Origin of the sequence: Streptomyces venetus (assembly GCF_039540295.1) — a bacterium.
GTDB classification, from domain to species: domain Bacteria; phylum Actinomycetota; class Actinomycetes; order Streptomycetales; family Streptomycetaceae; genus Streptomyces; species Streptomyces venetus.
Map to the genome: position 1 here is coordinate 508,502 of NZ_BAABET010000002.1, position 55,169 is coordinate 563,670.

General features: G+C 71.3%; 53 protein-coding genes and 1 pseudogene (2 of these 54 running past the window's edge). 31 read left to right on the forward strand and 23 right to left on the reverse strand.

What is annotated here, in order from left to right; genetic code table 11:
- The 3 genes from ABEA82_RS07200 to ABEA82_RS07210 form a co-directional block, all read left to right on the forward strand.
- Window positions 1-863, forward strand: partial view of a hypothetical protein gene (locus ABEA82_RS07200; RefSeq protein WP_345660535.1) — the 3' portion only. The gene continues 256 nt to the left of window position 1, outside the view; only the last 863 of its 1,119 coding nucleotides appear in the window; the start codon falls outside the window, past its left edge; it ends in the stop codon at window positions 861-863.
- 136 nt (window positions 864-999) lie between these two features.
- On the forward strand, window positions 1,000-1,338 hold the full coding sequence (locus ABEA82_RS07205; protein ID WP_345660536.1) for a hypothetical protein: 339 nt from the start codon (window positions 1,000-1,002) through the stop codon (window positions 1,336-1,338).
- Window positions 1,339-1,415: 77 nt separating this feature from the next.
- On the forward strand, window positions 1,416-2,702 hold the full coding sequence (locus ABEA82_RS07210) for an ATP-binding protein (RefSeq protein WP_345660537.1): 1,287 nt from the start codon (window positions 1,416-1,418) through the stop codon (window positions 2,700-2,702).
- A 125-nt stretch (window positions 2,703-2,827) separates the two neighbouring features.
- On the opposite strand, the gene msrA is transcribed toward ABEA82_RS07210, so the two are convergent.
- A complete protein-coding gene (gene msrA / locus ABEA82_RS07215) occupies window positions 2,828-3,340 on the reverse strand; it encodes a peptide-methionine (S)-S-oxide reductase MsrA (protein ID WP_345660538.1) in 513 nt (170 codons plus the stop codon).
- Window positions 3,341-3,536: 196 nt separating this feature from the next.
- Here msrA and ABEA82_RS07220 point away from each other — a divergent pair, with 196 nt between their 5' ends.
- The 3 genes from ABEA82_RS07220 (at window position 3,537) to ABEA82_RS07230 (ending at window position 6,429) form a co-directional block, all read left to right on the forward strand.
- Window positions 3,537-4,643, forward strand: a complete 1,107-nt coding sequence (locus tag ABEA82_RS07220; RefSeq protein ID WP_423652260.1) for an AI-2E family transporter — start codon at window positions 3,537-3,539, stop codon at window positions 4,641-4,643.
- Between the two features lie 110 nt (window positions 4,644-4,753).
- Complete coding sequence (locus tag ABEA82_RS07225; protein WP_345660540.1) at window positions 4,754-5,437, forward strand: DUF4389 domain-containing protein; 684 nt, start codon at window positions 4,754-4,756, stop codon at window positions 5,435-5,437.
- Window positions 5,438-5,514: 77 nt separating this feature from the next.
- Window positions 5,515-6,429, forward strand: a complete 915-nt coding sequence (locus ABEA82_RS07230) for a DUF5829 family protein (RefSeq protein ID WP_345660992.1) — start codon at window positions 5,515-5,517, stop codon at window positions 6,427-6,429.
- Between the two features lie 46 nt (window positions 6,430-6,475).
- Here ABEA82_RS07230 and ABEA82_RS07235 read toward each other — a convergent pair whose 3' ends face one another.
- The 3 genes from ABEA82_RS07235 to ABEA82_RS07245 form a co-directional block, all read right to left on the reverse strand.
- Window positions 6,476-7,240, reverse strand: coding sequence for an SDR family oxidoreductase (locus ABEA82_RS07235; protein WP_345660541.1), 765 nt, complete (start codon window positions 7,238-7,240; stop codon window positions 6,476-6,478).
- 108 nt (window positions 7,241-7,348) lie between these two features.
- Window positions 7,349-7,732: a VOC family protein gene (locus ABEA82_RS07240; RefSeq protein WP_345660542.1), complete on the reverse strand. Its 384-nt coding sequence runs from the start codon at window positions 7,730-7,732 to the stop codon at window positions 7,349-7,351.
- Between the two features lie 100 nt (window positions 7,733-7,832).
- Window positions 7,833-8,873: an NAD(P)-dependent alcohol dehydrogenase gene (locus ABEA82_RS07245; protein ID WP_345660543.1), complete on the reverse strand. Its 1,041-nt coding sequence runs from the start codon at window positions 8,871-8,873 to the stop codon at window positions 7,833-7,835.
- A 181-nt stretch (window positions 8,874-9,054) separates the two neighbouring features.
- On the opposite strand from ABEA82_RS07245, the gene ABEA82_RS07250 reads away from it, so the two are divergent.
- Entirely contained in the window at window positions 9,055-9,981 is a 927-nt protein-coding gene (locus tag ABEA82_RS07250; protein WP_345660544.1) for a helix-turn-helix transcriptional regulator, read from the forward strand.
- A gap of 93 nt (window positions 9,982-10,074) precedes the next feature.
- On the opposite strand, the gene ABEA82_RS07255 is transcribed toward ABEA82_RS07250, so the two are convergent.
- From ABEA82_RS07255 to ABEA82_RS07265, 3 genes are all read right to left on the reverse strand, one after another.
- Entirely contained in the window at window positions 10,075-13,392 is a 3,318-nt protein-coding gene (locus ABEA82_RS07255; protein WP_345660545.1) for a S8 family peptidase, read from the reverse strand.
- 416 nt (window positions 13,393-13,808) lie between these two features.
- Entirely contained in the window at window positions 13,809-15,056 is a 1,248-nt protein-coding gene (locus ABEA82_RS07260) for a L,D-transpeptidase (protein ID WP_345660546.1), read from the reverse strand.
- 285 nt (window positions 15,057-15,341) lie between these two features.
- Window positions 15,342-15,677, reverse strand: a complete 336-nt coding sequence (locus ABEA82_RS07265; RefSeq protein WP_345660547.1) for a hypothetical protein — start codon at window positions 15,675-15,677, stop codon at window positions 15,342-15,344.
- Between the two features lie 130 nt (window positions 15,678-15,807).
- On the opposite strand from ABEA82_RS07265, the gene ABEA82_RS07270 reads away from it, so the two are divergent.
- Window positions 15,808-16,101 carry a hypothetical protein gene (locus tag ABEA82_RS07270; protein ID WP_345660993.1) on the forward strand — a complete coding sequence of 98 codons (294 nt, stop codon included), beginning with the start codon at window positions 15,808-15,810 and terminating at the stop codon, window positions 16,099-16,101.
- A gap of 63 nt (window positions 16,102-16,164) precedes the next feature.
- Here ABEA82_RS07270 and hutH read toward each other — a convergent pair whose 3' ends face one another.
- The 3 genes from hutH to ABEA82_RS07285 form a co-directional block, all read right to left on the reverse strand.
- Window positions 16,165-17,703: a histidine ammonia-lyase gene (gene hutH / locus ABEA82_RS07275; protein WP_345660994.1), complete on the reverse strand. Its 1,539-nt coding sequence runs from the start codon at window positions 17,701-17,703 to the stop codon at window positions 16,165-16,167.
- Window positions 17,704-17,800: 97 nt separating this feature from the next.
- Window positions 17,801-18,949 carry a GGDEF domain-containing protein gene (locus ABEA82_RS07280; RefSeq protein ID WP_345660548.1) on the reverse strand — a complete coding sequence of 383 codons (1,149 nt, stop codon included), beginning with the start codon at window positions 18,947-18,949 and terminating at the stop codon, window positions 17,801-17,803.
- 273 nt (window positions 18,950-19,222) lie between these two features.
- The gene (locus ABEA82_RS07285) at window positions 19,223-20,023 is read right to left on the reverse strand and encodes an enoyl-CoA hydratase/isomerase family protein (protein WP_345660549.1); all 801 of its coding nucleotides are present in this window, start codon (window positions 20,021-20,023) and stop codon (window positions 19,223-19,225) included.
- Between the two features lie 227 nt (window positions 20,024-20,250).
- Between ABEA82_RS07285 and ABEA82_RS07290 the strand changes: the two genes are divergently transcribed.
- On the forward strand, window positions 20,251-20,952 hold the full coding sequence (locus ABEA82_RS07290) for a hypothetical protein (protein ID WP_345660550.1): 702 nt from the start codon (window positions 20,251-20,253) through the stop codon (window positions 20,950-20,952).
- A gap of 53 nt (window positions 20,953-21,005) precedes the next feature.
- Here the strand turns inward: ABEA82_RS07290 and ABEA82_RS07295 are convergent, their stop codons facing one another.
- Entirely contained in the window at window positions 21,006-22,109 is a 1,104-nt protein-coding gene (locus tag ABEA82_RS07295) for an adenylate/guanylate cyclase domain-containing protein (protein WP_345660551.1), read from the reverse strand.
- Window positions 22,110-22,328: 219 nt separating this feature from the next.
- Complete coding sequence (locus ABEA82_RS07300) at window positions 22,329-23,195, reverse strand: biotin--[acetyl-CoA-carboxylase] ligase (RefSeq protein WP_345660552.1); 867 nt, start codon at window positions 23,193-23,195, stop codon at window positions 22,329-22,331.
- 110 nt (window positions 23,196-23,305) lie between these two features.
- On the opposite strand from ABEA82_RS07300, the gene ABEA82_RS07305 reads away from it, so the two are divergent.
- From ABEA82_RS07305 to ABEA82_RS07320, 4 genes are all read left to right on the forward strand, one after another.
- On the forward strand, window positions 23,306-24,910 hold the full coding sequence (locus tag ABEA82_RS07305) for an acyl-CoA carboxylase subunit beta (RefSeq protein WP_345660553.1): 1,605 nt from the start codon (window positions 23,306-23,308) through the stop codon (window positions 24,908-24,910).
- Between the two features lie 24 nt (window positions 24,911-24,934).
- The gene (locus ABEA82_RS07310; protein ID WP_345660554.1) at window positions 24,935-25,144 is read left to right on the forward strand and encodes an acyl-CoA carboxylase epsilon subunit; all 210 of its coding nucleotides are present in this window, start codon (window positions 24,935-24,937) and stop codon (window positions 25,142-25,144) included.
- A gap of 110 nt (window positions 25,145-25,254) precedes the next feature.
- Window positions 25,255-25,383, forward strand: coding sequence for a morphogenic membrane protein MmpB (gene mmpB, locus ABEA82_RS07315; protein ID WP_086025112.1), 129 nt, complete (start codon window positions 25,255-25,257; stop codon window positions 25,381-25,383).
- A 32-nt stretch (window positions 25,384-25,415) separates the two neighbouring features.
- Window positions 25,416-26,036: a Maf family protein gene (locus ABEA82_RS07320; protein ID WP_345660555.1), complete on the forward strand. Its 621-nt coding sequence runs from the start codon at window positions 25,416-25,418 to the stop codon at window positions 26,034-26,036.
- Here the strand turns inward: ABEA82_RS07320 and ABEA82_RS07325 are convergent.
- Complete coding sequence (locus ABEA82_RS07325; protein ID WP_345660556.1) at window positions 26,005-26,481, reverse strand: hypothetical protein; 477 nt, start codon at window positions 26,479-26,481, stop codon at window positions 26,005-26,007. The two genes, ABEA82_RS07320 and ABEA82_RS07325, sit on opposite strands and share 32 nt — an antisense overlap.
- Before the next feature lie 346 nt (window positions 26,482-26,827).
- Between ABEA82_RS07325 and ABEA82_RS07330 the strand changes: the two genes are divergently transcribed.
- On the forward strand, window positions 26,828-28,600 hold the full coding sequence (locus tag ABEA82_RS07330; RefSeq protein WP_345660558.1) for an acetyl/propionyl/methylcrotonyl-CoA carboxylase subunit alpha: 1,773 nt from the start codon (window positions 26,828-26,830) through the stop codon (window positions 28,598-28,600).
- 471 nt (window positions 28,601-29,071) lie between these two features.
- Here ABEA82_RS07330 and ABEA82_RS07335 read toward each other — a convergent pair whose 3' ends face one another.
- Both ABEA82_RS07335 and ABEA82_RS07340 read right to left on the reverse strand, forming a co-directional pair.
- Complete coding sequence (locus ABEA82_RS07335) at window positions 29,072-30,064, reverse strand: DeoR/GlpR family DNA-binding transcription regulator (RefSeq protein ID WP_345660559.1); 993 nt, start codon at window positions 30,062-30,064, stop codon at window positions 29,072-29,074.
- Between the two features lie 165 nt (window positions 30,065-30,229).
- A complete protein-coding gene (locus ABEA82_RS07340; protein ID WP_345660560.1) occupies window positions 30,230-31,678 on the reverse strand; it encodes an NAD(P)H-quinone dehydrogenase in 1,449 nt (482 codons plus the stop codon).
- 95 nt (window positions 31,679-31,773) lie between these two features.
- Between ABEA82_RS07340 and ABEA82_RS07345 the strand changes: the two genes are divergently transcribed.
- The 3 genes from ABEA82_RS07345 (at window position 31,774) to ABEA82_RS07355 (ending at window position 35,169) form a co-directional block, all read left to right on the forward strand.
- Window positions 31,774-32,211, forward strand: coding sequence for a gamma-glutamylcyclotransferase family protein (locus ABEA82_RS07345; protein WP_345660561.1), 438 nt, complete (start codon window positions 31,774-31,776; stop codon window positions 32,209-32,211).
- Window positions 32,212-32,316: 105 nt separating this feature from the next.
- Entirely contained in the window at window positions 32,317-33,141 is an 825-nt protein-coding gene (locus ABEA82_RS07350) for a purine-nucleoside phosphorylase (RefSeq protein WP_345660562.1), read from the forward strand.
- Between the two features lie 366 nt (window positions 33,142-33,507).
- On the forward strand, window positions 33,508-35,169 hold the full coding sequence (locus tag ABEA82_RS07355; RefSeq protein WP_345660563.1) for a phospho-sugar mutase: 1,662 nt from the start codon (window positions 33,508-33,510) through the stop codon (window positions 35,167-35,169).
- Between the two features lie 72 nt (window positions 35,170-35,241).
- On the opposite strand, the gene ABEA82_RS07360 is transcribed toward ABEA82_RS07355, so the two are convergent.
- Together ABEA82_RS07360 and ABEA82_RS07365 are read right to left on the reverse strand one after the other, a co-directional pair.
- Window positions 35,242-35,601 (reverse strand): DUF6204 family protein, encoded by a 360-nt coding sequence (locus ABEA82_RS07360; protein ID WP_345660564.1) that lies wholly within the window; start codon window positions 35,599-35,601, stop codon window positions 35,242-35,244.
- Between the two features lie 57 nt (window positions 35,602-35,658).
- Complete coding sequence (locus ABEA82_RS07365; RefSeq protein WP_345660565.1) at window positions 35,659-36,354, reverse strand: PH domain-containing protein; 696 nt, start codon at window positions 36,352-36,354, stop codon at window positions 35,659-35,661.
- Between the two features lie 125 nt (window positions 36,355-36,479).
- On the opposite strand from ABEA82_RS07365, the gene deoC reads away from it, so the two are divergent.
- The 3 genes from deoC to ABEA82_RS07380 are packed head-to-tail and all read left to right on the forward strand — an operon-like array spanning window position 36,480 to window position 39,780.
- A complete protein-coding gene (gene deoC, locus ABEA82_RS07370) occupies window positions 36,480-37,442 on the forward strand; it encodes a deoxyribose-phosphate aldolase (RefSeq protein ID WP_345660566.1) in 963 nt (320 codons plus the stop codon).
- Window positions 37,443-37,463: 21 nt separating this feature from the next.
- A complete protein-coding gene (locus ABEA82_RS07375; protein ID WP_345660567.1) occupies window positions 37,464-38,900 on the forward strand; it encodes an aldehyde dehydrogenase family protein in 1,437 nt (478 codons plus the stop codon).
- Window positions 38,893-39,780 (forward strand): aldehyde dehydrogenase family protein, encoded by an 888-nt coding sequence (locus tag ABEA82_RS07380; protein ID WP_345660568.1) that lies wholly within the window; start codon window positions 38,893-38,895, stop codon window positions 39,778-39,780. Before ABEA82_RS07375 ends, ABEA82_RS07380 begins: the two co-directional genes overlap by 8 nt.
- 86 nt (window positions 39,781-39,866) lie before the next feature.
- On the opposite strand, the gene ABEA82_RS07385 is transcribed toward ABEA82_RS07380, so the two are convergent.
- Window positions 39,867-40,610: a TetR/AcrR family transcriptional regulator gene (locus tag ABEA82_RS07385; protein ID WP_345660569.1), complete on the reverse strand. Its 744-nt coding sequence runs from the start codon at window positions 40,608-40,610 to the stop codon at window positions 39,867-39,869.
- A gap of 117 nt (window positions 40,611-40,727) precedes the next feature.
- Here ABEA82_RS07385 and ABEA82_RS07390 point away from each other — a divergent pair.
- Together ABEA82_RS07390 and ABEA82_RS07395 are read left to right on the forward strand one after the other, a co-directional pair.
- Window positions 40,728-41,323 (forward strand): annotated as a pseudogene (locus tag ABEA82_RS07390) (NADPH-dependent FMN reductase).
- Window positions 41,320-42,858 (forward strand): MDR family MFS transporter, encoded by a 1,539-nt coding sequence (locus ABEA82_RS07395; RefSeq protein ID WP_345660570.1) that lies wholly within the window; start codon window positions 41,320-41,322, stop codon window positions 42,856-42,858. Before ABEA82_RS07390 ends, ABEA82_RS07395 begins: the two are co-directional and overlap by 4 nt.
- Before the next feature lies 1 nt (window position 42,859).
- Here the strand turns inward: ABEA82_RS07395 and ABEA82_RS07400 are convergent, their stop codons facing one another.
- Window positions 42,860-43,255, reverse strand: a complete 396-nt coding sequence (locus ABEA82_RS07400; protein ID WP_345660571.1) for a hypothetical protein — start codon at window positions 43,253-43,255, stop codon at window positions 42,860-42,862.
- Between the two features lie 56 nt (window positions 43,256-43,311).
- On the opposite strand from ABEA82_RS07400, the gene ABEA82_RS07405 reads away from it, so the two are divergent.
- Complete coding sequence (locus ABEA82_RS07405; RefSeq protein WP_425588491.1) at window positions 43,312-44,016, forward strand: uridine kinase family protein; 705 nt, start codon at window positions 43,312-43,314, stop codon at window positions 44,014-44,016.
- Window positions 44,017-44,198: 182 nt separating this feature from the next.
- Here the strand turns inward: ABEA82_RS07405 and ABEA82_RS07410 are convergent, their stop codons facing one another.
- Window positions 44,199-44,942, reverse strand: coding sequence for a SigE family RNA polymerase sigma factor (locus tag ABEA82_RS07410; RefSeq protein ID WP_345660573.1), 744 nt, complete (start codon window positions 44,940-44,942; stop codon window positions 44,199-44,201).
- A 237-nt stretch (window positions 44,943-45,179) separates the two neighbouring features.
- Between ABEA82_RS07410 and afsQ1 the strand changes: the two genes are divergently transcribed.
- The 5 genes from afsQ1 to ABEA82_RS07435 all read left to right on the forward strand — a co-directional run bounded on the left by afsQ1 (window position 45,180) and on the right by ABEA82_RS07435 (window position 49,096).
- Entirely contained in the window at window positions 45,180-45,857 is a 678-nt protein-coding gene (afsQ1, locus tag ABEA82_RS07415; RefSeq protein ID WP_150482700.1) for a two-component system response regulator AfsQ1, read from the forward strand.
- A complete protein-coding gene (locus tag ABEA82_RS07420) occupies window positions 45,854-47,458 on the forward strand; it encodes an ATP-binding protein (protein ID WP_345660574.1) in 1,605 nt (534 codons plus the stop codon). Before afsQ1 ends, ABEA82_RS07420 begins: the two co-directional genes overlap by 4 nt.
- A gap of 17 nt (window positions 47,459-47,475) precedes the next feature.
- Complete coding sequence (locus ABEA82_RS07425; RefSeq protein WP_345660575.1) at window positions 47,476-48,141, forward strand: hypothetical protein; 666 nt, start codon at window positions 47,476-47,478, stop codon at window positions 48,139-48,141.
- Window positions 48,142-48,236: 95 nt separating this feature from the next.
- Window positions 48,237-48,821 carry a VanZ family protein gene (locus tag ABEA82_RS07430; RefSeq protein WP_345660576.1) on the forward strand — a complete coding sequence of 195 codons (585 nt, stop codon included), beginning with the start codon at window positions 48,237-48,239 and terminating at the stop codon, window positions 48,819-48,821.
- Between the two features lie 62 nt (window positions 48,822-48,883).
- The gene (locus ABEA82_RS07435; protein ID WP_345660577.1) at window positions 48,884-49,096 is read left to right on the forward strand and encodes a PspC domain-containing protein; all 213 of its coding nucleotides are present in this window, start codon (window positions 48,884-48,886) and stop codon (window positions 49,094-49,096) included.
- A gap of 92 nt (window positions 49,097-49,188) precedes the next feature.
- On the opposite strand, the gene ABEA82_RS07440 is transcribed toward ABEA82_RS07435, so the two are convergent.
- Window positions 49,189-49,587, reverse strand: coding sequence for a hypothetical protein (locus ABEA82_RS07440; RefSeq protein WP_345660578.1), 399 nt, complete (start codon window positions 49,585-49,587; stop codon window positions 49,189-49,191).
- 142 nt (window positions 49,588-49,729) lie between these two features.
- Window positions 49,730-50,920 (reverse strand): adenosine deaminase, encoded by a 1,191-nt coding sequence (locus tag ABEA82_RS07445; protein WP_345660579.1) that lies wholly within the window; start codon window positions 50,918-50,920, stop codon window positions 49,730-49,732.
- Window positions 50,921-51,043: 123 nt separating this feature from the next.
- Here ABEA82_RS07445 and ABEA82_RS07450 point away from each other — a divergent pair, with 123 nt between their 5' ends.
- Window positions 51,044-51,802 carry an alpha/beta hydrolase gene (locus tag ABEA82_RS07450; RefSeq protein ID WP_345660580.1) on the forward strand — a complete coding sequence of 253 codons (759 nt, stop codon included), beginning with the start codon at window positions 51,044-51,046 and terminating at the stop codon, window positions 51,800-51,802.
- Between the two features lie 98 nt (window positions 51,803-51,900).
- Here ABEA82_RS07450 and ABEA82_RS07455 read toward each other — a convergent pair whose 3' ends face one another.
- Window positions 51,901-52,851 (reverse strand): LysR family transcriptional regulator, encoded by a 951-nt coding sequence (locus ABEA82_RS07455; RefSeq protein ID WP_345660581.1) that lies wholly within the window; start codon window positions 52,849-52,851, stop codon window positions 51,901-51,903.
- A 63-nt stretch (window positions 52,852-52,914) separates the two neighbouring features.
- Here ABEA82_RS07455 and ABEA82_RS07460 point away from each other — a divergent pair, with 63 nt between their 5' ends.
- A complete protein-coding gene (locus ABEA82_RS07460) occupies window positions 52,915-54,186 on the forward strand; it encodes an MFS transporter (protein WP_345660582.1) in 1,272 nt (423 codons plus the stop codon).
- A 225-nt stretch (window positions 54,187-54,411) separates the two neighbouring features.
- Window positions 54,412-55,169, forward strand: the 5' portion of a protein-coding gene (locus ABEA82_RS07465; protein ID WP_345660583.1) for a sigma-70 family RNA polymerase sigma factor. Its footprint extends 262 nt past the window's final position; only the first 758 of its 1,020 coding nucleotides appear in the window; its start codon is at window positions 54,412-54,414; its stop codon lies beyond the right edge, outside the window.

A 55,169-nucleotide genomic window follows, 5' to 3' on the forward strand; every position in this document is an offset into this window, starting at 1 on the left:
CCGAGACGGAGGGCGAGCGGCGCTGGCAGCGCGTGCAGGCCTTCGCGGGCGCTGCCTCGCTGGAGCTCCAGCGGCGGCCCGGCGGGGTGGGCGAGTCGCCCGGCGGGCAGTGGCTGCGGGTGTGGCGGGCCGAGGCGCCCAAGGACGCGGGCGGCGCGGCGGTGCACGCCGAGTTCCTGGTGCAGCAGGCGTGGCGGACGGCGTCGCCCGGGACGGACGAGTTCCGGATCATCATGGAGGAGGCGAGGGCGGCGTGCGGCGAGGCGGCGCTGCTGTCCCCCGGCGACCCGATCCCGTACATCGTCGAGCTGTCCGTGGCCCGCGGTCTCGGCTACTCCCAGAAGGACTTCGAGCAGCTCTGGCTGAAGATCCTGGACCGCGCCCCGGTCCACATGGGGGCGCATCTGGCCGCCCTGCACTACTGGTGCGAGAAGTGGCACGGCTCCCGTGACCTGGCGTACTCGTTCGCGGAGGCCGCTGCGGCCCGGGCGCCCAAGGGCTCCCTCCTCGCGGCGATGCCCCTCTTCGCGGTGTTCGAGCACCTGCCCGAGGTGACCCTGGTCAGCAGCTTCTGGCAGTCCGAGGTCGTCACCAAGGCGGTGCACGGCGCGCTGCACGCGGTGCACTCGGCCCGCCCCGACGACCCGATGCTGGCGCACGTGCGGCACATGCTGGTCCTCTTCCTGGTCCGTGGCGAGCGCTGGTCGGAGGCCATGAGCCAGCTGGTCCACATAGACGGCCATGTCGGCGCCCTGCCCTGGACGCTGTCCGCCGACCCGGCGGCGGAGTTCGCGGTGTACCGGGCACTGGCGGTGGCGGGCTACGAGGCGAACGGCGGCAGCCCGGCGAGCCTCCCGCACTGACCCCCGGCCCCGGGCCTGCCGAGGTCGTCGCACCACCTCACCCCGCGTGAACGCCGCCCCGCACGGACGCTTCCCCGCATGCACACCGCTGGAGACCGCGTGTTCCCGCACAGCCGCACACCCCGACACCAGGCCGATGGCTGAGCGCCCGGACCCGGAGCGGGCCTTCGGCACGGGCTGGATCCTCGAGGAGAATCTGCGGCCCTTCTGCGAGTCGGTCGCGGAGTTCTCGGGCTACGGCTTCCACGACGCCGACTGGCAGGCCATCGAGAACGCCCTCCCGCAAACGGACGTCGACAGGCCTGACGGCTGGTACGACTACCCGCTGTCGGGCCGGGTACCGCTGACGCTGCTGGTCGCGGACGATCCCGGGTCCTCGGTCGTCTTCGTCGGGCTCACCGGGGAGTGCGACGACGACACGAGAGCGCGGATAGAAGCGGCGTGGCACATCTTCAGCGTGTACCGCGCCATCTGACAGGCGGGTCCGGGGTCCCGCCCCGGTTCGTCACGAGGCGCCGGTGACGGAACAATGGGACTCCCGCGCCGTGTGAGGTGGTGGCGATGCCCGCTTGGCATCTGCGTGACTATCACGACGACGACCTCGACCAGGCCATCGAGATCTGGGACCAGAGCCGCCGGGCCGACGAGAACCGGGTGTTCGCGGTCTCCGAGGTCATGACGGCGGCCAAGGCGGGACAGACGGCCGTCGTCGCGGTGGTCGGCGACGAACTGGTCGGAGTGGCCGTCGCACAGGCGCAGGGCAAGCGGGCATGGATCCTCCTGGTGGCGCTCGCCTCCCGCTGGCGCGAGCGGGGGATCGGGAGTGCTCTCCTCGCCGAGCTCGAAAGGCGCCTGCGGGCCCTGGGCGTGAGCCACATCAGCGCGCTGCTGCCCGCCGGTGCCGCGGGGACGAAGGCTCTGGAGAACTCCGGCTACCGGTTCCGCGACGATCTCGTCTACTACGAGAAGGTCGAACCCCCCGGGACCGCCAACACGGAGATCCTCACGGCACTGGGCGGCCGTATGCTGCCCGGCGGTCTGTGGAACGCCATGGCCGGCATGGAGCCGGAGAAGCGGGTCGTCGATCACCGTGTCGTGCTCCCTTTGACGGAGCCGACGCTGGCAGACCGTTACGGCGTCGCACCGCCCAAGGCGATCATCCTGTTCGGCCCACCGGGTACCGGAAAGACCAGTTTCGCCAGAGCGGTCGCCTCGCGGCTCGGCTGGCCGTTCGTGGAGCTCTTCCCGTCCCGGCTCGCGGCCGACACGAGCGAGGGCTTGGCCGTGGCCCTGCGGGAGGTCTTCGCGGATCTGGCAGAACTCGACTCGGTCCTGCTCTTCATCGACGAAGTCGAGGAGATCGCGGGCGCGCGCTCCGGAAAGGCGGTCGATCCCGGGCACGGAGTGACCAATGAACTGCTCAAGCTGATCCCCGGCTTCCGCGAGCACGACGCACGGCTGCTGGCCTGTGCCACCAACTCGATTCGCTCTCTCGACGCGGCGTTCCTGCGGCCGGGCCGGTTCGACTACGTCATCCCCATCGGCCCACCGGACGCATCCGCGCGGGCGGCGATCTGGACCCGCTACCTCACGACCTCCGCCGAGGCGGTGGACATCGACCGGCTCGTCCAGGCCAGCGACCTGTTCACCCCGGCCGACATCGCGTTCGCGGCCCGCAAGGGGGCACAGGCGGCGTTCGAGCGCGAAGTCAGCCTTCGCCAGGGGCGACCGGCGACGACCGAGGACTACATGACCGCCATCGCCGACACGCGGCCGACGCTCACCGCACAGGCGATCGAAGAGTTCGCGGAAGACATCGACAAGTACAGCCGGCTCTGAGGCGCGCCACCCACGCCATGGCGGCACAGACTCTCGCGGGGCGCCGCCGGGACCGCGAGGCCGGCGCGGCCCGGCCGTGGAGACGTCACCGATCGGTCTCCGCTCTTCGCCGGGCCGCCACGCGGTCAGCCCTTGGATCGGGCGGGCAGCCGCCATCCCGGGCGCGGGAAGTGGCAGGTGTAGCCGTCCGGGTATCGCTGTAGGTAGTCCTGGTGCTCAGGCTCGGCCTCCCAGAAGGGGCCGACCGGCTCCACCTCGGTGACGACCTTGCCGGGCCACAGGCCGGAGGCGTCCACATCCGCGATCGTGTCCTCGGCGATCCGCTTCTGCTCGTCGTCCACGTAGTAGATCGCCGAGCGGTAGCTGAGGCCGATGTCGTTGCCCTGGCGGTTCTTCGTGCTCGGGTCGTGGATCTGGAAGAAGAACTCCAGGATCGTGCGGTAGTCCGTCTCCGCGGGGTCGAAGAGGATCTCGATGGCCTCCGCGTGCGTGCCGTGGTTACGGTACGTCGCGTTCGGTACGTCACCCCCGGTGTATCCCACCCGGGTCGCCGTCACGCCCGGAAGTCGGCGGATCAGCTCCTCCATCCCCCAGAAGCATCCGCCCGCCAGCACGGCCCTCTGCGTCTGCGCAGCCATCGCCGCCGCCCTCCAATGTCCGTCAGCTCGCTCACTCGGGCTGCTCGGCCGCACACCACCGGCATCCCCTGACCACCCTCTTCAACGCGCGAGGGCTCCGGGGGATTCCGAGCCCGTCCGACCTGTTCCCGGGAAACGGCCCCGCGCCAGGACGGCCCGTGCACGGTGGCAATAGGGTTCCCCCGTGACTGCCCCCTTGAGTTCCACGAAAGCCCGTGACGCGCTGCGGATATCCGCGCGAGTGTCCGGGGAGCTGCTGCTCGTCCTCGTGATGCTGGCCGTGTCCCTGTGGCTGCTGGGCCGGATGTGGTCGGTCGTGTGGCCGCTCGTCGTCGGCTTGCTGCTCACCACGCTCACCTGGCCCGCGGCCCGGTTCCTGCGGCGGCGCGGGTGGCCGCCGGCGCTTGCCGCGTCGGTGGTGACCGTGTTGTTCCTGCTCGTCGCCGCGGGTGTGGTGGCGTTGATCGCGGTGCCGGTGGCGTCGCAGTCCGGTGAGTTGACCGACGGGGTGGTCGAGGGCATTCAGCGGCTGCGCGAGTGGGCCGCCGGACCGCCGCTGAACATCGGTGACGCGCAGATCAACAAGGCCTTCGACTCCGCGGTCGCGCGCGCCCAGCAGGGCGTCGGCAGCATGGTCGGCACGGTCGTCACGGGCGTCAGCACCGTGGTGAGCGGTGTGGTCACGGCCGTTCTCGCGCTGTTCCTGATGTTCTTCTTCCTCAAGGACGGGCCGAAGTTCCTGCCGTGGCTGTCCCGGCAGCTGCCCGGGCGGCTCGCCGACGACGTCCCCGTGGTCTTCGCGCGCGGCTGGGCCACGCTCGGCGCCTTCGTGCGGTCCCAGGCGGCCGTCGGTCTGCTCGACGCCGTGCTGATCGGCCTGGGCCTGTGGATCCTGGGCGTACCGCTGGTGCTGCCCCTGGCGGTGCTGACCTTCGTCTCCGCGTTCGTACCGATCATCGGCGCCCTGTTCGCGGGGTTCGTCGCCGTACTCATCGCGCTCGTCTCCAACGGCCTGACGGACGCGCTGATCGTGCTGGCCATCATCGTCGTGGTGCAGCAGCTCGAGGGAAACGTCTTCCAGCCCATGATCCAGAGCCGTGGGCTCGGCCTCCACGCGGCGGTGGTGCTGCTGGCGGTGACGCTGGGCGGCAGCCTGGCCGGCATCGTGGGCAGTCTGCTCGCCGTCCCCGTCGCCGCGCTGATCGCGGTGGTCTGGAACTACGTGCGGGAACAGCTCAGTGAGCCGCCCGAGGAGCCGGACGGCACCGACGAGCCGGACACCGCCGCCCCCGTCCTGCCGTAGCGGTTCCGGACGCCCTGCCGCCGTAGCGGTCCCGGACGCGCGAACGGCCCTTTCCGGGTCGCGGGGCTCCTCGTCGCTTGCGAGTCTGCAAGCGAAAGGAGTCCCGCGCCATGGTTGCTGTCGCCGCGTCGCCCGTACGTCTCGAGGCGTCTGTCGACGCCCGGCTGTCCCGATGGCTGTGGCTGGTGAAGTGGCTGCTCGCCATCCCGCACTACATCGTGCTGTTCTTCCTCTGGATCGCGTTCGTCGTCGTGAGCGTCATCGCGTTCTTCGCCATCCTGTTCACCGCCCGGTACCCGCGGTCCCTCTTCGACTTCAACGTCGGCGTGCTGCGGTGGAACTGGCGGGTCAGCTACTACGCCCACACCGCGCTCGGCACCGACCGGTACCCGCCGTTCACCCTCGCCGACGTGCCCGACTACCCGGCCCACTTCGACGTCGCCTACCCCGAGCGGCTGTCGCGCGGTCTGGTGCTGGTGAAGTGGTGGCTGCTGGCGATCCCCCAGTACATCGTCGTCGGCATGTTCCTGGGCGGCGGCTGGGGCTGGGGCGGAGGGCACGGCAACGGCTGGCGGGGCGGTGGCTTGATTTACTTCCTGTCCCTGGTGGCGGTGGTCATCCTGCTGTTCACCGCCCGCTATCCGCGGCACCTCTTCGACTTCCTGCTCGGCCTCGCCCGCTGGTGTGCGCGGGTGGCCGCCTATGCCGCGCTGATGACGGACCGGTACCCGCCGTTCCGCCTCGACCTGGGTGGGCGGGAGCCCTCCGCCCAAGATCCCCTGACGAAGACCTGATTCCGCAGCGGAAGCGTTTCCTCCCGCTCTGCGCCCCTCCTACGCTCCTCGGCATGACGGTCAGCCGAGCATTACAGATGATCATGGTCGTCGCCCTGGCCCTCGCGGGGGCGGTCCAGGGCGGAGTGAGCTCCGCGCAGGCCGAGGACGGCGGGCGGCAGCTGCTGTTCTACAACCACGCCTACGGTGTGTTCGACCGGGCGACCGCGGACGCCATCGAGCACTCCGCCTATCTGCGCGACTTCGCCAACTTCCAGGTCCGCACCACCACCGGTGCCGGCGGACAGACCTGGACCGGCCGCTATCTGATGGGCCGCGAGACCTACCTGGAGCTGTTCGGGGTCGGCGACGTGCCGGGCAAGGACGGCACCCTCGGCGCCGCCGGCACGGGCGTCTCGGCCGAGCGGGCCGGCGATCTGGCGACGGTGGTCACGCGGTTGCGCGAGCTGGGGATCAGCGACCCCGTCGAGTTCCAGCAGACCCGGGACTTCGGGGACGGCGTCCCCGTGCCGTGGTTCGACGCCGTCCTCACCACCGGCGAGTACGACCTCTTCAACGCCTGGGGATCCGAGTACCGGCCGGAGTACTTCGCCGACCCGCGCGGCAACACCGAACCCGCCGCCTACCCCGGTGACGTGGGCCGCGAGCGCTACCTGTCCGACGCCTACCGCGACCACCTGATGCGGGACGTGACCGGCATCCGCCTGGCCGTGACGGCGGGGGACCTCGCCGACACCGTGCCGCTGCTCGAGGCCGGCGGGTTCGCCGTACGGTCCCTGCCCGGCGGGGGCGTCGTCGCGAAGGGCGGCGGCACCATGCTCCGGTTCGACGCCGTACCCGCCGAGCGGGCGGGGCTCCGGCAGGTCGAGATGTCGCTGAACCGGCCGGTCTCCTCCCGGCACGTGGAGCGGATCGGCCACTCGGACCTCGTCGTCGGCCCGGGCTCCCGTGCCGTGTGGACCTTCGGCGACCAGGACCGGCCGACCGGCTAGACCCGGTCGGCAGGCCCCCTGCCGCCGAGACCCCGGTCGACGAGGACTAGCCCAGCCTCTCCGCGAGGAACTCCTCCCAGGTCCGCTTCCCCACCTCCGCCCCCGCCCCCACCGGCGACAGGTTCGCTCCCACCCGGTACGCCCGCCCCGCCTTGCCGGGGATGCGCACCGGCAGCATCGGACGACGCCGGCCGCTGTGGCGGAGGTAGGGGCGGGCCAGGGCGGCGAGGTCGTAGAGGTGCGGGCCGACCAGGTCGGGGACGAGGCCGGACGGCGCGCCGAGGGTCAGTTCCGCGAGCCGGGCGGCGACCTCGCGGGAGTCGACCGGCTGGAGCCGGAGGCCGCCGGGCACCGGGAACACCGGCAGCTTCGCCATCTTCTCGACCATGGTCAACGCGAGGTCGTGGAACTGGGCCGCCCGCAGGGCCGTCCACGGGATGCCCGACTCGGCGACGGCCCGCTCCGACTCCAGCTTCGTCCGCATCCAGGCCAGTGGGACCCGGTCCGCGCCGACGACCGAGATGTAGACCAGGTGCCGTACGCCGGCCCGGGACGCGGCGCGCACCAGGGTGCGGGTCGCCTCGTCGTCGCGCTTGGGGCCGCCCGCCAGGTGCAGCACGGTCGCCGCACCGGCGACGGCGGCCTCGACGCCCTCGCCGGTGAGCAGGTCGCCGGCGACGTGGTCGACGCCGTCCGTGCTGGGGTGCCGGGTGAGGATCCGGACGTCGTGGCCGCAGGAGCGCAGCAGCGGGACGACGTGGCCGCCCAGAGTGCCCGTCCCGCCGGTGACCAGGATGGGGGATGTGGTCATGACTGCTCCCAGCTCTTCGGTCTCGCCTTCGCTTTCGCCTTCGCCGGTATGACGGTGGGCGGGGCGGCGATGTGACAGGCGGATGCGCGAGCCGGGATGTGCGGGAGATCAGCCGCCGCTGCCGTACGGCCGCGTGATGATCTCCAGGCGGTGGCCGTCGGGGTCGTCGAAGTACGTGCCGCGGCCGCCGTCGTTGTGGTTGATCTCGCCGGGGCGGCTGTGGAAGGGGTCCGCCCAGTACGTCAGACCGGCCTCCCGGATCCGGGCGAAGATCTGGTCGAACTCGTCCTCCGAGACGAGGAAGGCGTAGTGCTGGGGCGTGATGGCGCCGGGGCTGTCCATGTAGTCGAGCGTCACACCGTTGGGGATCTCGACCGGGAGGAACGGGCCGTAGGGCGGGCTCACCTCGAGTCCCAGGAGATCGGCGAGGAACCGGGCCGAGGCGCGCTTGTCGTGGGCGACGACGATGGTGTGGTTCAGCTGCACGGTCATGGTGAACCTCCCCTCCCGAACCAGACTACTCCGGTGCGAACTGGGGCAAATACCACCTCAGTTCGCACCGGAGCAGCTCACCTCACGCCGGAGCGGAGTGTCAGATCGTCGCCGTGTCGATCACGAACCGGTAGCGCACGTCGCTGGCGACCACCCGGTCGTAGGCCTCGTTGATCTGGTCACCGCGGATCAGCTCGATCTCGGCACCGAGGCCGTGCTCGGCGCAGAAGTCCAGCATCTCCTGGGTCTCCGCGATGCCGCCGATCATGGAACCGGCGAGCGACTTGCCGCCACCGATCACCGAGAACAGGCTGAGGGAGATCGGCTCCTCGGGGGCGCCGACGTTCGCCAGCGTGCCCTCGGGCTTCAGCAGCGCGAGGTAGGAGTTGAAGTCCAGCGGGGCCGACACCGTGGACACGATCAGGTCGAAGGTGCCCGCCAGCTCCTCGAAGGTCTTCGGGTCGCTGGTGGCGTAGTAGTGGTCGGCGCCCAGTCGCAGGCCGTCCTCCTGCTTGCGCAGGGACTGCGACAGCACGGTCACCTCGGCGCCGAGGGCGTGCGCGATCTTGACGCCCATGTGGCCGAGGCCGCCCAGGCCGACGATCGCGACCTTCTTGCCGGGGCCGGCGCCGAAGCGCTTGAGCGGGGAGTAGAGGGTGATGCCGGCGCACAGCAGCGGCGCGGCGACGTCGAGGGAGAGGCCGTCGGGGATGCGGACGACGAAGTTCTCGTCGACGACGACCTTCTGCGAGTAGCCACCGTAGGTGGGCTCGCCGTCGCGGCCGATGCCGTTGTACGTCTGGACGTTGCCCTCGACGCAGTACTGCTCACGGCCGGCCTTGCAGTTCTCGCACTCGCGGCAGGAGTCGACCATGCAGCCGACGCCCACGCGGTCGCCGACGGCGAACTTGGTGACGCCCGGGCCGACCTCGGAGACGACGCCGGCGATCTCGTGGCCGGGGACCATCGGGAAGATCGCCTCGCCCCAGCCCTCCTGGGCCTGGTGGATGTCGGAGTGGCAGATACCGGCGAACTTGATGTCGATCAGAACATCGAACTCGCGGACCTCGCGGCGCTCGATGGTGGTGCGCTCCAGCGGAGCCTTCGGTGCGGGTGCGGCGTACGCGGCGACAGTGGTCATGCCGGGGTTCTCTCCTAGCAGGTTCCGTGCCCGGTTGCCTTCGGGATCTATCTGGCCGGGCACGATCCCCAGCGTGCCTGAGCCGCGAGCGGCTACCCAGACCACGGTTTTGCGTACGCACAGCATGCGTACCACTGGCGGGGTCAGGCTCGTGTGCGTACGACCATGAATACTGGAGGGCATGGACGAACAGCCCGAACCCGTACAGGAGCCCGCACCGGAGTCCGGCGGGGGCCTGGACCGGCGTGCCGAGCTCAGTGAGTTCCTGCGCACCCGGCGTGCCCGGCTGAAGCCGGAGGACGTGGGTCTGCCCGACTTCGGGCGGCGCCGGGTCCCGGGGCTGCGCCGCGAGGAGCTGGCCCAGCTGGCCGGGGTGTCCGTGGCGTACTACACACGGCTGGAGCAGGGCAACGGGAACAACGTCTCGGCGGAAGTCCTGGACGCGATCGCCCGCGCCCTGCGGCTGAGCGACGCCGAGCACGCCCACCTGACGCACCTGGCGAAGCCGAAGCAGCACAAGAAGAAGCCGGTGGCGCGCAGCCAGCAGGTGCGGCCGACGCTGCGGCATCTGCTGGACTCGATCGACAGCGTCCCGGCGTACATCGTCGGCCGCCGCTCGGACGTCCTGGCCTGGAACCGGATGGCGGCGGCCCTCTTCGGCGACTGGGCGGAGCTGCCGCCGGCCGAGCGCAACTGGGCGCGGCTGGTGTTCCTGCGGCCCGACTACCGCGACCTCTTCGTCGAGTGGGACCAGAAGGCCAAGGACATGGTCGGCTACCTGCGCATGGACGCGGGCTGCCACCCGGACGACCCGCAGCTGTCGGCGCTGGTCGGCGAACTGTCCGTGAAGAGCGAGGATTTCCGCCGCCTGTGGGCCGCGCACGACGTCAAGGAGAAGAGCTACGGCGTCAAGCGCATGCGGCACCCGCTGGTCGGCGAGCTGACCCTGTCCTTCGAGACGTTCCGCCTCGTCGACGACGCCGAACAGTCCCTGATCACCTACCACGCGGAACCGGGCGCCCCGTCGGCGGAGGCCCTGCGCCTCCTGGCGAGCTGGGGCACGGACGCGACGCGCTCCGGCGCGAGGGCTTCGACCCCGTCGGAGTGAGTCCACCCCGGACTGCATGCGCTCCTCGGAGCATACGGCGGACCCGCCGGAAGCCGAGCTCCCGGCGGGCCGTCAACGCGCGTGCCTTACGGCCTACTTGCCGTAGTACGCGTTGTAGATCGAGATCGTCGACTTGTTGCCCTTCTTGTCGGCGATCTTGGCGTGGAAGGAGATGGCCTTTCCCTTCTCGGGGTTCTTGACGCTGATCTTGCCGTTCTTGACGTCGACCTTCTTCCAGGTCTTGCCGTAGTCGTACGACACGTACACCGACAGCGACTTCAGGTTGCTGCCCTTGGCCGCGCCCTCGACGGTGACCGGGACGGTGGCCGTCTTGCCGGCCGGGACCTTGCTGTCCAGGCCCGTGGCCGCGTTGAAGCGGGCCGTGGAGACGGGCAGTTTCACTCGCGTGTCACCGGACGGCTTCTTGGAACGGAAGGTCCAGCTGGCGTCGATGCGGGTCGAGGCCGCCGCTACCTTGACGCTGCGCTTGACCGACGTCGTCAGCTTGTACTCGGCGTCGGCGGACCGGACCTTGAACTCCTCGCCGAACAACGGGTCGGTGTTGGAGCCGACCTTGGTGCCGTTGCGGTAGAGATTCGTCGCGACCGATGTGAAGTCGGACGAGCCGGCGTGTCCGGCGCCGTCGGCGAACAGCGGCAGCGAGCCGTAAAGGGCGTTGCCCATGCGGAACACACCGAACTCGGCGTTCAGATGCGGACCGAAGACCGCCGTGTTAAAGGTCTTCGTGTACTTCTGACCGGCCTTGAACGTCTGCGGGTCACCGAGCGTGTAGCCAGCCTCAGGGATCGGAACGCCGTCCGCGTCCTTGCCCTTGTATTGCGTGAAGTCGATGGTCCACTGGACCTTGTCAGACGTCGAGAGGTACAGCGTGCGCGCGCTCGGCAGCTTCTGCTCCACGGGGACACCGAAGACCACGTTCTCGGGAAGCATGCCCGTGGTGAACAGATCGCCGGTCTTGCCCGACGCCGCCGCACCCATGTCGTTCTTCACCGTGGCGAGCTCACTCGCCTTGAAGTGCCGGACCTTGTCTCCCTGGATCTTATTGACCTTGGCGGTGGTGACCACGTTGTACTCGGCGGTATCGCCCTTGGTCCACTGCCCGTTCCAGGTCTGACTCAGCCCGGAGGTCTCCGGGCCAAGGTGGGCCATGCGCAGGTCGGCGAACGAGCCGACGCCCATACCGCGACCGGAGCCCGCCGGCTCGTAGAAGAAGTCGGTCATCGCGGATAGCGGCTTGGCCTGCGCATCCGGGACCCTGATGTCGGCCGGCTTCGTCTTACGGGCGTCAAGGGTCACCGTGGTGTTCTTGGTGACGGCCAGTTTCGGCTGGACCAGCCAGTCGATACCGCTCTCGAACGTCTCGACGTTCTCGGCGATCCAGCCGTTCAGCAGGTAGGTACCCCTGGGCACGCGCAGCGTGACCGCGCCCGAAGGTGCGGCCGGCACCTCATATTCACGGTCCTTGGCCAGGCCCGCGTAGCCCGAGAGGTCGGTGCCGTAGATGTCCGTCGGCTTCCCGTCCCTGCCGATGTGCTTGACGGTGACGTCGTACGACTCGATCTCGCGCTGCACCGCTGCCGCCGTGCGGACGCTCTGCCCGTCGCCCGTCGCCGTCACGTACGCCGAGTAGGCGCCGTCGACGGTGCCGCCCAGCTTGGTGTTCACGGTGACCGGGACGGAGGCCTTGCCGCCGGCCGGGACCGTCACCGAGGTGGCGCCGAGCTTGAAGAAGCCGGCCGGGGCGGCCTGGCCCTTCGGGTTGGTGGCGGTCGACGCCAGCTTCAGCGTGACGGCCTTCGTACCGAGGTTGCGGTACGTCAGCTCCTTGGTGACCGGCTTGTCGTCGGTGTGCGGCCACTGCTGGACACCGAAGCTCACGGATCCCGGCTCGGCGATCACGGACTGCTTGATGGCCTTGTCGACCTGGATACGGCCCGAGCCCTGCTCGAACGGGGTGTACTTGCCGCCCTTGGTGGAGCCGGTGAGGGCGCCCTTCAGCTCGGCGTACTTCCACTGCGGGTGCTGCTGCTTGAGGATCGCCGCCGCGCCCGCCACGTGCGGGGTCGCCATCGACGTACCGGAGATCGTCATGTAGCCGGGCGGGTTCTCGCCGACCTCGCCGGCTATCTGGTTGCCCGGGGCGGAGGCCGCGGTGATGTCCACGCCGGGCGCGGTCACGTCCGGCTTGAGGGCTCCGTCCAGGCCGGGGCCACGGCTGGAGAAGGGGGCCAGCTTGTCCTTGTCGTCGACCGCGCCCACGGTCAGGGCCGCGGCGGCGCTGCCCGGGGAGCCGACGGTCTGCTCGCCGAACTCGCCCTCGTTGCCGGCGGCGATGGCGAACAGGACGCCCTTCTCCTCGGACAGCTTGTTCACCGCCGCTTCCATCGGGTCGATCGCCGGCGTGTCGCCGCCGCCCAGGCTCATGTTGATGACGTCGGCGCCCTGGGCGACGGCCCACTCCATGCCGGCGAGGATCTCGGAGTCGCTGCCGAATCCGCCGTCGTCGAGCACCTTGCCGTTGAGGATCTTCGCGCCGGGCGCGACGCCCTTGTACTTGCCGCCGGACTTCTTGCCCGTGCCGGCCGCGATGGAGGCGACGTGCGTGCCGTGGCCGACCTTGTCGGAGGCGTCGGGCGAGGTGGTGAAGTTCTTGGCGCCGATCACCTGCCCCTTGAGGTCGTCGTGGGTGCCGTCGACACCCGTGTCCAGCACGGCGATCTTCACGCCCTTGCCGTCGTAGCCGGCGGACCACGCCTTGGGCGCGCCGATCTGCGGGACGGACTTGTCGAGGCTGGCCTTGCGGACGCCGTCGAGCCAGACGTGCGCGATACCGGAGGCTGTCCTGTCGCCGTTGGTCACGGCGTCCCACAGCTCGGGCGTGTCCTCCTGCGGTGTCTGCACCGCGTCCGCGTTCAGGGACTTCAGGGAGTGGCTCAGCCTGCCCGCGTCGCGGACGTCGGCCTTGGCGGCCCCGGCACCCCCCTGGTAGCCGACGATGACCTTCAGGCCCTTCTTCTGGGCCTTGCGGGTCGCCGACTTGTTGAGCTCGGTGACGTCGAAGAGCCGCTGGTCGAGCTTGCCGGCGGCGACCAGGCGGGCCGCGTCGGCCGGGATCACGAGGGTGCGGCCGTCGAGCTTGCGGAGCTGGACGGGTATGTCCTCACGGCCCTTGGCCCGCTCCAGGCCGACGACCCGGCCCTTGGCGTCCAGCACGACCCGGTCGCCGGTGATCAGCGTGACGCGGGACTTCGCGGTGAAGGACGCCGACTTGGCGGTGGCGGCCGGCTGTTCTCCGTTCGCCGACGCCGGGCTGGTCATACCCGCCGCCAGGGCTACGGCTGCCGCTGCTGCGACCGTGGCCGCGCACGCCTTTTTCACTTGTCTGCGCAAGTTTCCCCCTTGCAGAAGTACCAGGCGAATTCCCCGTTCACCCGGCCGGGGGCGGTCTCGCACGCATGCCCGTACGCCCCCCGGAATACGCAGTATGCCGGGGGATGATCAGGTGCTCAATAGATGAGAAGAAGGTGAGAAACCCGTCGGCCGACTGTTACACGGCCGCCGGAACTCCGTTACGGACTCGTGTGGTTACGCGCGCCGACGCCGCGCGCCGGCGCCACGCGTGACGCTTTCCTCGCCAGGGCCGAGTCGTGAGTGACCGTCACGAAAGCGCATAGGAAAGTGGATGAGAAGAAATGACTCAAGCCGCCGCCCGGCCCCTTTCCGGGGCGGGCGGCGGCTTGTCCGCGTGCTGCTGTGGAAGCGTCAGACAGGCGTCATACAGGCGCCGGACCGGCGAGGGACCGGCGTCAGGCCGCCGAACCGGCCTTCCACTGGGCCCAGTCCATGTTCCAGCCGTTGAGTCCGTTGTCCGGCGCGACGGTCTTGTCGCCGGTGTTCTGGACGACCACGACGTCACCGATCATCGAGTTCTTGAAGAACCACGCGCCCGGGGTGTTCGGGTCGTTGGCGCCCTTCGCGTCCTGGAGGCCGACGCAGCCGTGGCTGGTGTTCACGTTGCCGAAGATGGACTTCGCGCCCCAGTAGTTGCCGTGGATGAAGGTGCCCGAGCTGGACAGGCGGATGGCGTGGGGCACGTCCTTGATGTCGTACTCGCCCTTGCCGTCGTCGTCCGTGAAGCCCACGGTCGCGCCGTTCATGCGCGTCTCCTTGAACTTCTCGGACATCACCATGGTGCCCTCGTACGTCTTGTTGTCCGGCGATCCGGCGGAGATCGGGATGGTCCGGACGACCTTGCCGTCCTGCGTGACCTTCATCTGCTTGGTCTTCGCGTCGACGTAGGAGATCTGGTTGCGGCCGATCTTGAAGGTGACCGTCTTCTGCTGGACGCCGTAGACGCCCTTGGCGCCCTCGACACCGTCGAGCGCGAGCTTCAGAGTGACGGTGGAGCCTTCCTTCCAGTAGTCCTGGGGACGGCAGTCCATGCGGTTGGCGTTGAACCAGTGGCAGGCGACCTCCTGGCCGCTGGTCGTGCTGACCGTGATGCCCTTCTGGACGGCGGCCTTGTTGGTGATCGCCTTGTCGAAGTTGATCGAGACCGGCATGCCGACGCCGACGGTGGTGCCGTCGTCCGGCGTGAAGTTGCCGATGAAGCTGTTGGCCGGGGAGACCGTGGTGAACGAGGCGTTCTCGTGGGCGATGCGCCCGTCGGAGTCCTTCGCCTCCGCCGCCAGCTTGTAGGTGGTGGAGCGCTCCAGCTGCGTGCTGGGCTTCCAGCTCTTCTTGTCGGCGGATATCTGGCCGTCGACCTCGCTGCCGTCGGTCGTCGTCATCTTCACGTCCGTGAGCGTTCCCTTGCTCACGGTGACGCCGGCGGAGTTGTTGATGGAGGCGTTGTCGGAGCCGTCCTCCGGCGTGATCTTGATCTGCGCCTCGGAGGTCTTCTTGGCCGCTGCCTCGTCGACCTTCGACTGGGAGCTGCCGCCGTCACCCCCGGAGGCGTCGTCGTCGCCGCCGGAACACGCTGAGAGCACCAGCACTCCGCCGAGCAGTGCGGACGCGACCGTCAGGCCCTTGCGCCGCTTACTGACCGTCATCACACGCTTCTCCATCGTTGCCGATTTCCCCAAAACCCCGAGTGTCCCCGTCAAGTCCAAGTGCCCCCGTCGGAACTCGTGAGTCCTCGCCGGAACCCGAGAGTCCTCGTCGAGAACCTTCAACGCTACGACCGGTTCGTCAGGTTCCCCATGTCGCGCAGGTGTGGGGATCACCACGTCCACGGCGTTCGGCGCGGACGGTGCGGGTGTGGTCGGTGCGCCGCTTGAGACGCGAGAACCCCGGACGGCGGTTCCCGTCCGGGGTCTTTTGATGCCCGAACAGCCTCAGCCGCCGTTGTCGTCCTCCGCCACATCATCCTCGTCGAGGTCCCAGTCCGGCGAGTCGGGGTCGTACTCGATCCGCTCGCTGCTCCAGGAAGCCTGCTGTAGCTCCACCCCGGGCACCCGGCTGACCAGGTCGAACGGGTCCACGAGGACCGCGAGGGCCTCGGCGGTGTCTTCCGTCACAGTGCTCTCGGCGTGGGCCAGCTCCGCCGCCGGCAGCCCCGCGTCGTCGGCGAGCCGGCGCAGCGCGGACTTGGTGATCGCGTCCGCGTCCTCCACCTCGACGACGAGTTCCACCCGAAGCCGTACAAAACGTGATGTCTCAGGAGTGCTCATCCCGGGAGGGTAAGGCCAGATGCTCCCGTGACTTTCCCGTGACCCGCGACTTTCACTAACATCGCCCCACACGGCCAATTCGCCAGCGCCACAAGGGGATCGATATTCCGTGTCATCCGTTCGCCGTCCGTTGCTGACCGCCACCGCCGCAGCGACCCTGCTGGGCGCCCTGTGGTTCGTCCCGTCCGCCAACGCGACGTCGGACTCCCCGGTGAGAGACGCGGTCGCGGCGAGCCCGTCGCCGCAGGTCACGGAGCAGGCCCGGATCGCGGCCACGACCGCGGGCGACTCGGTCACCGGCACCCGTCTCGCCGACACGGGCAGCTTCGACACCACGCCGTACGTGGTGGGCGGCACGCTCTGCCTCACGCTGGGCGCGGGCTTCGTCGTGTACTCGGTCCGCCGGGAACGGCTCGGATTCTGACGTCACGTGCCGGGGCCCTGCCGGTCGGCGGGCCCCGGTCGCCACTCGCCCCCGCGGGAGTCCCTACCGCAGCGGTCCGGTGACCGTCTCCACGGCCGCGAGCAGCCGCCCGTCACGCACGAAGGCGTCCGCGGCGGCCAGGTCCGGCGCCAGGAACCGGTCCGGCCCGGGACCCTGAACTCCCGCTTCCCGTACGGCCTTGATGACCGCCTGCGTCGCGGGCGCCGGGGTCAGCCCCTCGCGCAGCTCGATCGCGCGGGTGGCCGCGTACAGCTCGACGGCGAGGACGCGGGTGAGGTTGTCGACGGCCGTGCGCAGCTTGCGCGCCGCCGACCAGCCCATCGACACGTGGTCCTCCTGCATCGCGGAGGACGGGATGGAGTCGGCCGAGGCCGGTACGGCGAGCCGCTTCAGCTCGCTCACCAGCGCGGCCTGCGTGTACTGAGCGATCATCAGACCCGAGTCCACACCGGCGTCGTCGGCGAGGAACGGCGGCAGGCCGTGGCTGCGGTTCTTGTCGAGCAGCCGGTCGGTGCGGCGCTCGGCGATGGAGCCGAGGTCGGCGACGGCGACGGCGAGGAAGTCCAGGACGTAGGCGACGGGTGCCCCGTGGAAGTTGCCGTTGGACTCGACGCGTCCGTCGGGCAGCACGACCGGGTTGTCCACCGCCGCGGCCAGCTCGCGGTCGGCGACCAGCCGGGCGTGGGCCATGGTGTCCCGCCCGGCCCCGGCGACCTGCGGCGCGCAGCGCACCGAGTAGGCGTCCTGGACGCGCGGGGCGTCGTCCTGGTGGTGCCCGGTCAGGCCCGAACCCTTCAGCACGGCCGCCATGTTGGCGGCGCTGGCGGCCTGCCCCGGGTGCGGCCGGATGGCGTGCAGCTCGGGGGCGAGGACCTTGTCGGTGCCGAGCAGGGCCTCCATCGACAGGGCGGCCGTGACGTCGGCGGACCGGTACAGCGTGTCCAGGTCGGCCAGGGCCATGACCAGCATGCCGAGCATGCCGTCCGTGCCGTTGAGGAGGGCGAGGCCTTCCTTCTCGCGCAGTTCGACCGGCTGGATGCCGTGCGCGGCGAGGAGTTCGGCGGCCGGGCGTACGGCACCGTCGGGGCCCTCGGCGTCCCCCTCCCCCATGAGCGCGAGCGCGCAGTGGGACAGCGGGGCGAGGTCGCCCGAGCAGCCGAGGGAGCCGTACTCGTGCACGACCGGGGTGATGCCGGCGTTGAGGAGGTCGGCCATGGTCTGTGCGACCTCGGGGCGTACGCCGGTGTGCCCGGAGCAGACGGTCTTCAGCCGGAGGAACATCAGGGCGCGTACGACCTCGCGCTCGACCCTCGGCCCCATCCCGGCGGCGTGCGAGCGGACGATGTTGCGCTGGAGCTGTGCGCGCAGTTCCGGGCTGATGTGCCGGGTCGCCAGGGCGCCGAAGCCGGTGCTCACGCCGTACACGGGGTCCGGCTTGGCCGCCAGCGCGTCGACGATCTCGCGGGCCGCGGCCAGGGCGGCCACCGCCTCCTCGGAGAGCTGTACGCGGGCGCCGCCGCGCGCCACGGCGAGCACGTCGGACGCGGACACGCCGGACGTCCCCACCACCACAGTGTGCATATCCATATTCAGGAGCGTACGCAGTGAATTCGATGATGTCACCACTGGGGACGGGTTGCGCCCCTTACCGGTACGTCACACCGGCCCGGGCCGCTTCCTACGGCGCGTGCCGCCCGCGGAACCGCCGGCGCTCGCCGTCGGCCTCCCTGGACGGCTCGTCGGCGAGCCGCACGACCGGGTCGTCGGGTCCGGCCCGGCCGGCGACGACCGGCCGGGTGGCCCGCTCGGCCTTGGCCCGGTACTGGGCGGCGTCGGCGAGCCGGAACAGCCGGCGGGCCGACGGCACGGGCCCGATCGGATCCTCGGTGGAGGCGACGCCGCAGGCCACGCCGTCCCCGAGCTCCAACTCCGCGGCGCGGCGGCACAGTTCCTCAGCCGCCTTCACGACCTGGTCGGCGGTCGGCCCCACCGCGAGCAGACAGAACTCGTCCCCGCCGAGCCGCGCCGCCAGCGCCCCCGGCAGCATGGCCCCGCACAGCGACAGCACCGACCCGAAGCGCTCCAGCAGCCGGTCGCCGGCGGCGTGCCCGTGGGTGTCGTTGACCCGCTTGAGCCCGTTCAGGTCACACACCACGAGGCTGACGACGACCCCGTCCCTGCGATGCCGCTCGATCGCCCGCTCCAGGCGTACGTCCACGGCACGGCGGTTGGCGAGTCCCGTCAGCGCGTCGGTGTACGCGAGGCGCCGGGCCTCCTCCAGCCGCTCGGTCTGGGCGATGCCGGCGGCGACCACGGAGGCCAGGACGGTGGCGAAGTCGGCGTCGGCCCGCTCGAAGACGGGCTCGCCGGCCGGCCGGGCGACGTACAGCTCGCCCCAGGCCCGGCCGTGCAGCACGATGGGCGCGACCACGCAGCAGCCGCGGCCCCTGCGGCGCAGGGCGGCGACGCGCTGGTGGCAGTACCCGGGGCGTCCGGCCGCGGGCCCCTCGGCGGTCTCCACCCACGCGTCGGGCTCCCCGCCGCCCGCCCACTGCTCGTGCAGGAACTCGGTGATCTCCGCGAACTGGTGCACCGGATAGGCCTCGTCCTCCGGGAACTCCTCCTCCCCTTCGGCCAGCTCACCCACGTTCACGAGGACCCTCAGCCGCCCGATCTCCCGCTCCCACACCGACAGCGCGGCGAAACTCCCACCCAGCGCCCGGCACGCCCCGGCAGCCGCCGCACGCCACGCCTCACGCGACCCGTGCGCAGCCGCCATCCCCTGAGCCAACGCGACGACGGCCACCAGCCGTCTGTCCTCACCCATCACTCCAGGCTAGGGAGTTTCCAGCCAGACTGACCTGTTTACGACGCGAACGGGGCGGACCAACTTAGCTGCGGGCAGTCGTGCCGCTAGGGGAGCCTCGGCTGGGCGCAACGGCACCCCGCACCCACCCAGCTGCGGGCAGTCGTGCCGCTGGGCGGCACGGGTGGGCGCAGCGGCACCCCGCCACGCCGGGCTGCGAAACCCCCCGCCCCCAGCAAGGACGCCGAGCCCCGACTCACCGGCCCTCAGCTCACCCCCCCCCCGGCCACTTGCTCACTCCCCCGGCCACTCCGGCTTCCGCTTCTCGTTGAACGCCGCAACCCCTTCCGCCCGATCCCCGGAGAACGCCACAGCCCGCCAGGCCGCATCCTCGACCTCGAGCCCGGCCCGCAGGTCCAACCCCTGCCCCAGCCGCAACGCCCGCTTCGCCGCCCGCAACCCCACCGGCGAGTTCCCCGCGATCCGAGCAGCCAGCTCCAACGCCACCTCCCGGTCCCGCCCCTCCTCCACCACCTGGTCCACCAGCCCCAACTCCCCGGCCTCCACGGCCTCGACCCGCCGCGCCGAGAAGATCAGCTCAGCCGCCCGCGCCGCCCCCACCCGCCGCGGCAGCAACTGCGTCCCCCCACCCCCGGGGATCACCCCCACCGACACCTCCGGCAACCCCACCACCGCCGTACGGTCCGCCACGATCACGTCGCACGCCAGCGCCAGCTCGAAGCCGCCCCCCAGCGCGAACCCGTGCACCGCCGCCACCGTCGGCACCGGCAGCTCCAGCACCCCGGTGTACGCCCCCCGGGCCACCGGCCGCTGCCGCACCAGCTCCGCGTCGCTGAACGAGTTCCGCTCCTTCAGGTCGGCCCCCACGCAGAACGCCCGCTCGTGCGTGGAGGTCAGCACGACCACCCGCACCTCCCGGTCCGCCTCCAGCGCCGCGCACGCCCCGGCCACGGACCGCGCCATCTCCGTCGACACCGCGTTCATCGCCTTGGGCCGGTCCAGGACGAGCTCCGCGACATGCCCCTGCTCGTGCCGCCGCACCAGCACGAACTCCCCGAACCGTTCCTCACTCATGACACCCTCCGGTTAACGCGGGTTAACAGCACCGTCGCCCCGATCATCGCAGCCGCATCCCACCCGCGAAAGAGCCGACGCGACCAGCCCCCGCACACCACCCGCCCCTCACCCGCCCACCCGTTCGAGTGACATCACCCCAACTCCGACCCAATAGCCCATGGGAGCGCATAGCGTGCGTCCGCCACGGCGCAATGGGGGCGCGTGCGCATCGGGGAGGGAACGCGATGACGACGGACACGCCGACGAGGCCACAGCGGGACACCCCGTTCCAGGAGTCACCCCCTCCCCACGGGCCGCCCCACCCGGAAACCGGCCCGCTCACCGCACGCGGCCTGTTCACCGCGCGCGTCCGGGGCCGGCACCGCAGGCCCCGCCCCCACAAGGCCCTGCTCGCCGTCGGCGGCCTCGCCCTGGCCGCGGGCGCCCTGAGCCTCGTACGCCCGGCCTCCGGCCCCGGCCCCGGCACAGACGGCGGCGGCACCGTCGAGGCCGACCCCCGTCCGGACCCCATCACCACCGCCACCGACCGGGCCACCGACACCACGGTCACGGCCCCCGCCGCTCCCGACGCGGGTCCCTCGTCACCCACCGCCCTGGGCGGCCTGACCCCGTCCCCGGGCACCCGAGGCCCCGCCGCCGCCTCGTCCGCCCCACCCGCGACGACCACCGGCTCCCGGGCGACACGTACGACCGCCACTCCCGCGGCCACGACCATCCCCGAGACGCCGAACACCCCGGCACCGGCATCCCCGGGCGCCGCCCCACGCCCGGCACCGGCCCCGTCGTCGCCGAGCCGGACCGCACCGGCCCCCACGCCCGAGCCCGACGAACCGGAGAAGCCGAAGAAGCCGAGGAAACCGCACGATCCCGACCTGTGCGTCCCGGTCATCGGCCTGTGCGTGGACACCCCGGGCGACCGCGACTGATGGCCGTGTCGGCTCTGTCAGCCCAGGCAGCCCCGGCAGCTCCGGCGGCCCCGTCAGCCGCCGTCCCGCCGCGTGAGCAGCCAGGGCTCCACGACGCCCAGCCCACGCACGGGCCGCTGCCACATCGGCTGCAAGGCGAACCGGTACGCCGGCGGCTCCTCGCCCTCCTTCTCCGCCGTCGCCGCCTCCTCGGCCGCCTCCGCCTCGGAGGCCGGGGCGTCCTGCGTGCGGATCAGCTCCTCGGCGAAGGCGGTGTCGACGAGGACGGCGTCCTTGGGAGCTATCGAGGTGAGCCGGGAGGCCAGATTCACGGTCGTGCCGAAGACATCGCCCATCCGGGTGGTCACCGTGCCGAACGCCATGCCGACGCGCAGCTCCGGCATCGTCTCGTCGTGCGCCATGGTCTCGATCAGGCGCAGGGCGATCTCGGCCGCCGTGCCCGCGTCGTCGGCGGCGTACAGCACCTCGTCACCGAGGGTCTTGATCAGCCGTCCGCCGTTCGCGGCCACCAGGTCGGCCGCCGTCGTTTCGAAGGCCTCGACCAGCTCGCCGAGCTCCTCCTCCTCCATCCGGCGGGTCAGCCGCGTGAACCCGACCAGGTCCGCGAACCCGACCGCGAGCCGCCGGTCGACCATCTCCTCGTCGTCAGCGGCCTGGACGACCCGCCCGGCCGAGGCGGCGAGCTGCCGCCGCCAGACGTAGACGAGGAACTCCTCCAGCTCGGGCAGGAGCAGCTCGACGATCGGGTACGTCACCTCGGTGCGCGTCATACCCGGCTCGGGCGGCTCGGTCAGGCCCTCCAGGAAGGAGTCGATCTGCCATTCGGCGAGCCGCGCGGTGGTCTGCCCGGTGGACCGGGCCACCTGTACGGCCATCGCCTCGCTCAGCAGCCCCGCCTCGACGAGACCGGCGAGGCGCCGCAGGGCGAGGACGTCCGCCTCGGTGAGTGCCTTGGCCTGCCCTATGTCGGCGAAGCCCATGGCCCGCCAGAAGCGGGAGGCCAGCTCCATGGAGACGCCGGCGCTGCGGGCCGCCTGAAACGGTGTGTAGCGGCGCTCGGCGCCCAGGATGAGCCCTTCGAGGCGCAGGGCGAGCGGATCCTCGCCGGAGTCGGCGCCCTGCGCGTCCTCGCCGGAACCCGAGTCGTCGACGGTCACGCGTGTTGCCCTTCCGATCTGTCACGGTCATGTATCGACCGGCCTCAACTCTACGGCAGGTGTGCGCCAGCTCACTCCGTCAGGGCCAGCCGGGGGGTGAGGGACCCGGCGTCATGAGGGCGCTCGGCGCTGCCCCACCGCCCCAGGGGCTTCGCCCCCGGACCCCCGATCGGCCTGAACGGCCTCGTCCTCAATCGCCGGACGGGCTCAAAAGACGCTTCACACCGGCCGAAGATGCACGATGTCCCCGGCCCCCACAGGCTCCTGCACCCCTTCCCCCGTAGCCAGCACCAGCCGCCCGTCCCCATCCACCGCGACGGCCTCCCCCACCACCGCCCGATCCCCGGGCAACTCCGCCCGCACCACCCGCCCGAGCGTCGCGCACCCGGCGGCATATGCCTCCTGCAACCCGCACACCCCCGGATCGCCCTCCGCCGCACGCCACTTCCCGTACCACTCCTCCAGAGCCCGCAGCACCCCCCGCAGCAGCGGATCCCGGTCCGTACTCACCGCCCCGGCCAGCCCCAGCGACCCCGCCGTCGGCACGGGCAGCTCGTTCTCCTTCAGGGAGACGTTGATGCCGACCCCGATGACGACCCCGCCCTCACCGGCCCGCTCGGCCAGAATGCCCCCGGCCTTGCGCTCGTCTCCCCCCACTGTGACCAGCAGGTCGTTCGGCCACTTCAGCGCCGTGTCGACCCCGGCCGACCGGGACAGCCCCGTCGCCACGGCCACCCCCGTGAGCAGCGGCAGCCACCCCCACCGCTCGACCGGCACCTCGCCCGGAGTGAGCAGCACGGAGAAGAAGAGACCCGACCGCGGCGGCGCCGTCCACTGCCGGTCGAGCCGCCCCCGCCCCGCCGTCTGCTCCTCGGCGACCAGCACCGCGCCCTCCGCGGCCCCGCCCTCGGCCGCACGAGCCACCAGATCGGAGTTGGTGGAGCCGGTGCGCTGCACCACGTCCACCTCGGACCACAGCCCTCCCTCCCGCACCAGGCCCCGGCGCAGGGCGGTGACGTTGAGGGGCGGACGGTCCAGGTCGGACCAACGGCTCCGGTTCGGCTCTGATGCATCTCGCGGCGTCATGCAAGCCACCCTAGGTGTGGTAAACACCGCACTGCCGATGTGGAGGCGCCCCACTAATGTACGGATGAGTAACCGTCCCCCCTTTTGAGCAGGCAGGGAGCCGCATCCCGATGTCCGAGCCGGAAGAGCAGCAGCAGCCTGACATTCATACGACCGCGGGCAAGCTCGCGGATCTGCAGCGCCGTATCGAGGAAGCGACGCACGCCGGCTCCGCACGCGCCGTCGAAAAGCAGCACGCCAAGGGCAAGCTGACAGCCCGTGAGCGGATAGAGCTCCTGCTCGACGAGGGTTCCTTCGTCGAACTCGACGAGTTCGCCCAGCACCGCTCCACCAACTTCGGCCTCGACAAGAACCGGCCGTACGGAGACGGTGTCGTCACCGGGTACGGCACCGTCGACGGCCGGCCCGTCGCCGTGTTCTCGCAGGACTTCACCGTCTTCGGCGGGGCCCTCGGCGAGGTCTACGGGCAGAAGATCGTCAAGGTCATGGACTTCGCGCTGAAGACCGGCTGCCCGGTCATCGGCATCAACGACTCCGGCGGTGCCCGGATCCAGGAAGGCGTGGCCTCGCTGGGCGCCTACGGCGAGATCTTCCGCCGCAACACCCACGCCTCCGGCGTCATCCCGCAGATCAGCCTGGTCGTCGGCCCGTGTGCGGGCGGGGCCGTCTACTCCCCCGCCATCACCGACTTCACGGTCATGGTCGACCAGACCTCGCACATGTTCATCACCGGCCCCGACGTCATCAAGACCGTCACCGGCGAGGACGTCGGCTTCGAGGAGCTGGGCGGCGCCCGTACGCACAACTCGACCTCCGGTGTGGCCCACCACATGGCCGGGGACGAGAAGGACGCCATCGAGTACATCAAGCAGCTGCTGTCGTACCTGCCGTCCAACAACCTCTCCGAGGCGCCGGTCTTCCCCGAGGAGGCCGACCTGGAGATCACCGACGAGGACCGCGAGCTGGACGCGATCGTCCCGGACAGCGCGAACCAGCCGTACGACATGCACGCGGTGATCGAGCACGTCCTGGACGACGCCGAGTTCTTCGAGACGCAGCCGCTGTACGCCCCGAACATCGTCACCGGCTTCGGCCGGGTCGAGGGCCACCCGGTCGGCATCGTCGCCAACCAGCCGACGCAGCTCGCCGGGTGCCTGGACATCAAGGCCAGCGAGAAGGCGGCCCGCTTCGTACGCACCTGCGACGCCTTCAACGTCCCGGTCATCACCTTCGTCGACGTGCCCGGCTTCCTGCCCGGTGTCGACCAGGAGCACGACGGCATCATCCGGCGCGGCGCCAAGCTGATCTACGCGTACGCCGAGGCGACCGTCCCGCTCATCACCCTCATCACGCGCAAGGCGTTCGGCGGGGCGTACGACGTCATGGGCTCCAAGCACCTGGGCGCCGACCTCAACCTCGCCTGGCCCACCGCCCAGATCGCCGTCATGGGCGCCCAGGGCGCGGTCAACATCCTGCACCGCCGCACCCTGGCCGAGGCGGAGGCGAACGGCGAGGACCTGGAAGCGGTCCGGGCCCGGCTGATCCAGGAGTACGAGGACGCCCTCCTCAACCCCTACGTGGCGGCCGAGCGCGGCTACGTCGACGCCGTGATCATGCCGTCCGACACGCGCCGTCATGTCGTACGGGGTCTGCGTCAACTGCGTACGAAGCGGGAATCCCTGCCTCCGAAGAAGCACGGCAACATCCCCCTCTAGCACCGGCGAGCCCAGGAGGCCCACATGACGATCAAGGTCGTACGGGGCAACCCGACCCCGGAGGAGCTGGCCGCCGCACTGGCGGTGGTCAGGGCCCGCGCCGCGGCGGAAGCCGAAACACCGCCCGGCGCGCCCGTCTCCCGCGACTCCTGGTCCGACCCGTCCCGTATCGCCGCCCACCGCCTGCCCCAGCCGGGGCCGACGGCGTGGGGCCGCACCTACTGGCCCGGGTGAGATCAGCTTCTCGAGGCGCGCGGGGAACCGCGCACCGCACGGCAGCGCGGGGCGCCGATTTGAGTATCCCTACTCAGGCGCCCGGCGCTGCCAGGCCGCACGCTGGTGCCATGCTGTGGTCCGACCCCGAGAACGAGCCGCCCGAAGAACTGCGTGACATGCAGGACATGCTGCGGCGGCTGAGCGTTCTCCTGGCCCTGGCCATGGTGCTCGTGATGATCGTGATCGGAGTGAGGTGAGCCGGCCCCGGTCGGGTGACTAACCTGACCGCATGACTGCTCAGCGCCGCAGGCGACTCGTCCTCGCCTCCCAGTCCCCCGCCCGGCTGGGGCTGCTCCGCCAGGCCGGCCTCGCTCCCGAGGTGATCGTGAGCGGCGTCGACGAGGACGCCGTCACCGCTCCCACCCCCGCCGAACTGGCGCTCGCCCTCGCCGAGGCGAAGGCCTCCGTCGTGGCCGCCCGCCCCGAGGTCGGGGGCGCGATCGTGATCGGCTGCGACTCGGTGCTCGACCTGGACGGCCAGGCCCTCGGCAAGCCCGCGGACGCCGAGGAGGCCACCGCCCGCTGGAAGGCGATGCGCGGACGCGCCGGGACCCTCCAGACCGGCCACTGCGTCTACGACACGCTCACCAGCCGGTACGTCTCGGCCACCGCGTCCACCGTCGTCCACTTCGGCGACCCCACCGACGACGAGATCGCCGCCTACGTCGCCTCCGGGGAGCCCCTCCACGTCGCCGGGGCGTTCACCCTGGACGGCCGCTCGGCGCCGTTCATCGACGGGATCGACGGCGACCACGGCAACGTGATCGGCATCAGCCTGCCCCTCGTCCGTCGGCTGCTCGCCCGGCTGGGCGTCGGCATCACGGAGTTGTGGGCGCCGGCGGAGCAGTAGCCGGGGACCCGTCGGCGCCCGTCCCGTCCTCGGGCGCGGCGTCGGCGGGCTCGGCCGGATGGTCGTACGTCATCAGCAGCAGCACGATCAGACCGAGCACCAGCACCATGAACAGGAACGCGGACCAGCCGACGAGGCCCCAGGTGACCGCGCCCAGCAGCCCGTGCACGACCGCCGCGCTGATCAGCAGCACCCGCCCGAAGCCGGCCGGGGGCCGGTCCCGCAGGGCCACCAGCAGGGCGACCAGGCCGCAGAGCGCGAAGTAGAGGCCGAAGGCGATCCCGCCGAGCTTCGACGACATCGACATCATGTGCGGGTCGAGCCCGGCCAGGGACATGTCCTGCCGGTCGACGACGACTCCCAGGAACCAGTTCAGCGCGGCGACGCCGAACGCCTCGCCGAACAGCACCACCGCCACGATCCACGCCACCGGCCTGCGCACCACCGGGCCACCCACTTACCCCTAGTACGTTCGAGAGACATCGCGAACGCTACTAACCGGTAAACCCAGGGACAAGGGTTCTACGGCGGGCAAAGAATCATTGGGCCATTCGTAGGGACTCCACAAAGAAACAGAGTGGCCCGCAGCACGTGATGACAGAGACCTTGACCACAGGAGCGGGCTAGGGTTTCCCGGAGTAGTACTGCGTACCGCGGTGCGACAAGGGATTTCGCGGGTCGAGCGAGCCACGCATCACGCTCCGTGTGGGCAAGCTCACCACTGGGGACGGGTCGAAGTGCCGTGTCGGCAGTCCCTAAACTCGGCTTGTTTCAAGGAGGGAGCCTCAATCGTGCGCAAGGTGCTCATCGCCAACCGTGGCGAAATCGCTGTCCGCGTGGCCCGGGCCTGCCGGGACGCCGGGATCGCGAGCGTGGCCGTTTACGCGGACCCGGACCGGGACGCTCTGCATGTCCGCGCCGCGGATGAGGCGTTCGCCCTGGGCGGTGACACCCCGGGCACCAGTTACCTCGACATCGAGAAGGTGCTGAACGCCGCCCGGGAGTCCGGCGCGGACGCGATCCACCCCGGCTACGGATTCCTCTCCGAGAACGCGGAGTTCGCGCAGGCCGTGCTGGACGCGGGACTGATCTGGATCGGCCCGCCGCCGCAGGCGATCCGCGACCTCGGCGACAAGGTCGCGGCGCGGCACATCGCGCAGCGCGCGGGCGCCCCGCTCGTGGCGGGCACGCCCGACCCGGTGTCCGGCGCCGAGGAGGTCGTCGCCTTCGCCGAGCAGCATGGTCTGCCGATCGCCATCAAGGCGGCCTTCGGTGGTGGCGGCCGCGGCCTGAAGGTGGCGCGGACGCTGGAAGAGGTCCCGGAGCTGTACGACTCGGCCGTCCGTGAGGCGGTCGCCGCGTTCGGGCGGGGCGAGTGCTTCGTCGAGCGCTACCTCGACAAGCCGCGGCACGTGGAGACCCAGTGCCTCGCCGACCAGCACGGCAACGTGGTCGTGGTCTCCACGCGTGACTGCTCCCTCCAGCGTCGCCACCAGAAGCTGGTCGAGGAGGCGCCCGCGCCCTTCCTCTCCGACGAGCAGCTCGCCGAGCTGTACTCCAGCTCGAAGGCCATTCTCAAGGAGGCCGGCTACGTCGGCGCCGGCACGGTCGAGTTCCTCGTCGGCCTCGACGGCACGATCTCCTTCCTGGAGGTCAACACCCGCCTCCAGGTGGAGCACCCGGTCACCGAGGAGGTCGCCGGGATCGACCTCGTGCGGGAGATGTTCCGTATCGCCGACGGCGAGGAGCTGGGCTACGACGACCCGGTGCTGCGGGGGCACTCCTTCGAGTTCCGCATCAACGGTGAGGACCCGGGCCGTAACTTCCTCCCGGCTCCCGGCACGGTCACGAAGTTCGACGCGCCGTCCGGCCCGGGTGTCCGGCTGGACGCGGGCGTGGAGTCCGGCTCGGTCATCGGCCCGGCGTGGGACTCCCTGCTGGCCAAGCTGATCGTCACCGGCCGCACGCGCAAGGAGGCCCTGGAGCGGGCCGCGCGGGCCTTGGAGGAGTTCCAGGTCGAGGGCATGGCGACGGCGATCCCGTTCCACCGCGCGGTGGTGAAGGACCCGGCGTTCGCGCCGGAGCTCACCGGATCGGACGCGCCCTTCAAGGTCCACACCCGCTGGATCGAGACGGAGTTCGTCAACGAGATCAAGCCGTTCGCGGCGGTGGCCGACGCGGAGACGGAGGAGGAGGCGGACCGCGAGACGGTCGTCGTCGAGGTCGGCGGCAAGCGCCTGGAGGTATCCCTCCCGGCCTCGCTGGGGATGTCCCTGGCCCGCACGGGCCTCGCGGCCGGGGCCAAGCCCAAGCGCCGCGCGGCGAAGAAGTCGGGCCCCGTCGCCTCCGGTGACACCCTCGCCTCGCCGATGCAGGGCACGATCGTCAAGGTCGCCGTCGAGGAGGGCCAGGAGGTCAAGGAGGGCGACCTGGTCGTCGTCCTCGAGGCGATGAAGATGGAACAGCCTCTCAACGCCCACAAGTCGGGCACGATCAAGGGCCTGAGCGCGGACATCGGCGCGTCGATCACGTCGGGCGCGGCGATCTGCGAGATCAAGGACTGAGGCTCCGCTCCGCCCCTGGCGCGGCGCCTGCCCACCGGTGGTGGGCCGGGGCCGCGCCGGGGGGTGTCCGTCCTCGGAACGGCGCGACCAAGTCACCTACCGGCTGACTGGCATCACACGCGCCGCCCACTGCGGGCGAACACCCCCCGACACGGCCCCTCACGCACGTCGGCGGCTGCGGGCGCATCCGCCCCAGCTGCGGGCATGCGTGCCGCTAGGGGCGGCACGGGTGGGCGCAGCGGCACCCCGCCACGCCGGGCTGCGCAACACCCCGCCACGGGCACCAACGCCGGGTTGCGCGCGTCGGCGGCTGCGGGCGCCATCCGGTAGAGCTGCGGGCAGTCGTGCCGCTAGGGGCGGCACGGGTGGGCGCAGCGGCACCTCGCGGCGCCGAGTTGCGCAACACCCCGCCACGGGCACCAACGCCGGGTTCCTGACAACCGACAGCGACTGAGCCCACCGTCGGCCCACTCACCGCCGCCGCAGATCAGCCACCCGAGCCCGCTCAGCCCCAGCCCCCTGCTCCCCCAACATCGCAGCGGACCGCAACCCACCCGCGGCACCCCCACCCCCCGGCACCTGCCTCCGAGGCCCCGGCAACGGCACATCCCGCCGCTGCTGCTGCCGCGCCGGATGCGCATCACCCCCGGCCCCCGGCCCCCCTGCCCCCGCCGAACCCCCCTGCCCGCCGGCCACGGCGATCTGCACCCCCTGGTCGGCCAAGGCCTGCAGCTCCGCACCCGCACGGTCGTCATGCGCGGGCGGCTCATCCGTCACGAGACGCGTGATGAGATCCGTCGGCACGGTCTGGAACATCGTGTCGGTGCCCAGCTTGCCGTGGTCGGCGAGGACCACGACCTCCGCCGCGGCCTGCACCAGCGCCCGGTCGACGGACGCCGACAGCATGTTGGACGTGGACAGCCCGCGCTCCGCGGTCAGACCGCTCCCGGACAGGAAGGCCCGCGACACCCGCAGCCCGTGCAGGGACTGCTCGGCACCACTGCCGACCAGGGCGTAGTTCGAACCGCGGAGCGTCCCGCCGGTCATCACGACCTCGACCCGGTTGGCATGGGCCAGCGCCTGCGCCACCAGCAGCGAGTTGGTGACGACGGTCAGCCCGGGCACCCGGGCGAGCCGGCGGGCCAGCTCCTGGGTGGTCGTACCCGCCCCGACCACGATCGCCTCGCCCTCTTCCACGAAGTTCGCGGCGAGGTCGGCGATGGCGGTCTTCTCGGCGGTCGCGAGATGAGACTTCTGCGGAAAGCCGGACTCCCGCGTGAAACCGCCCGGCAGTACCGCACCGCCGTGCCGGCGGTCGAGGAGTCCTTCTGCCTCCAGCGCGCGCACGTCCCGCCGTACGGTCACTTCGGAGGTCTGGACGACGCGGGCGAGCTCCCGGAGCGACACGGCCCCGTTCGCTCGCACCATTTCGAGGATCAATTGGCGACGTTCTGCAGCGAACACGAAACTGACAGTAACGCCAGCGACCGTCTGCTTTCAGCAGTTTGCGCTGAATAGCAGAAGATGTTCGCACCAGGCAGTGGGAAGTGGTATAGGGCCTAGTCCCGCCGCCTATGCCGTACGAATGGTCGAACACTCCCCGTGACCAGGGGAGAGTCGAATCCGGCCTCAGCCCTCGGCCGTCTCCTTGCGGGTGTGCAACTGCCGTGCCACCTCGGCGATCGAGCCCGACAGGGAGGGATAGACGGTGAAGGCGTTCGCGATCTGCTCGACCGTCAGGTTGTTGTCGACCGCGATCGAGATGGGGTGGATCAGTTCCGAGGCGCGCGGCGCGACGACCACACCGCCGACCACGATGCCCGTGCCCGGCCGGCAGAAGATCTTGACGAAGCCGTCGCGGATGCCCTGCATCTTGGCGCGCGGGTTGCGCAGCAGCGGCAGCTTCACGACCCGGGCGTCGATCTTCCCGCCGTCGACGTCGGCCTGGGTGTAGCCGACGGTGGCGATCTCCGGGTCGGTGAAGACGTTCGACGAGACCGTCTTCAGGTTCAGCGGGGCCACCGCGTCGCCCAGGAAGTGGTACATGGCGATACGGCCCTGCATGGCGGCCACGGAGGCGAGGGCGAACACGCCCGTCACGTCTCCGGCCGCGTACACGCCCGGAGCGGTCGTACGCGACACCTTGTCGGTCCAGATGTGGCCGGACTCGCGCAGCCTGACCCCGGCGTCCTCCAGCCCCATGCCGGCGCTGTTGGGCACGGCGCCGACGGCCATCAGACAGTGCGACCCGGTGATGACACGCCCGTCGGAGAGGGTCACCTCGACCCGGTCCCCGACCCGCTTGGCGGACTGCGCCCGGGAACGCCCCATGACGTTCATGCCGCGCCGCCGGAAGACGTCCTCCAGCACGGCGGCGGCGTCCGGGTCCTCGCCCGGCAGCACGCGGTCCCGCGACGACACGAGCGTCACCCTCGAACCCAGCGCCTGGTAGGCACCCGCGAACTCGGCACCGGTCACACCCGACCCGACCACGATCAGCTCCTCGGGGAGCTCGTTCAGGTCGTACACCTGGGTCCAGTTCAGGATCCGCTCGCCGTCCGGCAGGGCGTCGGGCAGCTCGCGCGGGTGCCCACCGGTGGCGATGAGCACGGCGTCCGCCGTCAGGGTCTCCTCGCTCCCGTCAGCGGCGCGCACCACGACCTTCCGCGACCCGTCGAGCGCCTGCATGCCCTCCAGCCGCCCCCGCCCGCGCATGACACGCGCACCGGCGCGCGTCACGGAGGCGGTGATGTCGTGCGACTGGGCGAGCGCGAGCCGCTTCACACGCCGGTTGACCTTGCCCAGGTCCACGCCCACCACCCGGGCGGCCTGCTCCATGGGCGGGGTGTCGTCGGCGACGATGATCCCCAGTTCCTCGTACGACGAGTCGAAGGTGGTCATCACCTCGGCCGTGGCGATCAGGGTCTTCGACGGTACGCAGTCGGTGAGCACCGACGCCCCGCCCAGACCGTCGCAGTCGACGACGGTCACCTCCGCGCCGAGTTGAGCGGCCACCAGCGCCGCTTCGTATCCGCCGGGTCCGCCACCGATGATCACGATCCGAGTCACGTACTCCATTGTCCCGCACCCATCAATGTGACGACGCCCGGGGGCCCGCCCGATGCGGCTCTGTTACGCGAGTGACTCCGGGCCACCTGCCGTACCCTCTGTCCATGTCGCTCTACGCCGCGTACGCCGGCAACCTCGACGCGCGGCTGATGACCCGCCGCGCCCCTCATTCGCCGCTGCGCGCCACGGGCTGGCTGAACGGGTGGCGACTGACCTTCGGCGGTGAGCACATGGGCTGGGAGGGCGCCCTGCCGACGATCGTCGAGGACCCCGTCTCCCAGGTCTTCGTCGCGCTGTACGACATCGCCCCCATGGACGAGGAGTCACTCGACCGCTGGGAGGGGGTGGGCCTCGACATCTACCGCCGCACCCGCGTACGGGTGCACACCCTGGACGGAGAGGAGTCGGCGTGGGCCTTCGCCCTGAACGCGTACGAGGGCGGCCTGCCCTCCGCCCGCTACCTGGGTGAGATCGCCGACGCGGCCGAATCGGCCGGAGCCCCCCACGACTACGTCATGGAACTCCGCAAGCGCCCTTGCTGACGGACACCTCTTCCGTCCCGTCGTTGGAAACGACAAGACAACGATCACAACCCCGTGAGCTCCACCATCTACGCGCGTAGGCAATCAGCGGCTACTCTCGTCGGCGTGAACGCATCTCTTCTTCCGGACGACATCCAGGGCGACCCGCACACGGCCGCCGACGCCGCCGCGGCCCGCCTGCGCGAACTCACGGGCGCCGAGACCCACGACGTCGCCCTCGTGATGGGCTCCGGCTGGGCCCCGGCCGTGGACGCCCTCGGCGCCCCCGAGGCCGAGCTCCAGGTCACCGAGCTGCCCGGTTTCCCGCCGCCGGCGGTCGAAGGGCACGGCGGCAAGGTCCGCTCCTACCGGATCGGCGACAAGCGCGCCCTGGTCTTCCTCGGCCGCACGCACTTCTACGAGGGCCGCGGCGTGGCGGCCGTCGCCCACGGTGTCCGCACCGCGGTGGCGGCCGGCTGCAAGACGATCGTCCTCACCAACGGCTGCGGCGGCCTGCGCGAGGGCATGCGCCCCGGCCAGCCGGTCCTGATCAGCGACCACATCAACCTCACCGCCACGTCGCCCATCATCGGCGCGAACTTCGTCGACCTCACCGACCTCTACTCCCCGCGCCTGCGCGCGCTGTGCAAGGAGGTCGACCCCACGCTGGAGGAGGGCGTCTACGCCCAGTTCCCCGGCCCGCACTACGAGACTCCGGCCGAGATCCGGATGGCTCGCGTGATCGGTGCGGACCTGGTGGGCATGTCGACGGTCCTCGAGGCGATCGCCGCGCGTGAGGCGGGCGCGGAGGTCCTCGGCATCTCCCTCGTGACCAACCTCGCCGCGGGCATGACCGGCGAGCCGCTGAACCACGAGGAGGTTCTCCAGGCAGGGCGTGACTCCGCGACGCGGATGGGATCACTGCTGGCGCAGGTCCTGGGACGCCTGTAAACAACCCCGCGTTGTTGCCGGGGCCGGGGCGTTGCGCAGCTCGGCGGAGCGAGGTGCCGCTGCGCCCACCCTCCCCCAAGCTCTCGGCTTCGCTCGAGCAGGGGGGACCCCCATCGCCCCTAGCGGCACGCATGCCCGCAGCTGGGGCGGGCTGCTCCCGCAGCCGCCGACGCGCGTGAGGGGCCGTGTCGGGGGGTGTCCGCCCGCAGTGGGCGGCGCGTGTAATGCCAGTCAGTCGGTAGGTGACCTGGTCGCGCCGTTCCGAGGACGGACACCCCCCGGCGCGGCCCCGACCCACCCACCCCGCCCCCAGGCGCAAGCACGCACCCCCACCCCACCCGACACCGGAGAGGCTGACCCCACACCGTGCACGACGAACTCATCGCACAGGCCCAGGCGTGGCTCACCGAGGACCCCGACCCGGAGACCCGCACCGAGCTCGCCCGCCTCATCGACGCCCAGGACCACACCGAACTCGCCGCCCGCTTCTCCGGCACCCTCCAGTTCGGCACCGCCGGCCTCCGCGGCGAACTCGGCGCCGGCCCCATGCGCATGAACCGCTCGGTCGTCATCCGCGCCGCCGCCGGCCTCGCCGCGTACCTCAAGAAGCAGGGCCACCAGAACGGCCTCGTCGTCATCGGCTACGACGCCCGCCACAAGTCACACGACTTCGCCCGGGACACCGCCGCCGTCATGACTGGCGCCGGCCTCCGCGCAGCCGTCCTCCCCCGCCCCCTCCCCACCCCCGTCCTCGCCTTCGCGATCAGGCACCTCGGCGCGGTCGCCGGCGTGGAGGTCACCGCCAGCCACAACCCGCCCCGCGACAACGGCTACAAGGTCTACCTCGGCGACGGCTCCCAGATCGTCCCGCCGGCCGACGCCGACATCGCCGCGGAGATCGCCGCGGTCCCCTCCCTCACCACCGTCCCCCGCCCCACCGAAGGCTGGGAGACCCTCGACGACAGCGTCCTCGACGCCTACCTCGCCCGCACCGACGCCGTACTGTCCAAGGGTTCCCCCCGCACCGCCCGCACGGTGTACACGGCGATGCACGGCGTCGGCAAGGACGTCCTCCTCGCCGCCTTCGCCCGGGCCGGCTTCCCGGAACCGGCCCTCGTCACGGAGCAGGCCGACCCCGACCCCGACTTCCCGACCGTCGCGTTCCCCAACCCGGAGGAGCCCGGCGCGATGGACCTGGCCTTCGCGACGGCACGCCGCGGCAAGACCGCCCCGGACCTGATCATCGCCAACGACCCGGACGCCGACCGCTGCGCCGTCGCCGTACGGGACGGCAACGGCGGCGGCGACGGCGACAGCGACGGCTGGCGCATGCTCCGTGGCGACGAGGTGGGCGCGCTCCTCGCCGCCCACCTGGTCCGCCGGGGAGCGACCGGCACCTTCGCCGAGTCGATCGTCTCGTCCTCTCTCCTCGGCCGTATCGCCGAGAAGGCGGGCCTCCCGCATGTCGAGACCCTCACCGGCTTCAAGTGGATCGCCCGCGCCGAGGGCCTGCGCTACGGCTACGAGGAGGCGCTCGGCTACTGCGTCGACCCCGACGGCGTACGCGACAAGGACGGCATCACGGCCGCGCTCCTGATCACGGAGCTGGCCTCCGTCCTCAAGGAGGAGGGCCGCACGCTGCAGGACCTCCTCGACGACCTGGCCGTGGACCACGGTCTGCACGCGACGGACCAGCTCTCGGTGCGCGTCGAGGACCTGTCGCTCATCGCCGCCGCGATGCGCCGCCTGCGCGAACAGCCCCCGACGGAACTCGCCGGCCTGCCGATCACCCGCACCGAGGATCTCACCCGGGGCACGGACAGCCTCCCGCCCACCGACGGCCTTCGCTACACGCTCGACGGCGCCCGGGTGATCGTCCGCCCGAGCGGGACGGAGCCGAAGCTGAAGTGCTACCTGGAGGTCGTGATCCCGGTCGCGACCCCCGCCGACCTCCCGGCGGCCCGCGCGAAGGCGACGGACGTCCTGGAGTCGATCAAACGGGACCTGTCGACGGCGGCCGGTATCTGAGCCCCACCGGGGTGCCCGACACGGGCACCCCACCCAACCACCAAACCACCGAACCACCGAATACCCGCAGCCTCACCCGCCCTTCCGGGCAGCCTCCCGCCGCTGCCGCTTCCCCAACGGCGCCTGCGAGAGGTCCTCGGCCTGCGACCGAAGGTTCTTGTAGCCGTACCCGCGCTCACCGAGCCACGCCCGGGCGGCCTCCTCGGCCCGTTCGGTGGCCTCCAGGATGTCCTCCTCGGCCTCCCCGGAGTCCAGGAAGCGGAAGGTGAAGGCGGGCCGGGCGGCGAGGTCGTACGTGAGGTTCCCCTCGGGCGTGAAGGCCGCGCGGAGGATGTCGTGCTCGGCGGCGCGGCCCAGCAGCTCGGCCCGCTGATCGTCGCTCAGTCCGTCGAAAACCCCGCGCACGATGACACGGAAGGTACGAGTACTCATCCCGCGACAGTAGGCAGCGGCCCTCTCACCACTCCACCCCTTTTCGCCTGCTTGCCGTCACCCCACAAGCAGCAGAACCACAACGAGCACCGCCCCGGCAACCGCAGGCGCCACGACCTCGTACGCCCACCGGACGGTCACCTCGCCCTGGGCCGTCTCCGCCTCGCGCCGCGCCTCGTGCAGCCCGCGCAGCTCGTCCATGATGCGGTCGGTCTCCGCCCGTGCGGGCCCGTCGGAGACCTGGCCGTGGCCGCTCGCGGCCCCCAGCCCCACCCCCATCCCGAGCGCACTGCCCCGCCCCTCGTCCCGCCCCATGGCTCGCCGCGCCTGCGCCGAGGCCCGCATCTCACGCCGCGCGGCCTTCTTGCGGGCGCGCAGCGAGACGGGGACGGCCCACAGCTGGTACTTGGTGCCGGACTCGGTGACGGCCTCGTTCGAGTAGGCGGACTTCAGTGAGGCGATCCGGCCCCAGGGCAGCGTGACGGCGCGGAAGGGGTTGCGTATGCGCAGCCGGTCATCGCCGGCGTACACGGCGGGCCGCAGGGTGAAGGCGACGACCAGCGGCACGATGAGCAGCATCAGTGCGAGCGCCAGCCAGGGCGTGCGGCCCTCGCCCGAGATCACCGCGTCGATGCCGAGCCACGCGGTGAGGGCGAGCAGCAGCACACCACCGGCGATGGCCGGGGCCGAGCGGTACACCCGGTCCTTGGACTCGGGCTGCGGCGCTGGTGACTGGGGCTCGGGGCTCGTCATGCCTCGATTCTGCCGGACCCGTCCCGGCCCGGGCCCCGGCCCCCTGGTTCCACTCCCCGCTCCCGCCCGGGCAAGCCCGGGGGCTGTACAGCCGCTACGCGCGTAGATATGCTCGTCTGGTGACCATGCCCAGTACTGCACTCACCGCAGCTCACCCCCTCAAGGACGTCACCGCGTCCGACAGCGCGCTGCGCCGCTTCCTTCACGGGCTCCCCGGCGTCGACGCGGTCGGACTGGAGGGGCGTGCGGCCTCCCTCGGTACCCGTTCGATCAAGACGACCGCGAAGGCGTACGCCATCGACCTCGCCATCTCGATGGTCGACCTGACGACGCTGGAAGGCGCGGACACCCCGGGCAAGGTCCGGGCGCTCGGCGCGAAGGCGGTCCACCCCGACCCGACCGACCGTACGACGCCCGCCACGGCGGCGGTCTGCGTCTACCCCGACATGGTGGCCGCGGCCAAGGAGGCCGTCGCCGGCTCCACCGTGAAGGTCGCCTCCGTCGCCACGGCGTTCCCGGCCGGCCGCGCCGCGCTCGACGTCAAGCTGGCCGACGTCCGCGACGCCGTCGCCGCGGGTGCCGACGAGATCGACATGGTCATCGACCGCGGGGCGTTCCTCGCGGGCCGGTACCTGAAGGTGTACGACGAGATCACGGCCGTGAAGGAGGCCTGCGGGACGTCCGCGCGCCTGAAGGTCATCTTCGAGACGGGCGAGCTGTCGACGTACGACAACATCCGCCGCGCGAGCTGGCTCGGCATGCTGGCGGGTGCGGACTTCATCAAGACGTCCACCGGGAAGGTCGCCGTCAACGCGACCCCGGCGAACACGCTCCTCATGCTGGAGGCGGTGCGTGACTTCCGCGCCCAGACCGGCATCCAGGTCGGCGTGAAGCCGGCCGGTGGCATCCGCACCTCCAAGGACGCCATCAAGTTCCTCGTCCTGGTCAACGAGACCGTCGGCGAGGACTGGCTGGACAACCACTGGTTCCGCTTCGGCGCCTCCTCGCTGCTGAACGACCTGCTGATGCAGCGCCAGAAGCTGGCCACCGGCCGCTACTCCGGTCCCGACTACGTGACGGTGGACTGAGCCCCCATGACTGTGGAAAAGATGCCCTCGGTATTCGCATACGCCCCGGCCCCCGAGTCCCGCTCGGTCGTCGACATCGCGCCCTCGTACGGCCTGTTCATCGACGGTGAGTTCGCGGACGCGGCGGACGGCAAGGTCTTCAAGACCGTCTCCCCGTCGAGCGAGGAGGTCCTCTCCGAGATCGCGCAGGCCGGTGCGGAGGACGTCGACCGTGCGGTGAAGGCCGCGCGCAGGGCCTTCGAGAAGTGGTCGGCGCTGCCCGGCTCGGAGCGCGCCAAGTACCTGTTCCGCATCGCGCGGATCATCCAGGAGCGCTCCCGCGAGCTGGCCGTCCTCGAAACCCTCGACAACGGCAAGCCGATCAAGGAGACGAGGGACGCCGACCTCCCCCTGGTCGCCGCGCACTTCTTCTACTACGCGGGCTGGGCGGACAAGCTCGACCACGCCGGATTCGGGGCGAACCCGAAGCCGCTGGGCGTCGCGGGCCAGGTCATCCCCTGGAACTTCCCGCTGCTGATGCTGGCGTGGAAGATCGCCCCGGCGCTCGCCACCGGCAACACGGTCGTCCTCAAGCCGGCCGAGACCACCCCGCTCTCGGCGCTGTTCTTCGCGGACATCTGCCGCCAGGCGGGCCTGCCGAAGGGCGTCGTCAACATCATCCCCGGCTACGGCGACGCCGGCGCCGCGCTGGTGGCCCACCCGGACGTGAACAAGGTCGCCTTCACCGGCTCCACGGCCGTCGGCAAGGAGATCGCCCGTACGGTCGCCGGTACGCGCAAGAAGCTCACGCTCGAACTGGGCGGCAAGGGCGCCAACATCGTCTTCGACGACGCTCCGATCGACCAGGCCGTCGAGGGCATCGTCAACGGCATCTTCTTCAACCAGGGCCAGGTCTGCTGCGCCGGCAGCCGCCTGCTGGTGCAGGAGTCGATCCAGGACGAGCTCTTGGAGTCCCTGAAGCGGCGGTTGTCCACGCTCCGTCTCGGCGACCCGCTGGACAAGAACACGGACATCGGCGCGATCAACTCCGAGGAGCAGCTGGCCCGTATCACCTCGCTCGTCGAGCAGGGCGAGGCGGAGGGCGCCGAGCGCTGGTCCCCGGCCTGCGAGCTCCCCGCCGCCGGCTACTGGTTCGCCCCGACGCTGTTCACGAACGTCACCCAGGCGCACCGGATCGCCCGCGACGAGATCTTCGGCCCGGTGCTGTCGGTCCTGACCTTCCGCACCCCGGACGAGGCGGTCGCCAAGGCGAACAACACGCCGTACGGCCTCTCCGCCGGCATCTGGACGGAGAAGGGCTCGCGCATCCTGGCGGTCGCGAACAAGCTCCGCGCGGGTGTCGTCTGGTCCAACACGTTCAACAAGTTCGACCCGACCTCGCCGTTCGGCGGGTACAAGGAGTCGGGCTTCGGCCGCGAGGGCGGCCGCCACGGCCTGGAGGCGTACCTCGATGTCTGATGCACGACTGTCGGTGTTCAAGACCTACAAGCTGTACGTCGGCGGGAAGTTCCCGCGTTCCGAGAGCGGCCGGGTGTACGAGGTGAGCGACTCGAAGGGCAAGTGGCTGGCGAACGCGCCGCTCTCCTCCCGCAAGGACGCCCGAGACGCGGTGGTCGCGGCCCGCAAGGCGTTCGGCGCCTGGTCCGGGGCGACGGCGTACAACCGCGGCCAGGTCCTCTACCGCGTCGCCGAGATGCTGGAGGGCCGCCGCGACCAGTTCACGCGTGAGGTGGCCGACGCCGAGGGCCTGTCGAAGTCCAAGGCGGCGGCGGTCGTGGACGCGGCCGTCGACCGGTGGGTCTGGTACGCGGGCTGGACGGACAAGATCGCCCAGGTGGTCGGCGGCGGCAACCCGGTCGCGGGCCCGTACTTCAACCTCTCCTCCCCCGAGCCGACGGGCGTCGTGGCTGTCGTGGCCCCCCAGGAGTCGTCGTTCCTGGGCCTGGTGTCGGTGCTGGCCCCGGTGATCGCGACCGGCAACACGGCGGTCGTGGTGGCGAGCGAGAAGTCCCCGCTGCCCGCGCTGTCCCTGGCCGAGGTGCTGGCCACCTCGGACGTCCCGGGCGGCGTGGTCAACGTCCTCTCGGGCCGCACGGCGGAGATCGCGACGCCGCTCGCCGCCCACCAGGACGTCAACGCGATCGACCTCGCGGGCGCCGACGAGGAACTGGCGAAGGAGCTGGAGATCGCCGCGGCCGACAACCTCAAGCGCGTCCTGCGTCCACAGCCTGTGGATTACGCGGAGACTCCCGGCATCGACCGCATGACGGCGTTCCTGGAGACGAAAACGGTCTGGCACCCCACGGGGTCACTGGGCGCGTCGGGTTCCTCGTACTAGCCCCGCCCCCGCCCTCTCGATGCGGAAGCCCCGGTCCTCCTCCGTCCAGGAGGGCCGGGGCTTCTCCCGTGCGCGGGCGCTGCCCGTCAGATGCCGAGCCGCTGCGCGATCCCGTCCAGCACGCAGTCGAGACCGAACTCGAACTCCCAGGCCCGGTCGTCCTTGCGGGACGCGTTGAGGGCGTACTGCTCGAAGGTGGGATAGCGGCCCGTGCTCACCAGGTAGCGCATCTGCGGGGCGAGGGCCTGCCGCGTCTCGTCGCCGCTGGTCCAGCCGTTGCGTTCCTGGTAGTCGCGCATGGCGATCTCGGTCTGGGCCGAGCCGTGCACGAAGGAGGTGACGGCCCGGAAGGCGGCCATCACCGAGTCGGCGTCCAGGCCGCAGACGGTGAGCGCGGCCAACTGCCGTTCCGCCACGGCCATCCGCGACGGCGTCAGCATGATCACCGGGGTGGGCATGGCCGCCATCCACGGGTGGGCGAGCATCAGCTCCCGGGTCTGGAGGGCGTAGGAGCGCAGCACCTCCCGCCAGTCCGTCGTGCCTTCCGGTACGGCCAGGTCCCGCGAGACCCGGTCGATCATGAGGGCCCAGAGGTCGTCCTTGCCGCCCACGTGCCGGTAGGCGGCCATCGGCGCGACGCCGAGCTTGGTCGCGAGGCGGCGCATGGTGACGGCGGCGCCGCCCTCCTCGTCGGCGATCTCGACCGCGGCGGCCGCGATCCGGTCCAGTGTCAGAGAGGTGCGGGGCGTCGGGGCGGGCCGCTCCATGCGTTCCCAGAGCGAGGGCGCCTCGGCCCCGCTCTCCTCGCCCGGCTTCTTCCCGACCGCCACGGCCTCTCCTCTCCCGTCCTGCAATGTCGTGTACAGCGTATGGCCAGTAGACGGCGTACACATCTGTGTGTACGTTGTACGCATAGAGATACGCCGTACACATCCAGGGGGAGACCCATGCCCGCCACCACCGAACCGCTCCGCGTCGCGGTCCTCGTCGGCTCGACCGGGAGGGACGCTTCGCACCCGTCGTGACGAAGTGGCTGACCGGCCACCTCGACCAGCGCGACGATCTGCGTGCCGATGTCGTCGACCTCGTCGAGACACCCCTCCCGACGGTGCTCCCGGCATTCGGCGGGCAGCTACCGCCCGGCACGCAGCAGCAGCTCGCCCTCATTTCACCGCGACTCTCGGCGGCCGACGCCTTCGTCCTCGTCACGCCCGAGTACAACCACAGCTTCCCGGCGTCCCTGAAGAACGCGATCGACTGGCACGGCGAGCAGTGGCACGGCAAGCCGGTCGGCTTCGTCTCGTACGGAGGCCTGTCCGGCGGTCTGCGCGCGGTGGAACAGCTGCGGGTCGTCATGGCCGAGGTGAACGCCACGACCATCCGCAACACCGTCAGCTTCCACAACGCCTGGAGCTGCTTCGACGCGGACGGCACCTGCACGGACCCCGCCGCCGACACGGCGGCGAAGGCCCTGCTCGACCAGCTCGCCTGGTGGGGCCACGCTCTGCGGGACGCCAAGACCGTCCGCGCCTACGTCGCATGACCGCCGAGTCCCGCGGCGGTGACGCCCCGGCCGCGTCCGCGGGCACGGCGCAGCCGGCCCTCCCGGACGCCCCGCCCTCCCGCATCGTCGTCCTCGGCCTGCTGCTCGGCATCGTGCTCGCCACGCTCGACGGAACCGTCGTCGGCACGGCGCTGCCCACCATCGTCGGCGAGCTGGGCGGCCTCGACCACCTGTCCTGGGTGATCACGGGCTACCTGCTCACCACCGCCGTCACCACGCCCATCTGGGGCAAGCTCGGCGACCTGTACGGCCACAAGCGCACCTACCTCACCTCCATCACCGTCTTCCTCGTCGGCTCCGTGCTGTGCGGACTCGCCCAGGACATGGGGCAGTTGATCGCTTTCCGGGCCCTCCAGGGGATCGGTGCGGGCGGGCTGTTCGTCGGCGCGCTCGCCCTCATCGGCACCCTGCTCACACCGGCGGAGGCCGGGCGTGCGCAGTCCCTGATCGGGGTGCTGCTGCCGGCCGCGATGATCGGCGGCCCCCTGGTCGGGGGCTTCCTGACGGACCGGCTGGACTGGCGCTGGGTCTTCTACGTCAACGTCCCGGTCGGCGCCTTGGCACTCGCCCTCATCGGCTTCGGGGTGCGGTTGCGCGACCCCCGTGCCGTGGCCAGGATCGACTTCGCCGGAGCCGGGCTGCTGACCTGCGCGATCCTCGCCCTGACGCTGCTGGGGAGCTGGGCGGGGACGACGTACGCCTGGTCGTCACCGCAGATCATCGGGCTCGCCCTGGTCTGCGCCGGCGCGCTGGCCGCCTTCGTCCGGGTCGAGCGGCGCGCCCCGGAGCCGGTGATCCCGCCCCGGCTGTTCCGCGACCGCAACTTCTCGGTGGCGCAGGTCATCAGCTTCGTCACGGGTGCGGCCATGCTGGCGGCGGCGAGCTATCTGCCGCAGTACCTGCAGTTCGTCCGGGGCATGTCGTCCACCGGGAGCGGTCTGCTGCTGCTCCCGCTGATGCTGGGCATGATGGGCGCCCAGTTGGCGATCGGCCGGCGGGTCGGTGCCGGGGGCCGCTACCGCTGCTATCCGATCGCGGGCGGCGCGCTGGCCGCGGCCGGGGCGCTGGCCCTGCTGACGCTGACCACGGCCACGCCGGCGCCGGTGGCTTCCGGCCTGACGCTGGTGCTCGGCGTGGGCATCGGCTGCCTGATGCAGCCGACGATGCTCATCACGATGAACAGTGCGGAACCGCGCGACATGGGGGCGGCCAGTGGCACCCAGACGCTGCTGCGCACCATCGGCGGCTCGCTCGGGGTCGCCGTCCTCGGCTCGGTCTACACCGGCCGGCTCACGGACGGCGTCACGGACCGGCTGGGCGCCGACGGCGCACGGCTGACCGGCCGGGAACTCACGCCCGAACTGCTGCGGGACCTGCCGGATCCGGTCCAGCAGGCCTTCCGGGCGGGCGTGGTGAACGGTCTGCACGGGGTCGCGCTCGGCACGGCCGCGCTGTGCGCGGTGGCGTTCGCGGTGTCCTGGCTGGTCCGGGAGGTCCCGCTGCGGGGCCGGTGAACTACCCGGAGATCCGCCTGGTGACCTGGCCCGGCGCCAGGGTGTCCCCGACCGTCGGCGCCTGGGCCACCGGGTCCGTCACCTCCCTGGACTCCACCGGCTTGAAGTCGGCGACCTTCGTGCCGACACCGTTGTCCAGCGGGTCGACTCCCGTGCCGGCGAGGGGGTTGGGCTTGAGGCCGGTGGCGGGGGCGGTGACGTGGTCGACGGTGTCGGTCGTGGTCCGCAGGCCGGACTCGGGGTCGGTCTTGCCGAGCGAGGTGCCGACGGTCTTCAGGACCGAGTCGGTCCCCGCCGCGGCCGACGCCGTGCCGGCCCCCAGCGCCACGCCCGCGGTGGCGAGGACGGCCAGGACGCGCCGGGCGGTCGGCTTCTTGGGAGAGACGTGTCGGGCCATCACTGCCACCTTCAGACGCACTGGGTAATCGAGTCGGAGCACAGGGTAGTTGAGATGTGACGCGCGCATCAAAGGCGACCTTCGGGGTCGTACGGTGCCCGCCGGATGCCTCACACTGGTGTCCCGTGAGTTCCCCACTGCCCATATCGACGCGAGTCGTGCTGCTCTGCGGCCCCTCCGGCTCCGGCAAGTCCCTCCTCGCGGCCCGCTCCGGCCTCCCGGTGCTGCGGCTCGACGACTTCTACAAGGAGGGCGACGACCCGACACTGCCTCTGGTGGCGGGGAGTTCCGACATCGACTGGGACCATCCGCACTCGTGGGACGCGGACACCGCCGTCGCCGCGATCGCCCGGCTGTGCCGCACCGGCCGTACGGACGCCCCCGTCTACGACCTCGCGCTGAGCGCCCGCACCGGCGAGGAGACGGTCGACATCGGCCGGACCCCGCTGTTCATCGCGGAGGGCGTCTTCGCGGCGGAGATCATCACGCGCTGCCAGGAGCTCGGCGTCCTCGCCGACGCGCTGTGCCTGAGCCGCGGCCCCGTGAAGACGTTCCGCCGCCGTTTCCTGCGGGACCTCAAGGAGGGCCGCAAGTCGGTGCCGTTCCTGTTGCGCCGCGGCTGGCGCCTGATGCGTCAGGAGCGCTCGATCGTCGCCCACCAGACCGCGCTGGGCGCGTACGCCTGCGACCGGGACGAGGCGATGGGCCGGCTGGCGGCCGCGGCGGCGGGCCGGTGCGCGAGCCTGCGTACAGCCGCCTAGGCGACGAGGGCGCAGAGAAGCGGGCACGAAAATGAAGCGGGACTGGACGGACCCCCCGGCCCTCCAGTCCCGCTCCCCCGTGTCCCCCCGCTCTCCCGCGCGGACGCCCCCCAGCGTCCGCGCGGTTCCCCCCGTCGGGCCCCGTTCCCCCGTGACCCTTTGTGGTGCTCCCCCCCCAGCCTTCAGGCGACGAGCTCGCCGAAGGCGTCCTCCTCGTCACGGCCGAAGCTGAGGACCTCGTCCTCGCGCAGCCGGCGGAGCGACCGCCAGATGCTGGACTTCACCGTGCCGACACTGATGTCGAGGATGTCCGCGATCTCCGGGTCCGTGCGGCCCTCGTAGTAGCGCAGGACCAGCATGGTGCGCTGGAGTTCGGGGAGCCGGGCGAGCGCCTGCCACAGGACCGCGCGCAGCTCGGTGCCGCGCATCGCGTCCGTGTCGCCGGGCGTCTCCGGCAGTTCCTCGGTCGGGTACTCGTTGAGCTTGCGGCGCCGCCAGGCGCTGATGTGCAGGTTCGTCATGGTGCGGCGCAGGTATCCGCCGACCGCCGCCTTGTCACTGATCCGGTCCCACGCCCGGTAGGTCGAGAACAGCGCGCTCTGCAGCAGGTCCTCGGCCTCGAAGCGGTCGCCGGTGAGGTGGTAGGCGGTGGCGTACAGGGAGGCGCGGCGCTCCTGGACGTAGGCGGTGAACTCCGCCTCCGACAGCGAGCAGCGCTCCCCCGATTCCTCCCTGTACGCGGCTCCCCCGTGAGCCTTGCTCTCCCCCGTGCGAGCGTCAACCACCGTCATGTAACCGGTGTGCTGACGCCCGGTGCCGCGAGCGCACCCCCGCCCGCTCACGGCACCGGACTTCTCCGAACCCCGGTTCACGTCGTGCAGACGCGTGATCACTGCGCTGGTGGTGGTGCCGTGCAGCGTGTTCATCTCGCGCCCCCCGTCGTGGACTTCCGGTGTGCGGCCCGCCGGTCGGGCGGGCTTCCTTGCTTGTGTCGAAAAGCTTGCCTCGGCACTTTCATCGCCGTGTCCGTCGACTGTCACAGACCTGTCACAGGGGTCGGCCACCGTGTGGCCACGGTTCGTTCACAGGCGTCGGCGGCAGGCGCGGCCGTGATCTCGGCCCACAGGTCGAACCCCGCCCCCTCCATGGGCCAGAATGAGCCCGTGCCTTCCCTGTTGCTGATCGAGGACGACGACGCCATCCGGACGGCCCTGGAGCTTTCTCTGACGCGCCAGGGTCACCGCGTGGCGACCGCTGCCAGTGGTGAGGACGGTCTGAAGCTGCTCCGTGAGCAGCGGCCGGATCTGATCGTGCTGGACGTGATGCTGCCCGGCATCGACGGGTTCGAGGTGTGCCGGCGCATCCGGCGCACGGACCAGTTGCCGATCATCCTGCTGACCGCGCGCAACGATGACATCGACGTGGTGGTCGGGCTGGAGTCCGGCGCCGACGACTATGTCGTCAAACCGGTGCAGGGGCGGGTGCTGGACGCCCGGATCCGGGCCGTGCTGCGGCGCGGCGAGCGGGAGTCCAACGACGCGGCGTCGTTCGGCAGTCTCGTCATCGACCGCTCGGCGATGACGGTGACGAAGAACGGCGAGGACCTCCAGCTCACGCCGACCGAGCTGCGGCTGCTGCTGGAGCTGAGCCGGCGGCCGGGGCAGGCGCTGTCCCGGCAGCAGCTGCTGCGGCTGGTGTGGGAGCACGACTACCTGGGCGACTCGCGGCTCGTGGACGCCTGTGTCCAGCGGCTGCGCGCCAAGGTCGAGGACGTGCCGTCCTCGCCGACGCTGATCCGTACCGTGCGTGGTGTCGGCTACCGGCTGGACCCGCCTCAGTGACACGGGGGCATCAGGGGGGAGGCCGCGGCTGGACCGCGGCGCGCAAGGGAGTCTGGTCGCGGCTGCGTTTCACGAGCCTGCGGCTGCGGTTGGTCGTCGTGTTCGGCCTGGTGGCGCTGACGGCCGCCGTGTCCGCGTCCGGTATCGCGTACTGGCTCAACCGTGAGGCCGTGCTGACGCGCGCCCAGGACGCGGTGCTGCGCGACTTCGAGCAGGAGATGCAGAACCGGGCGGGTGCGCTGCCCGAGCGACCGACGCAGGACGAGTTGCAGCACACCGCGGGCCAGATGGCGGGCAGCGACCAGCGCTTCAGCGTGCTGCTGGTCGCCACCGACGCCGACGGCAGGACCGTCTACGGCAGCTCCGGGGGGCTGAACGGCTTCTCGCTGCGGGACGTTCCGGCCTCGCTGCGCACGGCGGTGAACAGGACGCAGAAGGTCGACGCGAACAACAAGCACCCGTACCACCTGTACTGGCAGCGCATAGTCGACCACGACACTCCGTACCTGGTGGCCGGGACGCGGGTGATCGGCGGCGGTCCCACCGGCTACATGCTGAAGTCGCTGGAGCCGGAGGCCAAGGACCTGAACTCGCTGGCCTGGTCGCTGGGGATCGCCACGGGGCTCGCGCTGATCGGCTCGGCGCTGCTCGCGCAGGCCGCGGCGACGACCGTGCTGAAGCCGGTGCAGCGGCTCGGGACGGCCGCGCGGCGGCTCGGCGAGGGGAAGCTGGACACCCGGCTCAGGGTGTCCGGTACCGACGAACTCGCCGATCTGTCCGTGACGTTCAACAGCGCGGCCGAGGCGCTGGAGAAGCGGGTCGCCGACATGGCCGCGCGGGACGAGGCGTCGCGGCGGTTCGTGGCGGACATGAGCCATGAGCTGCGGACACCGCTCACCGCGATCACCGCCGTGACGGAGGTGCTGGAGGAGGAGCTGGAGGCGGAGACCGGGAGCATGGACCCGATGATCGAGCCCGCCGTACGGCTGGTGGTCAGCGAGACGCGGCGCCTGAACGACCTCGTCGAGAACCTGATGGAGGTCACCCGCTTCGACGCGGGGACCGCCCGGCTCGTCCTGGACGACGTCGACATCGCCGACCAGATCACCGCGTGCATCGACGCCCGTGCCTGGCTGGACGCGGTCGAGCTGGACGCCGAGCGGGGCCTGCACGCCCGGCTGGATCCGCGTCGGCTGGACGTCATCCTGGCCAACCTCATCGGCAACGCGCTCAAGCACGGCGGCTCCCCGGTGCGGGTGTCCGTCCGTGCGGACGACGACTCGCTGGTCATCGAGGTGCAGGACCACGGGCCCGGCATCCCCGAGGATGTCCTGCCGCACGTCTTCGACCGGTTCTACAAGGCCAGCGCCTCCCGGCCGCGCTCCGAGGGCAGCGGCCTGGGCCTGTCCATCGCTCTGGAGAACGCCCACATCCACGGCGGCGAGATCACCGCGGCCAACTCGCCCGACTCGGGTGCGGTGTTCACCCTGCGGCTCCCGCGCGACTCGTCCGAACCCGGGGAAGAGCCCGCCGAGGGCGAGCAGAAGCCCGGGGAGGACGCCGACCGGCCCAGGGGCGAGGACTCGAAGGGGGACGCCTGATGAGGCTGATGAGCCTGATGAGCACACGCCGATCGTCGACCGCGCCTTCCGGGGGCGCCGGCGCGCGGCGGGGGCCGCTCGTGGCGCTGGGCCGGCTGGCCGCCGTTCCCGCGCTCGCCGTGCTGCTCGCCGGGTGCGGTATCCGGGCCACGGAGGTGCCGACGAACTTCGGCCCCGCGCCCTCGCGGGTGCAGTGCTCGCTCGCCGAGCCGGACGTGGCGGCGCAGGCCGCCCGGGGGCTGCCGGTGCAGGTGTTCCTGCTGTGCGGGTCCTCGCTCGTGACCGTCGACCGGACGGTGCGGGTCCCGGACGGCGCCGCCGACTCCGAGCGGCGCATCCTGGTGGCGCAGGGCCTGCTGGACCAGCTCGCCACGCCACCCTCGCCCGCCGAGAAGGAGGCCGGCTACAGCACGGACGTGCGCGGCGGCATCACGGTCGGCAGGCCCCGGGCCGGCGACCCGGAGGACACGCTGCGGCTCAGCACGGCCCCGGACAGCCTCACCTCGTACGCTCTCGCCCAGATCGTCTGCACGTTCTCCGACTCGGCGGCCGCCGAGGGCGACGGGTCCGTGGTCCTGGGCGGCCCCGGCGCCGAGTCCCCGCGCCGCTACGAGTGCACCGACGAGGTGCGGGCTCGTCCGGGCAGCACGGAACCGCCGTCCCGGGACGCGGCCGGCGAGTGAGGAGGCCGGCTCCGGGCGGGCTGTGGCGCATGCCTCACCGGTGTACCGGGGGCCATCCCGGAACCGATCCTGCCGGAGGTCGCGTCTAGGGGGGCGTGCAGCGTCAAGGCTCCATCGGCGGCAGCGCCGCGTTCCGCATCCGTGTGACAGGAGGTGTCCTCCTCGTCGCACATCTCGCGTTCGTCGCCTGGTTCTCGCTGCGACCGTTGGACGTGCCCTGGGTGATGCCGGCCAATCTGCGGCCGCTCGACGGCCTGCGGGCCGATCTCGCCCTGGGCTGGCCCGAGGCGGCCCGGCGGATCGGCGGGGGGCTGGCCCTGCTCGCCCCGCTGGGTGTGCTGCTGCCCATGGCGAGCGGCAGGCTGATCGTCTCGCCGCTGGCGTCCCTGCTGAACACCGTCACCGCCGGCGCCCTGTTGTCGCTGGGCATCGAACTGCTCCAGACCGGTGTGCCCGGACAGGTCGTCGACATCGACTCGCTGTTCCTGAACACCGCGGGCGTGGCCCTCGCGCACCTCGCGCTCGTCCCGGCCGGCCGCTCCTGGCTGCGCCGCCGCACCCGCGCCCGCCTGGCCCGTGCGCCCCTCCCCCCGGAGGAGCCGGCTCAGGGTCGGACCCCGACGATTCCCAGGGTCGGGATCGCCCCGTGGAGCGACGCTTTGCCCCCTTCGTCTCCGTAACGTGGAGTGCATGGGGTACTCGGAGACGAGGCCTCACACCGACGCTCACGAAGGAGTCGCACATGTCCCGCCTCGCCCGCCCCACCCACGGTCGCATGATCGGCGGAGTGTGCGCCGCGCTGGCACAGCGCTTCGGCACCTCCGTCACGACGATGCGGGTGATCTTCCTGGTCTCGTGTCTGCTGCCCGGCCCGCAGTTCCTGCTGTACATCGCGCTGGGGATCGTGCTGCCCTCGGAGGACAAGGTGCAGAACAAGGCACAGACGGCCTGGTGACCGGCCGCCCGACCGGCCGCCGAAAACAACGATGGGGCGCACCCTGTGTCCAGGGGTGCGCCCCATCGGCGTGTGTCCGCCTGGTGGGAAGGTCAGATGACCGGCAGGCCCTTGGTGGGCAGGCCCTTCGTCGGGAGCCCCTTGGTGGGCAGGCCCTTGGTGGGAAGCCCCTTGGTGGGAAGACCCTTCGTCGGCAGGCCGCCGAGCAGCTTGCCGGCCGGGCCGGTCGGGCCCTGGGCGAGCGCGCCCTTGGCGGCCGGCTGGGCGGCGGCGAGACCGGTACCGGCCAGGGTCTGCCCCTGCCCCAGCGTCTCACCCGAGCCCGGGAGCGTCTTGGAGAGCTGCTCCGCCGGGAGCGCCTTGGTGGCGGTCTCCAGCGTCTGGGCGGTGTCCGGGACGGCCGGGGCGGCGTTGGCGGCACCCGCACCGGCGGCGGCGAAGGCGACACCGAGAGCGGCGACGCCGAGGGACCTGGCAGCAGACTGCTTCATGAAAACGCGTCCTCGCAATGGAATGACGGGGTGTGTGAGCGGTCCAGTGACCGTAGACACGCGACGCCGTCCGCCGCAAACATCGAAATGCGGACGGCTTGTGAAAGCCGTCCGCATTCCTCGTGCGCCGATTACCCCCGGGTCAGCCCGCCGATTCGACAGAACCGCTGGTGGAAGCGGTCTGCCGGAACAGCCATTCGGATTTCAGCTCGGCATATCCCGGCTTGATCACGTCACTGATCATGGCCAGTCGTTCATCGAAAGGAATGAACGCTGATTTCATCGCATTGACTGAGAACCACTGCATGTCGTCGAGCGTGTAACCGAATGCGTCGACAAGGTGCTCGAATTCCCTGCTCATGCTGGTGTGAGACATGAGACGGTTGTCCGTATTGACGGTGGCACGGAAATGCAGCCGGCGCAGCAGCCCGATGGGGTGCTCCGCGTACGAGGACGCCGCCCCGGTCTGGAGGTTGGAGCTGGGGCACAGCTCCAGCGGGATGCGCTTGTCCCGGACGTACGAGGCGAGCCGCCCGAGTTCGACCCGGCCGTCCTCGTGGACCTGGATGTCGTCGATGATCCGCACGCCGTGACCCAGCCGGTCGGCGCCACACCACTGGAGGGCCTGCCAGATGGACGGCAGTCCGAAGGCCTCGCCCGCGTGGATGGTGAAGTGGTTGTTCTCGCGCTTGAGGTACTCGAAGGCGTCCAGGTGCCGGGTGGGCGGGTAGCCGGCCTCGGCGCCCGCGATGTCGAAGCCGACGACCCCCAGGTCGCGGTAGCGGTTGGCGAGTTCGGCGATCTCCAGCGCGCGGGCCGCGTGCCGCATGGCGGTGAGCAGGGCGCCGACGCGGATGCGGTGCCCGTTCTCCTTCGCGCGCCGCTCCCCTTCCCGGAAGCCCTCGTTGACGGCCTCGACGACCTCTTCGAGGCTCAGGCCGCCTTCCAGGTGCTGCTCGGGTGCGTAGCGCACCTCGGCATAGACGACGCCGTCCTCGGCGAGGTCCTCGGCGCACTCGGCGGCGACCCGCACCAGGGCGTCGCGGGTCTGCATGACGGCGACGGTGTGGGAGAACGTCTCCAAGTACCGCTCCAGGGAACCGGAGTCGGCGGCCTCCCGGAACCAGATGCCGAGCTTCTCCGGGTCGGTCTCGGGGAGCTGGGAGATGGGGGCACCTCCCACGCCTTTCGGGCTGTGGGGGACGGTGTCACGGGCGAGTTCGACGATGGTGCCGGGGCGCAGGCCGCCGTCGAGGTGGTCGTGCAGCAGAACCTTGGGCGCCCGGCGGATCTGGTCCGGTGTCGGGGTGTTCGCGATGGTCTGGCTCGTCATTTCCGCACTCTAACGCCTACGCGCGTAGATGGCGCGTTCTCGGCGCCTTTACGTTTCCGTCGATACGTAACGGTGACCCCGCGGACGGGTCGACTACACCCGCGCTTCTGACACTGTTCTGTCATGGCACACCAAGCGACGCCGGTTCGCAGGGCCCGGCTGGGCAGGACGTTCGGTCCGGAACCGACGGCGGTGAGCGGCGCGGTGCTGCTGCTCCCCGGCGGTGACGAGATCTCCGGCCGCAGACCGTCCCCCTTGCTGGCCACCGCCTCCGTACGCGGTCTGGGGCGCCGCCTGGCCCGTGCGGGCCGCGGCGAGGGCCTCGTCACGCATGTGGTGCACTACCGCTGCCGCGGCTGGAACGGCAGCGAGGCCAACCTCGCGCGCGACGCGGCCTGGGCGGCCGACGAGGTCGTACGGCGCTACGGAGACGTCCCCGTCTGCCTCGCCGGCATCGGTATGGGCGGCCGGGCCGGGCTGCGCGCCGGTGGGCACGAGGCCGTCAACTCCGTGCTGGCGCTCGCCCCTTGGCTGCCGGAGGAGGACGTGGCGGCATCACCCGAACCGGTGAAGCAGTTGGTGGGCAGGCAGGTGCTGATCGTGCACGGCACGAACGACGGGCGGACGGATCCGGAGTTGTCGTTCCGGCTGGCGGCTCGGGCGAAGAAGGCGAACCGGGAGGTGTGCCGGTTCGAAGTCCACGCGGACGGGCACGGGTTGAGCCAGTACCGGGACGAAGTGCTGGCGCTGGCCGAGGACTTCGTGATGGGGGCCTTGTTCGGGAGGGCCGTGTCCCGGCCGGTGCGGGACGCGTTCGCGGCGCCGCCGCCGCTCGGGTTGCGGATGCCGTTGGCTGTGGGGTTCAGCCCTTCGCGGCGGTAGTGCCGTTCGAGGGTCCTGTGGGTTTCGGGGCGCGGGTTGTGGATGGTTCACGCGCCCGCGCGGCCGAGCCGCAGATCGATACGGTCCCGCGCCCCCGACTAGGGCAGCAGACTGCCTCTCCTCGAGAGCAGGAACCTTTTGAAAGCTGCCACCGGCGGTGTGTCCGGGCGGCCTTCCAGCCAGGCCACGCCGATTTCGCGGACCGCCCTCGGGGCCGTCACCGTCAGTTCCACCACTCCCGGGCGAGGGACCGCCGGCGGGGGCAGGAGGGCGACTCCCAGGCCCGCCGCCACCAGGCCCCTCAGGGTTTCCGCCTCTTCGCCCTCGAAGGCGATGCGGGGCTTGAAGCCCGCCTCCTGGCACAGGTCGTCGGTGATGCGGCGCATGCCGTAGCCGGGTTCCAGGGTGACGAAGGTTTCGTCGGCCGCTTCCGCCAGGCGGACGCGGCGGCGGGTGGCCAGGGGGTGGTCGGCGGGCACGACCAGGCGGAGCTTCTGCTCGTCGAGGCGGCGGGCGACCAGGTCGGGGGCGTCGGGGACCGGGGACGTCAGACAGAGGTCGAGTTCGCCGGCGCGGAGGCGTTCGAGCATGGCCTCGCCGTAGTTCTGGACGAGGCTGAAGCGGACGCGGGGGTGGTCGGCGCGGAAGGCCTGGAGCAGGCCGGGGACGGTCTCGGCGCCCATGGTGTGCAGGAAGCCGAAGGCGACCTTGCCGGTCGCGGGGTCGGCATCGGCCCGTACCTCCTCGGCGGCCCGCTCGACCTCGGCCAGGGCCCGCTCGACGGAGGCGAGGAAGGTCCGCCCGGCCGGGGTGAGGGACACGGTGCGGCCGTGCCGGGCGAACAGGTCGACGCCGAGGTCCTGCTCCAGACGGGCCATGGACCGGGACAGGGTCGACTGGGGGACGTTCATCTCCTGGGCGGCCCGGGTGACGTGCTCGGTACGGGCGACGCCGGCGAAGTACGCGAGGCGTGGCGCCAGCAACATCACCATGTCTTCTGTGTCACTGGATGGTGACAGCCGAGCCGCTGAGCTGGATTGATGCGCCATGGGATCGATTATGGCGGTTCCATGCATTGGACGGATCAGTGGGGGCGTACGTAATTTCGAAGCATGTCTCCCGCCAGTACCGGGGCGTCCACCATCGTGGGCGCCGATGCCTCTGTCCCTGCTGTCGACTCACGTATGCGCCCGGGCGGGCCCGGCTACCGCCGGATGAGCTTCGCCCTCTTCCTCGCGGGTGTCGCGACCTTCGCGCTGCTGTACTCCACGCAGGCGCTGCTCCCGCTGATCTCCGGAGACTTCGGAGTGGCGGCGAGCGACGCGAGCTGGACCGTGGCCGCCGCGACGGGCGGTCTGGCGCTGTTCGTCCTGCCGATGAGCGCCCTGTCCGAGCGCTTCGGACGTCGTACCGTCATGACGGCCTCGCTGGCCGTGGCGGTGACCCTCGGACTGCTGGTGCCCTTCGCCCCGTCACTGGGTGTCCTGGTCGCGCTGCGGGCGCTCCAGGGTGCTGCCCTGGCCGGACTGCCGGCGTCGGCGACCGCGTACCTCGCGGAGGAGGTCACCCCCAAGGCGCTGGTCACCGCGATCGGCCTGTTCGTCGCGGGCAACAGCGTCGGCGGGATGAGCGGCCGGGTCATCACCGGCTGGGTCGCGCAGGAGTGGGGCTGGCGGGTCGCCGTCGGTGTGATCGGCGCGATCGCCGTGGCCTGCGCGGTGGCCTTCCGGGCGCTGCTCCCGGCACCGGCGAACTTCAAGGCGGGTTCGCTGCGCCCGCGGGTGCTGGCCCGTACGGTCCGTGACCATCTGTCCAACCCGCTGCTGTGCCGGCTGTACGCGATCGGCGCGCTGTTCATGACGGTGTTCGGCGGCGTGTACACGGTCATCGGCTACCGCCTCACCGAGGCCCCGTTCTCGCTGCCCCAGGGCATCATCGGCTCGATCTTCCTGGTGTACCTCGTGGGCACGGTGTCGGCGTCGACGGCGGGCCGCCTGGTCGGCCGGATGGGCCGCCGGGGCGCCCTGTACGCGGCGGGGGGTACGACGGCGGCGGGTCTGCTGGTCTCCCTGGCCGGCTCACTGCCGCTGGTCCTGCTGGGGCTGGTGCTCATCACCGGCGGCTTCTTCGCGGGTCACGCGGTGGCCTCCTCGGCGGTCAGCAAGACGGCCGCGCACGGCCGCGCGCAGGCCTCGGCCCTGTACCAGTCCGCGTACTACATCGGCTCCAGCGCGGGCAGCACGGTCGGCGCGATCGCCTTCCACTCGGGCGGCTGGGCCGGGACGGTCGGGGTCGGCCTGCTGGCCGTCCTCGGAGTCGTGACGATCACGGTCTTCGGCACGCGGGCGGCACGCGTGCAGCGGCGGCTGACCACGGCCGCCTGACCAAGCCGCCTGACCAAGCTGCCTGACCGAGGCCGCCTGAGCCCGAAGCCGAGACGACGTTCCCCCCTGGTCGAGACCGACCAGGGGGGAACGTCGTCGACCACCCGTTGCCGCTTCGAGCTGCGCTTTCCTGCGCTCGGGGGGCCGTTGTCAGTGGGCTGCGGTAGCTTCCGGAGTACTGGGCGCGATGGCGCGTGACAGACATTCCACAGGGGTGGGTGGACGATGACGAACGGCACGGCGACACCGACGGACCTGGACGCCAGACTGGAGGCACACCGCACCGAGCTGACCGGCTACTGCTACCGGATGCTCGGTTCCTCCTTCGAGGCCGAGGACGCGGTGCAGGACACGATGATCCGCGCCTGGCGCAGCTACGACAGGTTCGAGGGCCGCTCCAGCCTCCGCTCCTGGCTGTACCGCATCGCGACCAACGTGTGCCTGGACATGCTGACCGCCGGCAACAAGCGTGCCAGGCCGATGGACCTGACCGAGTCCACCCCGCTCGCCCAGGCGGCCCTGTCCCCCCGGCCGGACAACACCTGGCTGGAGCCCGTGCCGGACGCCCGTGTGCTGCCCACGACCGACGACCCGGCGGAGGCGGCGGTCGCCAAGGAGTCGGTGCGGCTCGCCTTCATGGCCGCGCTCCAGCGGCTGCCTGCCAAGCAGCGGGCCGTGCTGATCCTGCGCGAGGTGCTGGCCTGGAAGGCCGCCGAGGTCGCCGAGCTGCTGGACACCTCGGTGGCGTCGGTCAACAGCGCCCTGCAGCGGGCCCGCGCCACCCTGGCCGAGCAGCAGGAGCCGGGCGCCACCGCGGCCGTCTCCGATCCGCTGGACGAGGACCAGCAGAAGCTGCTGGACCGCTATGTGGCGGCCTTCGAGGGCTATGACATGACGGCGCTGACGGCCCTGCTGCACGAGGACGCGGTCATGACGATGCCGCCGTTCGACCTGTGGCTGACCGGCGTACGGGACATCACCGG

What these genes read in the sequence shown, in the direction of transcription:
- ABEA82_RS07205 (WP_345660536.1), top strand. Translation starts at nt 1,000, where the DNA reads ATGGCTGAGCGCCCGGACCCGGAGCGGGCCTTCGGCACGGGCTGGATC.
- msrA (WP_345660538.1), bottom strand. Translation starts at nt 3,340, where the DNA reads ATGGCTGCGCAGACGCAGAGGGCCGTGCTGGCGGGCGGATGCTTCTGG.
- ABEA82_RS07225 (WP_345660540.1), top strand. Translation starts at nt 4,754, where the DNA reads ATGGTTGCTGTCGCCGCGTCGCCCGTACGTCTCGAGGCGTCTGTCGAC.
- ABEA82_RS07230 (WP_345660992.1), top strand. Translation starts at nt 5,515, where the DNA reads ATGATCATGGTCGTCGCCCTGGCCCTCGCGGGGGCGGTCCAGGGCGGA.
- ABEA82_RS07235 (WP_345660541.1), bottom strand. Translation starts at nt 7,240, where the DNA reads ATGACCACATCCCCCATCCTGGTCACCGGCGGGACGGGCACTCTGGGC.
- ABEA82_RS07240 (WP_345660542.1), bottom strand. Translation starts at nt 7,732, where the DNA reads ATGACCGTGCAGCTGAACCACACCATCGTCGTCGCCCACGACAAGCGC.
- ABEA82_RS07245 (WP_345660543.1), bottom strand. Translation starts at nt 8,873, where the DNA reads ATGACCACTGTCGCCGCGTACGCCGCACCCGCACCGAAGGCTCCGCTG.
- ABEA82_RS07250 (WP_345660544.1), top strand. Translation starts at nt 9,055, where the DNA reads ATGGACGAACAGCCCGAACCCGTACAGGAGCCCGCACCGGAGTCCGGC.
- ABEA82_RS07260 (WP_345660546.1), bottom strand. Translation starts at nt 15,056, where the DNA reads ATGACGGTCAGTAAGCGGCGCAAGGGCCTGACGGTCGCGTCCGCACTG.
- ABEA82_RS07265 (WP_345660547.1), bottom strand. Translation starts at nt 15,677, where the DNA reads ATGAGCACTCCTGAGACATCACGTTTTGTACGGCTTCGGGTGGAACTC.
- hutH (WP_345660994.1), bottom strand. Translation starts at nt 17,703, where the DNA reads ATGCACACTGTGGTGGTGGGGACGTCCGGCGTGTCCGCGTCCGACGTG.
- ABEA82_RS07280 (WP_345660548.1), bottom strand. Translation starts at nt 18,949, where the DNA reads ATGGGTGAGGACAGACGGCTGGTGGCCGTCGTCGCGTTGGCTCAGGGG.
- ABEA82_RS07285 (WP_345660549.1), bottom strand. Translation starts at nt 20,023, where the DNA reads ATGAGTGAGGAACGGTTCGGGGAGTTCGTGCTGGTGCGGCGGCACGAG.
- ABEA82_RS07290 (WP_345660550.1), top strand. Translation starts at nt 20,251, where the DNA reads ATGACGACGGACACGCCGACGAGGCCACAGCGGGACACCCCGTTCCAG.
- ABEA82_RS07300 (WP_345660552.1), bottom strand. Translation starts at nt 23,195, where the DNA reads ATGACGCCGCGAGATGCATCAGAGCCGAACCGGAGCCGTTGGTCCGAC.
- ABEA82_RS07305 (WP_345660553.1), top strand. Translation starts at nt 23,306, where the DNA reads ATGTCCGAGCCGGAAGAGCAGCAGCAGCCTGACATTCATACGACCGCG.
- ABEA82_RS07310 (WP_345660554.1), top strand. Translation starts at nt 24,935, where the DNA reads ATGACGATCAAGGTCGTACGGGGCAACCCGACCCCGGAGGAGCTGGCC.
- mmpB (WP_086025112.1), top strand. Translation starts at nt 25,255, where the DNA reads ATGCTGTGGTCCGACCCCGAGAACGAGCCGCCCGAAGAACTGCGTGAC.
- ABEA82_RS07320 (WP_345660555.1), top strand. Translation starts at nt 25,416, where the DNA reads ATGACTGCTCAGCGCCGCAGGCGACTCGTCCTCGCCTCCCAGTCCCCC.
- ABEA82_RS07340 (WP_345660560.1), bottom strand. Translation starts at nt 31,678, where the DNA reads ATGGAGTACGTGACTCGGATCGTGATCATCGGTGGCGGACCCGGCGGA.
- ABEA82_RS07345 (WP_345660561.1), top strand. Translation starts at nt 31,774, where the DNA reads ATGTCGCTCTACGCCGCGTACGCCGGCAACCTCGACGCGCGGCTGATG.
- ABEA82_RS07360 (WP_345660564.1), bottom strand. Translation starts at nt 35,601, where the DNA reads ATGAGTACTCGTACCTTCCGTGTCATCGTGCGCGGGGTTTTCGACGGA.
- ABEA82_RS07365 (WP_345660565.1), bottom strand. Translation starts at nt 36,354, where the DNA reads ATGACGAGCCCCGAGCCCCAGTCACCAGCGCCGCAGCCCGAGTCCAAG.
- deoC (WP_345660566.1), top strand. Translation starts at nt 36,480, where the DNA reads ATGCCCAGTACTGCACTCACCGCAGCTCACCCCCTCAAGGACGTCACC.
- ABEA82_RS07375 (WP_345660567.1), top strand. Translation starts at nt 37,464, where the DNA reads ATGCCCTCGGTATTCGCATACGCCCCGGCCCCCGAGTCCCGCTCGGTC.
- ABEA82_RS07380 (WP_345660568.1), top strand. Translation starts at nt 38,893, where the DNA reads ATGTCTGATGCACGACTGTCGGTGTTCAAGACCTACAAGCTGTACGTC.
- ABEA82_RS07395 (WP_345660570.1), top strand. Translation starts at nt 41,320, where the DNA reads ATGACCGCCGAGTCCCGCGGCGGTGACGCCCCGGCCGCGTCCGCGGGC.
- ABEA82_RS07400 (WP_345660571.1), bottom strand. Translation starts at nt 43,255, where the DNA reads ATGGCCCGACACGTCTCTCCCAAGAAGCCGACCGCCCGGCGCGTCCTG.
- ABEA82_RS07410 (WP_345660573.1), bottom strand. Translation starts at nt 44,942, where the DNA reads ATGAACACGCTGCACGGCACCACCACCAGCGCAGTGATCACGCGTCTG.
- ABEA82_RS07425 (WP_345660575.1), top strand. Translation starts at nt 47,476, where the DNA reads ATGAGCACACGCCGATCGTCGACCGCGCCTTCCGGGGGCGCCGGCGCG.
- ABEA82_RS07435 (WP_345660577.1), top strand. Translation starts at nt 48,884, where the DNA reads ATGTCCCGCCTCGCCCGCCCCACCCACGGTCGCATGATCGGCGGAGTG.
- ABEA82_RS07440 (WP_345660578.1), bottom strand. Translation starts at nt 49,587, where the DNA reads ATGAAGCAGTCTGCTGCCAGGTCCCTCGGCGTCGCCGCTCTCGGTGTC.
- ABEA82_RS07445 (WP_345660579.1), bottom strand. Translation starts at nt 50,920, where the DNA reads ATGACGAGCCAGACCATCGCGAACACCCCGACACCGGACCAGATCCGC.
- ABEA82_RS07450 (WP_345660580.1), top strand. Translation starts at nt 51,044, where the DNA reads ATGGCACACCAAGCGACGCCGGTTCGCAGGGCCCGGCTGGGCAGGACG.
- ABEA82_RS07455 (WP_345660581.1), bottom strand. Translation starts at nt 52,851, where the DNA reads ATGGCGCATCAATCCAGCTCAGCGGCTCGGCTGTCACCATCCAGTGAC.
- ABEA82_RS07460 (WP_345660582.1), top strand. Translation starts at nt 52,915, where the DNA reads ATGTCTCCCGCCAGTACCGGGGCGTCCACCATCGTGGGCGCCGATGCC.